A 48,817-nucleotide genomic window follows, 5' to 3' on the forward strand; every position below is an offset into this window, starting at 1 on the left:
TCCTTGGTCCGCCCGGGCACACCGGGGCGCACCGGGCCCGCGGTCGCGTCCTCCCGGTCCTACTCGGCCGCGGTGTGCTTGGCGCTCGCCGCGCTGAAGTGCCGGGTGTGGGGGCCGGTGAGGGGCGGGGGTCCCTCGCCGGCCCCCGCTCAACCCGTCCGACCTGGGGCGTGCGACCCCTGGCGCCCCAGGGATCTCTCCCGCGGGAAGTGCGAGGCGTCAGGTTTCACGGGAGACCGCGATGGAAGACATAGAGGCATGACCGACGACGTGCCATGGCTCGACGCCGAGGAGTTCGCCGCCTGGCACGCCATGGTGCGCGCGGTCAACGCGCTCCCAGAGGCCCTGGACCGGCAGCTCAAGCACGACTCGGGCCTGCCGCACACCGAGTACCTTCTGATGGCGGTGCTCTCCGAGGCCGAAGGGCGCACGCTGTCCATGACGCGGCTCGCCCAGCGGCTGCGGTTCTCCGCGAGCCGCCTCTCCCGCATCGTCAGCAAGCTGGAGGACCTCGGCCGGGTCGTGCGCCACCGCGACCCCGCCAACGGCCGGGTCACCCTCGCGACGCTCACGGACGAGGGCTACGCGCTGCTGAAGGACGCGGCGCCTGGCCATGTGCGCCAGGTGCGTGCGGTCGTCTTCGACCAGCTCGACCGCGAACAGGTCGGCCAGCTGCGGGCCATCTTCGAAGCGGTGCTCGCGGGCCCGCAGATGAGCCTCTGCTGCCCGGGCGCCGATCCCCGCCCCCGGGCGCTGACCCGGACCGGCGGGCACTGAGCCGGACCGGCGGGCGCTGGGCCGCGTCCCCGGGTGCTGACCCCCGCGGGCGGGCGCGGCGCCCGGTCCGTTCGGCGCATCGTTCGGCGAACGGTTCGGTCTGTTCGGCGGACCGCGCCCGCTTGGGCGGCTCCGCCCGTCAGTCCCACGGCAGCGTTCGCCAGGGGCTCTCCGGATCGTCCATCAGCAACCGGTGCGGCTCCAGCGCCTGTTCGTACCACTCCCCGAACTCCTCCGTGCCGAACCGCAGTACCCGCCCCAGCGCGTACCCGGCGGAGAAGTCCGCCCACGACGTGTGGCGCGCCCCGGCGAGCGCCCCCGCGCGCAGGATCGCGTCGCGCGCCTCCTGTCCGTCGCAGAGCCGGGCGCTCAGCCCCCAGCGGGCGAAGTTGACCGCCCGTCCGTAGTCGTACGCCGTCGCACTGCGCACATACCCCTCGGGCGGCAGCAGCCCGTCGGCGCGGAACCGGGCCTCGCACCGTACGATCCGGCCGATCAACTCCTGGATCGCCAGGCCGAGTCCGCCCGGCGCGCCGAGATCCGCCAGCGTGTCGGCGCAGGTCCCGCGCCATACGTCCAGCGGTACGCGCGCCCCGCACGCGCCGGCCAGCCGCCGCCGCACGTCCAGTACGAACTCCGGCTCGCCCGGACTGCTGCGCGCCGCCAGCAGCGTGTCCATCCGCGCCCGCCACTCCGCGTACGTCCCCGTGCCCCACGACTCGCGCAGCAGGTGCCCGTCCAGCGCGTAGTCGTCGTAGACGTCGCCGATCTCGTTCCACAGCACGCCGTTGCGGACGGCGAGCGGCGCACCGCAGGCCAGCGCCTGTGCGAGCAGGCCGGTCGTGGGGCCGTCGTACTTCGTCAGCAGCGCCGCGCGGCGGCCGCCGCCGGGGGCGGGGCCCGCGCTCGCGACCGCCCTCAGCCAGCGCCGCCGGTGCCGGAGCCTGGCCGGGAACGACATCTCCGTGGGCGTGCCGGGGTTCACGCAGAGCCCGAAGTGCGTGTCGGGCCACAGCTCCGCCATCGAGCGCAGCGACGTCCGCTGCACCACCGTCCCCTCGCGCCTCGGCAGCCGCTCACCCGCCGTGCGTACGGCCACGCACCAGGCGCCCGAGCGGTCCCGGCAGGTTCCCCAGCGCACCGACCCGCCGGCGTCCGCCTGCTCCCTCGGCACGTACAGGAACAGATCGCATCCCGCGAGCACCCGCAAAAAGGCGTCCTGGCCGCCCGCCACGGCCGCTGCCCTGAGGTCCCGCTCGATCCGGGTGGCCGGCTGCCAGGACCGCGCGAACGAACGGGCCCCGGCCCTCCGTGTACTGTCCACCGGCCGACCCTACCCAGCCCACGGCCGCCACCGTCGGCGCACCGGCCGGAACCGCGCGCGGCCCGCAGGCGTTTTCCCCGGTGTGCCGTACAGCGAGGGGCGGAAATGACGGAGTTGGTCCCCGGGGGAAACCAGGAACTGCCGGACGGCGCGCTGACCCTGCGCGTCCCCGGCCCCTTCGACCTGTCCGCCCTGATCACGGGCGACGACGGCACCGTGGGCGGCGACAGCGACTTCGTCTTCTTCAACCAGCCGTCCGCGCCCGGCGTCGAGGTGGGCTCCGGCGGCGGTACGAGCACGGTCCGCGTCGACCCCGGGCGGCTGCGGCCCGGCGCGACCCGCGTCACGCTCGTGCTCAGCGCCGCCGACCCCGGAGTGCCCCTCGGGGCCCTGCCCGCACCGGAGTTGAGTGTGCTGGAGGCCGGTGGCGCGGGCGTCGCCCTCGCGACCTTCAGGCCGCCGCCCGCCACTTCGGAGACCGTGCTGCTGCTCGCCGAGGTCTACCGGCGCGGCTCCGGGTGGCGGCTGCGCGCCCTGGGCCAGGGGTACGCCGACGGCCTCGCGGGCGTCGCTCGCGACTACGGCGTGGACGTCGTCGACGACGGCGTCCCGCCCGGGCCGCCGCCCATACCGGGGCGCCCGCCCGCGTACGTACCGACGCTGTTGGAGATCCCGGTTCCCACGTCCGTGCCGGCCTGGGCGGCGGGCCCCGAGGAGGACGCGGCGCTGGTCAACGCCGAGCGGATACGGGCGGGCGCGCCGCCCGTCGTCCTCGACGACCGCCTCACCGTCGCCGCGGCCCAGCACGCCGCGGCCATGGCCGCACACGGGTCGCTCGCCGTCGAGACACCCGACGGGGTCTCCCTCTACCAGCGCGTCGGCACGGCCGGATTCGCCTGCCTCGCCCTGACCGAATACCTCGTGTCAGGCCCGCGCGACACCGCCGGCTTCCTCGCGTACTGCCTCGGCGACCCGCACACCAGCGCGCCCTTCGGCGACGCCGCGTACACCCACATCGGCATCGGCCACGCCGAGGCCGGCGGGGGAGCGGGCGACATGTTCTGGGTGGCGGTGTGGGCGTCCCCGCTCACCCCGGAAGGCCTGGCCCGGCTCACCGCCGAGGTCGCCCGCCGCACCGACGCGGAGCGCGCCGCCGCGGGACTCGGGCCGCTCGCCCCGGACCCGCTGCTGGCCCGCGCCGCCCAGGACCACAGCGCGGACATGGCCGCCCGCGACTTCTACTCCCACACCGACCCGGACGGGCGCGAGCCCTGGGACCGGGCCCGCGCCGCCGGGGCCCGGCACCGGGGCGTCGGTGAGAACATCGCCTGCGGCCAGCGCTCGGCCGCCGAGGTGGTGGAGGGCTGGATGAACAGCCCCGGCCACCGCGCCAACATCCTGCGGCCGTCGTTCACCCACCTCGGCGTCGGCTACGCCACGGGCAGCCGGGCGGGCACGTACTGGACCCAGCTGTTCGGCACGGCGGACTGACCCCGGCGGGCGCCCGGCCCGCCCCTCAGGCGCGGGCGGACCGGACGGGCACGTACTTGTACCCCGCGCGCCGCACCGTGTGGATCGTCGTGCGGTGCGCGGGACCGAGCTTCCTGCGCAGCCGTGCGATATGGACGTCGACGGTGCGGCCGTCGCCCGCGTAGTGGTAGCCCCAGATGAGTTCGAGCAGGCGGGAACGCGAATGCACCAGATGGGGGTGGGCGACGAAGTGGGCGAGCACCTCGAACTCCAGATACGTGAGATCCAGCGGTTTCCCGTCGACCTGCGCCGTGCGCTCGTCGAGGTCGACCCGTATCCCGGGCGCCGGGCGGTCCGCCGGGAGCTCCACGGGACGGTCCGCGGGCCGGGGGGGGGGCCCGCGCCCCCCCCCCCCCCCCCCCCCCCCCGCCCCCGGGCGCGGGGGGGGGCCGCGGGGCCGCCCCCGGGGCGGGCGGGGGGGGGGGGGGGCCCGCGCACGCCCCGCCCCGGCCTCCGACACGCCTCCGACGGCCGACGGGTGGACGACGACCTGCGGCGAGAACAGGTCCTCGGGTGCGAGATGCGTCGGCGCGAGGACCACGTAGGTGACGAGGTGCTGGGCGGGTTCGCCCGTGGCCACGACCCGCAGGCGCCGCGGGGAGGTGGCCCCCGCGTCCGCGGTGTCCTCGGCGAGGATCTGGATGGGCTGCTGCACGGTGGGGCTCCTTCGTGAGGAGATGCGTGACAGGCGCGTGGAGAAACGGCTCGACGGTCACGGAAGGCGAGATCCGGGGAACGCGGCCGGTGGGCACGCCCACCGGGGGAACTCCGGCCGGGCAGCGCGCGCACGCGCGGACAGCGACGGACCGGGACACCAGGACGGGAACTTCAGCCGGCCTTCGGGGCGGTGGCGCGCGCGAGCCGTCGGCTCAACGGGCGGGGCACCCCACGGAAGGACTCAGCGGCCGACGGCACAGATCGCGCTGGCGTTACGTCGCAGATCGACGTCCAAACGCGATACGAGAAACTCAGCCTGGCTCACAGCAGCAGGCTCCCATTCCAGATACGAGAACGTCAACGCCGACCCCCCCGCCATCTCACCATGCGGCGCCCACGGGACGGCCGACGCCACTCGCCGGGCTGGAGCGTGTCCCGGTACGTGGGGCGCGCCGCACTCGGAGAAACAGAAAGACCCCAGATCGACTGGGGTCTTCGTTGGTGTCCGAGGGGGGACTTGAACCCCCACGCCCGATAAAGGGCACTAGCACCTCAAGCTAGCGCGTCTGCCATTCCGCCACCCGGACAAGGTGTCTGCCGGCGGCCCGCGGCCGTCCGACGTGGAAAACCATAGCAAACTTCGGGGGGCCTCCGATCACCCCGGTGGTCGGGGCACCATGGGGGGATCACCAGCAACGATCGTGGGAGTGAGCAGCGTGAGCGAGCCGAGCGCGGAGCGAGCCGTGGCGGGCGAGGGCGAGGTCGTGGACCTGTGCCGCGACCTGATCAGGATCGACACCAGCAACTACGGCGACCACTCGGGTCCCGGCGAGCGCGCGGCGGCCGAGTACGTCGCGGAGAAGCTCGCCGAGGTCGGCCTCGAACCGCAGATCTTCGAGTCCCACAAGGGCCGGGCCTCCACGGTGGCCAGGATCGAGGGTGAGGACCCGTCGCGGCCCGCTCTGCTGATCCACGGGCACACCGACGTCGTCCCGGCGAACGCCGACGACTGGACGCACGACCCGTTCGCCGGGGAGATCGCCGACGGCTGCCTGTGGGGCCGCGGGGCGATCGACATGAAGGACATGGACGCGATGACCCTGGCGGTCGTGCGCGACAGGATGCGCACCGGGCGCAAGCCCCCGCGCGACATCGTCCTGGCGTTCCTCGCCGACGAGGAGGCGGGCGGCACGTACGGCGCGCGCTACCTGGTGGACAACCACCCCGGCCTGTTCGAGGGCGTGACGGAGGCCATCAGCGAGGTCGGCGGCTTCTCCTTCACCGCGCGCGAGGACCTGCGCCTGTACCTCGTGCAGACCGCCGAGAAGGGCATGCACTGGATGAAGCTGACCGTGGACGGCACGGCCGGCCACGGCTCCATGACCAACACGGACAACGCGATCACCGAGCTGTGCGAGGCCGTCGCCCGCCTCGGCCGCCACACGTGGCCGGTGCGCGCCACGAAGACCGTACGGGCGTTCCTCGACGAGCTGTCCGACGCGCTCGGCACCCCGCTCGACCCGGAGAACATGGAGGCCACGCTCGCGAAGCTCGGCGGCATCGCCAAGATGATCGGGACGACGCTGAACAACTCGGCCGCCCCGACCATGCTCGGCGCGGGCTACAAGGTCAACGTGATCCCCGGGCAGGCCACCGCGCATGTGGACGGTCGCTTCCTGCCCGGCTACGAGGACGAGTTCCTGGCCGACCTCGACCGCATCCTCGGCCCGCGCGTGCGGCGCGAGGACGTGCACGCGGACAAGGCGGTGGAGACGACCTTCGACGGCAGGCTGGTCGAGGCCATGCAGACCGCGCTGAGCGCGGAGGACCCGATCGCGCGCGCCGTCCCGTACATGCTCTCCGGCGGTACGGACGCGAAGTCCTTCGACGACCTCGGCATCCGCGGCTTCGGCTTCGCGCCGCTCCAGCTGCCGCCGGAGCTGGACTTCGCCGGGATGTTCCACAGCGTCGACGAGCGGGTGCCGGTGGACGGCCTCAAGTTCGGCGCCCGCGTGCTGGACCGGTTCATCGACCACTCCTGAGCACTCCCGCCCCTTGCGTTCCGGGGGTCCTGCCCGACGGCCCGGTGTCCTCGCCCGTCGGTACGAGGGCCGGACGCGTGAATCGATCGCGCGTCCGGCCCCCTCACGGGGACGAGTGAATCCGACCATAAGCTCGTAGCCTCATTACTCCCTCCTCGTTACAGGTGTGCGGTCCGCAGCTGGGACCGCGGTTTGCCAACAAGGAGGAAGTAATGATCAAGAAGGTCGTCGCTGCTGCGGCTGTCACCGGTGGTCTGGTGCTCGCGGGCGCTGGTATGGCCTCCGCGGACGCGGGTGCCCAGGGCGCCGCGGTGCAGTCCCCCGGCGTTCTCTCCGGCAATGTCATCCAGGTGCCGGTGCACATCCCGGTGAACGCGTGTGGCAACACGGTCTCTGTGATCGGGCTGCTGAACCCCGCCTTCGGCAACACCTGCGTCAACGCGTGACGTTGTAGGTCGGCCCACACAGGGCTGTCGGCCCGGACAGGGCCTGATCCGGACGGGGCCGGAGTGCGCGCCATGCACTCCGGGGCCGCTGGGTATCCCGCTTCCGGCGTCGACCGGGGGTATCCCGTATGGCAGAAGGCAGGAACAAGAGATGAGACAGGGCACGCGCAAGGGCCTGATCACTTTCGCGGCGGCGGGCGGCGTCATCGCGCTCGGCGGCGGAGTGGCACACGCCGACGCGGGGGCCGGGGGCAGCGCCGTCGGTTCGCCGGGTGTGCTGTCCGGCAACAACGTGCAGGTGCCGGTGCATGTACCGGTCAACGTGTGCGGCAACACCGTCAACGTCGTCGGACTGCTCAACCCGGCGATGGGCAACCAGTGCGCCAACGCCTCCCACGGCGGCGGCGCGCACCAGGGCGGCGGCGCCCCGCACGGCGGAGGCTCTTCGCGCGAGGGCGGGAGCCACCACGGCTCCGGTACGCCCCCGCACACCGGCGGCGGTGGCGCGCACCAGGGCGGCGGCTCGCACGCGGGCGGCGGCGCCTCCCATTCGCCGGGCGTCGGCTCGGGGAACGACGTGAGCGTCCCGATCGACGTCCCGGTGAACATCTGCGGGCTCGGGGTCAACGTCCTCGGCATCGGAAACCCGGTGACCGGCGAGTCCTGCGAGAACGCGGACACGCCGCCCACCCCGCCCGCACCGCCTGCGCCGCACCACCCCGCGCCGCCGGTGACCCCGCCGGCCCACCGCGACGTGCCGCCCGCGCCGCAGACTCCGAAGCCCCAGACGGTCGCCGAGGTACCGGTCGCGGAGCACGCGCAGCTCGCGCACACGGGGGCCGACGGCCTCGGGATCGCGATTCCCGCGGCGGCGGGCATGGTCCTCGCGGGCACGATCCTCTACCGCCGCTCGCGCGCCGCCGCGTGACGACGGCCGCCGCGTGCGCGTACCCGGGCATCCGGTAACCCGGACGGGCCCCGCCTCTCACCCGGGCGGGGCCCGTTCCGCTGTCGCGGGCAGGGTGTCTCTCACCAGGTGGCGCGCACCTGTCTGATGATGCGCCTGCGCAGCCGCACCCTGCGGCTGCCGTCGCGGTGCAGACTCAGGCGGTCCAGTTCCCAGTGCCCGTACTCGGCATGGTCCGTCAGCAGACGGGCGGTGTCCTTGCGGGACACACCGCGGGGCACGTACACGTCGACAAATTCGTATTCCGGCATCGCATCTATTGTGCGACCAGACCCCGGATACGGATAGCGTCTGCTCTATGTCTGATGCTGCGCAGCCCACCGCTGCCGACGTACGCGCCGCCGCCGAGGCGGTCAAGGCCGCCCTCGACCGGCACTTGGCGGCAGTCGAGAACCGCACGGGTGAGGACGACCAGGCCGTTTCCGAGGCGTTCAACGCGCTGGCGGCGGCGGCCGAGGTCTACGACGAGCGGCTTTACCACCGGTACGACGAGGTGACCCCCTTCGAGATCCCGGAACCGGACGATTCCCTTCCGCCCTATGCGGGCCCGGAGGAACCCCACGCCCTCAGCGTGCTGATCCGCCGCGACTACGCGGTGGTCGAACCGGAGCGGCTCCTGGCACAGGCACAGCGCATCGCCGACGCGGACGACGACGTGGCCGCCGCGTCGGGCGTCGCGGCGGTCGTCGGCGGCAGCGTGCACGCGGCGCTCGGCGTGCTGTTCGGCGAGTACGAACCGGACGAGATCGCCTCGCGGCACAAGGAGTTCGGCCTGGAGGAGGGCGACTCCACCCTCTGGGTCTCCGCGGTCGACGACCTGCCGGAGCCCGGCGAATGGCTGGCGTCCCCCTTCGAGGCGGCGGACCCGCAGCAGGTCGTCTGCCGCTTCGACGTGAGCGCGGTCTTCGACGAGGACGATCTGGACGCCGACACGGACGACCTGGAGGAACAGGAGGCGTAGCCGCGGCGAGGAGCCGCCCACCACGCGATGGGCGGCTCCTCGCCGCGTCCGCGACGGCTCCTCGCCACGGAAGCCCTGGCCGCCGGCGGGCTGCGTCGGCCGTACCCCGGGCGCCGGCATTTCTGGGGCTACGGCGCCGGATTCCGCCCGTTGCCGGGGTGGCGCCGGGCCCAGCCTGCTCCGGGGTTGCGACGCGAACGGCGCTGGCCCGCGCTTGTTCGTGGGCTCAGCGGCGTACCGCAGCCGCGTCCCGAGCATTACGAGGGCTACGGCGCCGCGATTCCGGCCGCTGCCCGGCGTACCCCGGACCGAGCCCGTTCCGGAGTTACGACGCGAACGGCGCCAGCCCGCGGCCGGTCGTGGGCTCCAGCGCCGGGCCCCGGCGCTCCGCGCGGCTACGGCGCCGGTGCCGGGTCCGGAGCCAGCAGGCCTTCCACCAGGGGCCGCAGGCGGGTGTGGCGCGTGGCTGAGGGGCCCTCGCCCTCCGCGACCGCCCTCGGCAGCGCCTGGTCCACTCCGTGGACCACGGAAAGGTGCCGCTCGCCCCGTCCGAAGGCCGTGTACACCCACGCGCGGGTCAGGGCCTGAGCGGCGTCTCCCGGCAGCACCACCACCGCCGCGGGCCATCGCATCCCCGCGGCCTGGTGCGCCGTGAGCGCCCAGCCGTGCCGCAGCTGCGCCTCGACCCGCTCCCTCGCCACCGTCACGGTCCTGCCGGCGGCGCCGGCAGGACCGGCGGGCTCAGCGCCGCTGACGGCATCCGGGGTGTCCAGCTCCACGCGCAGGCCGTCCGCCTCCGCCGCCAGGACCACGCCCAGGACCGTGTGTCCCGGCGCGGGCACGTACGCGACCCGGTCGCCGGGGTCGAACCCGCCGAACCTGCCGGGCCCCGGCGCCAGCCGCTGCTTGAGCGCCGCGTTCAGCGCGCGCGTGCCCGCCGGGCCGCCGTGGCCGACCGTGACGACCTGGGTCTGCCCCGGCGCCAGCCCGAACGCCCGGGGTACGGACTCCGCGACCAGCTGCACCGTGCGGTGCACCGCCTCGCCCGCGTCCCGCACCGGGACGATCACGATCTCCTTGTCCGGCGCCGGCACCTGGTTCAGCTCGCCGATGCCGATCCCCGAGACGAGCTCGCCGATCGGCCCCGCGTCCGGCGTCCGGGACGCGATCTGAGGACAGACCCGCGCGGCGAGGAGGTCGTTGAAGACCCGGCCCGCGCCCGCGGAACCGAGCACACAGGGATCGCCGTCGAGCACCAGCCTGCTGCCGTCCGCCAGCGACTCGACCAGCACGGCCGCCGTCTCCACGTCCAGCTGCGGCGCGTCGAGCACCACGAGCAGGTCCAGGGCGAACACGCCGTCCGCTTCCCGCCCCGGGCCCTCGGAGCCCCCGAGCAGGCCCGCCACGGTGACCACGCCGGCGGCGCCGGAGGCCAGGAGCCGGTCCCGGCCGTTCTCGCTGTGCGTCGCGACGGCTGCACGCAGCCCGAGTGCCCGCGCCGCCGCCGCGACGGCGACCGGCTCGGCACGCGCGGCCTCGCCGCCGGTGTGCAGGACGAGACCGTGCCCCGCGACGGCTCGCAGCAGTTCGGCGGCGGACGGCGAGGGCGCCGCGCGCTCCGCCTCGGCCCAGGGCTCCCCGGGCAGCTCCCCTACGGTCTTCACCAGGCGTGCGAGGCCGTCCGCGAGGCTCTCCTCGGCGAGCGCGAAGCGGTCGAGCCCGAGCAGCACGGGGGTGGAGGGGGCGCCGTCCTGTCCGCCGGGCGCCGCCCCGCCGCCGTCCTCGGTGTCTCCCGCGCGCCCGGTCGCCTCTCCGGGCTCTGCGCCGTCGTCGTACGCGTCCTGGGCCCCGTCTCCGTGCCCGTCCTCGCCCTCGTCCTCTTCCTCGTCGCGGAAGACGAGCACCGCGCCCTCCGCCGCGGCGTGGCGCACCGCCTCGGCCGGGTCGGGCACGCCCTGCCTCGCCAGTCCGTCGCGGACCGCGGAGACTTCGAGCGCGGTGTGGCCCTGGACGGCGGCGCGCTCCAGCGACCAGACGACCAGGGCGACGGCCCGCCGCTCGTCCCCGGGTCCGCACTCCGCGCCGAGCAGCGCACGGGCGAACCCGTCCGCCTGCTCGGGCCGTACGCCCGGCACGGCAAGCAGCTGCCACGGGTCCTGGCGCAGCACCTCGCCCGCGGACTCCCCGAGCGCGGTGACCACCGGAGCCGCCAGCGCCTCCGGGGCGCCGCCCTCGCCGAGAACGGCGCGCACCGCGGCGAGCGCCCCCGCGTCCAGTGCGGCCGGGGCCGGTGCGTCCGGAGCGGAAAGCGGGGCGGGCACAGCGGGCGAGGGCACGGTCGCGGCAGGCGCGGGGGCGCCCGGAGCCGGGGCGGACCGCAGCACGGCAGGATCGGGCGTGCCGCCGCTCTCCACCGCGCGGACGGCGGCCAGGAGGTCGGCGGCCTGGCCGCTGAGCTTGGCGCCCGCGGCGACGGGTCCCGGCTTCCCGGCCTTGCGCTCCTCGATGCGCCGGCGCAGCTCGCGCTGGGCGGCGATTTCGGCCTGGGCCTCGCTCAGTTCCGGGGCCTCCGCACCGTCCGCGCCGCCCTCGCCGCCCGCGGCCTCCGCGCCGTCCGAGTCCTCCCCACCTCCAGTACCTCCCGTACCGCCCGAGCCGTCGTCGGTCCCGTCGGCCGCCTCCACGGGCTCCGCCGCCCCCACCTCCTCGGCGGAAGCCGCCTCCCCGGCGGAAGCCGCCTCCTCGGCCACGGCGGCCGGCTCGGCCGCGCTCTCGTGCGCCCCGCCAGGCGCCTCCGGCCCCTCCGCGCCCGCCTCCTCGACGGTCGCCTCGTCCGCGTCGCGGTCCGTCGTCACAGCGTGCTCCAGTCCTGGTCGGGATAGCGGTGCACCGGGGCCGACACGTCGTTCAGCGCCCGGCAGATCTCGTCAGGAAGACTAAGGCCCTCCACCGACAACGCCTCGGTGAGCTGCCGCGCGTTGCGCGCGCCCACGATCGGGGCCGCGACGCCCGGCCGGTCGCGTACCCAGGCGAGAGCGACCGCGAGCGGGCTCGTCGCCAGGCCGTCCGCGGCCGTCGCGACCGCGTCGACGATCCGGCCCGCCGCTCCGTCGAGGTACGGCTCCACGAACATCGCCATGTCCGTCGCGCCCCGCGAGTCCGGGGGTGTCGTGTGACGGTACTTGCCCGTCAGCACGCCCCGCCCGAGCGGCGACGACGGCAGCAGTCCGACGCCCAGGTCGAGCGCGGCGGGCAGCACCTCCCGCTCCACGCCCCGCTGGAGCAGCGAGTACTCCATCTGCGTGCTGGCCAGCCTGGTGCGTATCCCCGGCGACGCCAGCTGCCAGGTCGCGGCCTTCGCCAACTGCCAGCCGCAGAAGTTCGACACGCCCGCGTACCGCGCCCGCCCGCTGGTGACGGCGATGTCCAGCGCGTGCAGCGTCTCGTCCAGCGGGGTCTCCGGGTCGAAGGCGTGGATCTGCCAGAGGTCCACGTAGTCCGTGCCGAGCCGTTCCAGGGAGGCGTCGAGCGCTTGGAGCAGATGGCCCCGCGAGCCGTCGAAGCGCCGGTCGGGGTCCGGCACGCTGCCGGCCTTGGTGGCGATCACCAGGTCGTCGCGCGGCACCAGCCGCTCGACGAGCCGGCCGAGGAGGTACTCCGCTTCTCCGCCGCTGTACACGTCCGCCGTGTCGATCAGCGTGCCTCCCGCTTCCCAGAAGGCCTTCAACTGGTCGGCCGCGTCGTGCTCGCCGGTGTTCCTGCCCCACGTCAGGGTGCCGAGCCCGATGCGCGAGACGCGCAGTCCCGTACTGCCGAGATGCCTCTGCTCCATGGGGGCTGAGGTTACTGGGCAGAGCCCCACCCCGCGTGAGGGCTGTGGACAACGGACCCGTGACGTGATGGGTGCCGACGGGCGCTGACGGCCCCGCACGGCGCGCGCTACAGTCCCTGGGGCAGGACATTACCGGTGAGTAGGACGAGTAGGGAGCGGGTGCGGGAATGCGGCTCGGCATCAACCTCGGGTACTGGGGTGCGGGGATGGACGGCGACAATCTCGCCGTCGCACAGGAGGCGGACCGGCTCGGCTACGACGTGTGCTGGGCGGCCGAGGCGTACGGCTCCGACGCCCCGACCGTGCTGGCGTGGGTCGCGTCCCGCACGGAGAGCATCGACGTCGGCTCGGCGATCATGCAGATCCCGGCCCGCCAGCCCGCCATGACCGCCATGACGGCCGCGACGCTCGACTCGCTCTCCGGCGGCCGGTTCCGCCTCGGCCTCGGCGTCTCGGGGCCGCAGGTCTCCGAGGGCTGGTACGGCGTGAGGTTCGACAAGCCGCTCGCCAGGACGCGGGAGTACGTGGAGATCGTGCGCGCCGCGATGTCGCGCGAACGGCTGTCGTACGAGGGCGAGCACTGGACGCTGCCGCTGCCGGAAGGACCCGGCAAGCCGCTCAAGCTGACCGTGCACCCGCAGCGCGAGCACATCCCGCTGTACATCGCGGCGATCGGGCCGAAGAACCTGGAGCAGACGGGCGAGATCGCGGACGGTGCGCTGCTGATCTTCCCGGCGGCCGAGCACCTGGAGGAGACGGCGCTGACGCACCTGCGCGCGGGCCGGGAGAAGGCCGGGCTGACGATGGACGGCTTCGACGTCTGTCCGACGGTGCCGCTGGCGACCGGCGACGACGTGCCCGCGCTCGCCGACCAGTTCCGCCCCTACACGGCGCTGTACGTGGGCGGCATGGGCAGCAGGAAGCAGAACTTCTACAACCGCCTGGCCGGACGCATGGGGTACGAGAAGGAGGCGGCGGAGATCCAGGACAAGTACCTGTCGGGCGACAAGCCGGGCGCGGCGGCCGCCGTGCCGCACGACCTGATCGACTCGACCACGCTGCTCGGCTCGACGGCCCGTATCGCCGATCGCATGCAGGCGTACGCGGCGGTGGGTGTCACCACCCTGACGCTGGCTCCCGCGGGCCTCACGCTGGAGCAGCGGGTGGAGGCGCTGCGCGTCGGCGTGGACGCCCTGGAACGGGCCGGCCTCGCCGAGTAGCGGCCCGTAGCCCTCTTGCCGGAGGCGGGCCCGTGCCTGCCTTGGCGGGCCTCGCGAGGCGGACCCCGCGAGACGGGCCGCGCGAGGACGGATACGCGGCCGTGGTGGGGGCTCGGGGGTCTCCCCGCCACGCCCGCCTCACCCAGGACAACGTCCGGGGCCGCGTGCGGTTACGCGTGGGCGCCGTCCTTCTTTCGGCGCAGTCCCCGGCCCCACCTGTTGCCTCCGCGGCTCCATCCGCTTTGACTCGTTTTCTGCGGATGTCTGTTCAGATGGAGGTATCAGAGATGCTCTCGGCCCACAGTCTGTTCCAGGAAATGGTCGACGACGACCGGGCGTTCCAGCTGTTCTGCTCCATCGCCGCGTCGGGCGAGGCCCAGGGCGGCTGGGAGAACAGCAGGATCGCCGCGCTGGTGCCCGACAGCATGCGCGACCTCGCCCCCAAGATCACCCGGCACGGCGCCGACGAGGACAAGCACGGCCGGATCTTCAACGCCCTCCTCAAGAAGCGCGGGCTCGACCCGGTCGAGGTGCCGCTGGAGACCGACTACACCGTGCTGCTCGAACAGCGCGGCATCGGTCTCGCGCACGAGAAGCTCCGGCGCGACGAGCCCCTCACGGAGCGGGACATCATCGTGTACCTGGCCCACAGCAGGGTCACGGAGCAGCGCGCCAGCGACCAGATGGACATGCTGAAGACGCACTTCTCGGAGAACCCCGAGGTGGGCAAGGCCGTCAAGATGATCAGCAACGACGAGGACAACCACCTCGCCTACTGCCACGAGGAGCTGCTGCGGCTCGCCGCGCAGGGCCACGGCCGGTTCATCCTCGACTCGCTCGTCTCGTGCGCCCGGGTCGAGATGTCGATCTACCGACAGGTCAGCCTGGCCGTCATGGACCACATGGGCCGCATCCTCGGCTGGCCCGCGCCGAAGGCCGCCGCGCTCGCCGCGGGCATCAACGCGATGTACGCGTACGAGCGGCTCGGCGGATGGCGCCGGATGACCCGTCTCACCCAGCCCGAGCGCCGCGACGCGCTCGGCGGCCCGGTCGAGGCTCCGGCCCCCGCACCCGCCCCGGTGGTCTGACGTTCCACGCGGCGAAGCCGCCGTCCGCGCGCGTACTTCCGGCACCGGCGGGCGGCGGCCGGTGTCCGCCGGTGCCGGCCGCAGGGATGACGGCCGAAACGGGGAGGCGACGGCCGGAACGGCCGGGCGCCCGCGTCAGAGCCAGCCGCGCCGCTTGAACTGCCGGTGCAGCCCCGCCACGACCACCAGCATCAGCGCGATCACCGCCGGGTACGCCCAGATCCAGTGCAGCTCCGGCATGTGCTCGAAGTTCATGCCGTAGATGCCGGCCACCATCGTCGGCACCGCCGCCATGGCCGCCCACGCGGAGATCTTCCGCATGTCGTCGTTCTGGCGCACGCCCATCTGGGCCAGGTGGGCGGACAGGACGTCCGTCAGGAGCCGGTCGAGGCTCTCCACCATCTCGTTCGCGTGCGTCAGGTGGTCATTGACGTCCCGGAAGAACGGCCGGGCCTGCTCGTTCACGAACGGCACACCCGTCCCCGTCAGCTTCTGCATCGGGGCCACGAGCGGTCCTGTCGCGCGCCGGAACTCCAGTACCTGCCGCTTGAAGTTGTAGATGCGGGCCGCCGTGGTCTGCGCGTTCGCCGAGCGCTCCGCCGCTCGGCCGTCCGACGCCGGTGCGAAGACCTCCGCCTCCACCCCCTCCAGGTCGATCTGGAGCTCGGCCGCCACGTCGATGTAGTGGTCCACCACGGCGTCGCTGACCGCGTAGAGCACCGCCGTCGGCCCGTGCCGCATCACCTTGGGCTCGTTCTCCAGCCGGTGGCGCACGGCCGAGAGCGGGGCGCCCTCGCCGTGCCGCACGGTCACGACGAACGAGTCACCTATGAAGACCATCAGCTCACCGGTGGTCACGGTGTCGCTGTCCGCGTCGTACGTCGCGGGCTTGAGCACCACGAACAGCGAGTCGTCGTAGACCTCCAGCTTCGGCCGCTGGTGCGCGGTCAGCGCGTCCTCCACGGCCAGCGGGTGCAGCCCGAACTCGCTCGTGACGCGCGAGAACTCCTCCTCCGTCGGTTCGTGCAACCCGATCCACAAGAACGCGTCCCCGGAGGCGCGCGCCTGGTCCAGGGCGTCCGAGAAATCCTCGGGGCCCTCCGTACGGTCGCCGTTGCGGTAAATGGCACAGTCCACGATCACGCCGGGCATTCTCCCCGCTCGCGGACCGCGCACACCACAGCGGCGGCGGGCGGCCCGGCCGGCATGGTTACGCTAGCCGTCATGGCCACGCTGATCCTCGTACGTCATGGACGCTCCACCGCCAACACCTCGGGACTGCTGGCGGGCTGGACCCCCTCGGTGGCGCTCGACGAGCGGGGCGCCGCCCAGGCCGCGGCACTGCCCGCCCGCCTCGACGGCATCCCGTTCGCCGCCGTCGTCGCCAGCCCCCTCCAGCGCTGCCGCGAGACCCTCCAGCCGCTGCTCGACGCCCGTCCCGGCACCGAACTCATCACGGACGACCGGATCGGCGAGTGCGACTACGGGGAGTGGACGGGCCGCAAGCTGGCCGAGCTGAACGACGAACCCCTGATGCAGGTCGTGCAGCAGCACCCCGCCGCCGCCGCCTTCCCCGGCGGGGAGTCGATGGCCGCCATGCAGGCGCGCGCCGTCGCCTGCGTACGGGAGTGGAACGAGCGCGTCGAGAAGGAGCACGGCGAGAAGGCCGTCTTCCTGATGTGCTCGCACGGCGACATCATCAAGGCGATCGTCGCCGACGCGCTCGGCATGCACCTCGACCTCTTCCAGCGGCTGAACGTCGACCCCTGCTCGGTCACCGCCGTCGCGTACACCCGGCTGCGCCCCTACCTCCTGAAGCTCGGCGACACCGGGGATCTCGGTGCTCTCGTGCCCCGCGGGGCGGGGGGCGGGGGCCCCGGGGCGGGGGGGGGCGGCGCGGGCGCGCCGTGATCGCCGGGCGCAGTAGGGTGGACGCGCCGTGCACGCGTCACGGGTCGCCGACGGCGGCCTCCTGAGCGCCGCGCCGGTGCCGATTCCATCACTTCCCAAGGGAGACAGGGCGTGTCCCGTCAGGTGTTCCTCTACGATCCGCCGGACCGCTTCGTGGCCGGCACGGTCGGGCTGCCTGGACGTCGTACGTTCTTCCTCCAGGCGTCCGCCGCGGGGCGCGTGACCAGCGTTGCCCTGGAGAAGACCCAGGTCGCCGCGCTCGCCGAGCGGATCGACGAACTGCTCGACGAGGTCGTGCGGCGCAGCGGCGGAAACGCTCCCGTGCCCGCGGTGGCGCCCTCCGACGTCTCCGACTCCGCGCCGCTCGACGTGCCGATCGAGGAGGAGTTCCGGGTCGGCACCATGGCGCTGGCCTGGGACGGCGACGAGCAGCGCATGATCATCGAGGCGCAGGCGCTCGTGGAGCTTGACGCCGAGACCGACGAGGCCCTGGCCGAGGCCGAGGAGCGGCTGCTCCAGGACGAGGAGAACGGCCCGCCGATGCTCCGCGTCCGGCTGAGCGGATCGCAGGCCAGGGCGTTCGCCAAGCGTGCCCTGCACGTCGTGAACGCGGGCCGGCCGCCCTGCCCGCTGTGCAGCCTGCCGCTCGACCCCGAGGGGCATGTGTGCCCCCGCCAGAACGGATACCGGCGGGGCGCGTGAGCGGTGAGGGGGAGGGCGTGATGAGCGGTGCCGTCGGGGAGACCGAGGCTCAGGTGTCGGTCACGGATCTGCTCCGCGAGGGCGAGCTGACCGTACGCGGCCGGATACGTGAGGCGTCGAACGGGGTGCTGTACTGCACCATCGCCTTCCGGGGAGCCGAGGCGGCCTGCGTCTACAAGCCGGTCGCGGGGGAGCGCCCGCTCTGGGACTTCCCCGACGGCACGCTCGCACAGCGCGAGGTCGCGGCGTACGAGGTGTCCGAGGCGACCGGCTGGGGGCTGGTGCCGCCGACCGTCCTCCGTGAGGGCCCCTACGGGACGGGCATGATCCAGCTCTGGATCGACGCGGAACCGCTCGACGACGGTGGCGACGACCTCGACGACGGTGGCGACGACGATGCCGACGAGGGCAGTGGCGAAGACGCCGGTGGCGCAGACGCCCACGAAGGCGACGTGCCGGAAGGCGACGCGCAGGGACGTGACGCGCAGGAAAGCGACTCGCCGGAAGGCGACCCCGGCGCCGACGGCCTCGTCACCCGGCTCACCCCGCTGCTCGCGCTGGTGGCCGGCGAGGAGACCGTCGACGGCTGGAAGGCGATCGGCCTCGCGGAGGTCGGCGAGGGGGAGACGGCGCTGCTGGTGCACGCCGACGACGAGCGGCTGCGCCGGCTCGCCGTACTGGACGCGGTGATCAACAACGGTGACCGCAAGGGCGGCCATCTGCTGACCTCGCCGGAAGGCCGCCTCTACGCCATCGACCACGGCGTCACGTTCAACGCCGACGACAAGCTCCGCACCCTGCTGTGGGGATGGGCGGGGCAGCCGCTGCCCGAGGAGGCGCTCACCGTCCTCGCCCGGCTCGCGGAGGAACTCGCCGAGGGGGCGCCGCTCGCCACCCGGCTGGCGGAGCTGATCACGCCCGCGGAGACCGAGGCGCTGCGGGCGCGCGTACGTGAACTGCGCCACACCGGGCGCCATCCCGAGCCGTCCGGGCAGTGGCCCGCGATCCCCTGGCCACCGGTCTGACCGATCGGGCCCGCCCTCCGGGTCGTATCCGGATACCACGTCCGGTTACGCTCATGACATGCATGCCTGGCCAGCTTCCGATGTCCCCGCCCTGCCCGGCACGGGCCGCGACATCCGGATTCACGACACCTCGACGGACGACAGGGTCACCCTCACCCCGGGGCCCGTCGCCCGCATATATGTCTGCGGTATCACGCCGTACGACGCGACCCACATGGGGCACGCGGCGACGTACAACGCGTTCGACCTGGTGCAGCGGGTGTGGCTGGACACGGGTCGGCAGGTCCACTACGTGCAGAACGTGACGGACGTGGACGACCCGCTGCTGGAGCGCGCCGAGCGCGACGGCGAGGACTGGACGGCGCTCGCCGAACGTGAGACCACCCTGTTCCGCGAGGACATGACGGCGCTGCGGATGCTGCCGCCGAGGCACTACATCGGCGCGGTCGAGGCCATACCCGGCATCGTCCCGCTGGTGGAGCGGCTGCGGGAGACCGGAGCCGCCTACGAGCTGGAGGGCGACACCTACTTCTCCGTCGCCGCGGACCCGCACTTCGGCGAGGTGTCCCGCCTGGACGCGGCGGCGATGCGGCTGCTGTCCGCCGAGCGCGGCGGCGACCCGGAGCGGCCGGGCAAGAAGAACCCCCTCGACCCGATGCTGTGGATGGCGGCCCGCCCCGGCGAGCCGAGCTGGGACGGCGGCAGCCTCGGCGCCGGGCGGCCAGGCTGGCACATCGAGTGCGTCGCCATCGCGCTCGACCACCTCGGCATGGCCTTCGACGTGCAGGGCGGCGGCAGCGACCTGGCCTTCCCGCACCACGAGATGGGCGCCTCGCACGCGCAGGCCCTGACCGGGGAGTTCCCCTTCGCGAAGTCGTACGTGCACGCCGGCATGGTCGGCCTCGACGGCGAGAAGATGTCGAAGTCCAAGGGCAACCTCGTCTTCGTCTCCGCGCTGCGCGAGCGGGGCGTCGACCCGGCCGCGATCAGGCTGGCGCTGCACGCCCACCACTACCGCTCCGACTGGATGTGGACGGACCAGGTCCTGTCCGACGCGGAGGCACGGCTGGCGCGCTGGCGCGCCGCCGTCTCCCGGCCGGAGGGCGCTTCCGCGGACGCGCTGGTCGAGGAGGTCCGCGCGGCGCTCGCGGACGACCTGGACGCGCCGGCCGCGCTCGCGGCGGTGGACCGCTGGGCGGCGGTGCAGGAGAGCGAGGGCGGCTCGGACGAGGGCGCGCCCGGCCTGGTCACGCGCACCGTGGACGCGCTGCTCGGCGTGGCCCTCTAGGCCCCGTCGCCCGCCGCGGGACGGCACGCGGGCTTTCGGACATCGCGAAGGGGCCCCGGGGGGCCCCCCCCGGCGGCGGGGGGGGGGCCCCCCCCCACCCCCCCGGGGGCCGGGGGGGGGGCCCCCGGGGGGGGTAAACCCCCGCCCTTCTTCCATTCCGCGGTTCCCGGTGGGTCTCGGGGAGCCGACTCCGCCGTCGTCTCCGTCGCAATGCGATGCGATACCGCACGATACGGCGTGACGCCATGCGCTGCAGGTGTCAGTAGCCCACCGTGAATCGGGTGCCCGGGTGGCGTGGCTGCTCGATCTCGTCGACGGCCGCGACTGCGAAGTCCTCGGTGGAGATGCGGCTCTTGCCGTCCTCGCCCACGATGAGGTCGTCCAGGGCGCTGCGGTACGTGGCGGTCCGGGAACCGGGGCCGACGAGTGCGGAGGGGCTGATGACCGTCCAGCGGACATCGCTGACGGTTCGAAGGTAAGCGAGCGCGTCGCCGTGCGCGTGCATGATCTGCCGCAGGGTCTCCGGCAGCCCCTCGCTGTCCCACAGCGGCTTGCCGTCGGAGGTCCGCAGCGGGCCGGCCCCGCCGACAGAGAGCAGGCGCGGGGCGGCGGCGCCGGGTCCGAGTGCGCGCAGCCCCGCCACCAGTGCCCTCGTGGCGGGTTCGGCCGTCGCGAGGTGGCCCGCCGCGTCGCCGTGTCCACCGCCGACCGCACTGACCACGACGTCCCGGCCGTCCGCGGCGGCGAGGACCGACGAGGGTTCGAGGACGTCTCCTGCGACCACTCTCAGGGACGGGTGGGACGTGGTGAGGCGGGAGGGATCGCGGACCACGGCCAGGACATCATGGCCACGGTCGAGGGCCTCGCCGAGGATGCGGCTGCCGATCATCCCGGTGGCGCCGAAGAGAGCGATCCTTGCCATCTGTACCACTTTCTCCAAGGTGAACTCGTTGCCCGTGTCGGTCCCGTGCCGTCTGGGGAAAGGTCCCGTGCCCGTCGGGGCAAGGGGCAGTTTTTGGAAGTGAACACCCGCCCAACTGGCGGACACGGGACCGTCCATCCTTCCACGCGTGCTCAAGCTGCGATTCGCGGGGCCGACGCCTCAGGTCGGGGCGCGCGTCCGTCCGGCCCCTGTGCTCCACGCCGTGGGAGGAGAGGTCGGGGAGGCGGCGCGGGTGGAGCGGTCCCCGGTTGCCGGGGAGGCCGTGAGCGTGCCCGGGTTACACCGCCGCGTTCGCGGACAGCTCTCCGGGCCGCGAGGTCGCCAGCGCGGCGGCCAGTGCGTCGAGTCCCTCGGGCAGGTCGGTCCTGCCCAGGCCGATGCGGAGGTGTTCCCCGGTGCTCGGTATGACCGACGACGGGACGGTGAAGATGCCGTGGCGGGTGGCCAGGGCCTCGGCTGCCCGGTGGGCGTCGTCCCGCAGGAGCCGAGGGTAGGCGGTGGTGCCCGCCCGGGTGGGCACCCAGTCGAACCAGTCGGTGTGCTGCGTGAGGAAGTCCTCAAGCAGGGCGCGGTTGGCCGTGACGATGCTCCGCGCCCGGCCGAGGAGCGTGGCGCGGGCCCGCAGGGCGACGAGGGCCAGGATCTCGCTGGGCGCGCTGTTGTTCAGGGTGGTCCAGGAGCGGAACTCGCGCAGCCGCCGCCGGTATCCGGCATCGGTGCTGACGACCCAGCCGATCCGGAGCCCGGCGAGCCCGTACGCCTTCGAGAGTCCGCTGACCGTGACGGCGTGCGGACCGAGCTCGACTCCGGACGGCGGGGTGGTCCCGGGTTCTTCGAGCCCTCGGTAGACCTCGTCGACCAGCAGGCGCGCGCCCAGCGACTCGGCGAGGGCGGCGAGTGCGCGTACCTGCTCGGATGACGGCAGGGCGCCGGTCGGATTGTTGGGCGCGTTGAGGATGAGCAGCCGGGTGGTGGGGCGGCAGGCGGACCGCACCCGGTCCACGTCCAGCGCCCACCCGTCCTCGCTCCTGAGGTCGACCTGGTCCGCCTCGGCGCCCACTACCGCCGGAAGGCCGGTCAGGAGCTGGTAGGCCGGGCCGACGACCACGGCGTGGTCACCTGGGTCCAGTGCCGCGCCGACCGCGGCGAGCACCGCCTCGGTCGTCCCCGCGAAGACGTGGACGCTCTCCGCCCCGGCGCCGGGGTGGAGCCGGGCGACCTCGGCCCGCAGCAGCGGATGCCCGAGGGAGTGTGAGTAACCCAGTGTGAGCGAGTCCCACAGTGCCCGGGTCTCCTCGTCGCGCAGGGACAGGAGTTGGTCGAGAGCGAGTCCCTCGACGTCGGAGCTTGCGATGTTGTACCGGCAGTGCGACCGGTACCGGTCGATCCAGTCCTCCAGCATGAAGTCCGGCAGGCGCATCGGCGCGTCCCTCCTCGGGTCGGGGATCTCGTGCAGCCATGCTGGACGGAATGGCCTGTTGCTCGTCAGGCCATTCAAGGGAGAATGGTCTGATGGCACTGCCCGATCGACTCGTCGGCTGGCTCACCCCGTATCTGGCCGGAAGGCCGGTGACGCACGGTCTGGCCGAGGGTCTGCGCGCTCTCGTCCTGGACGGACGGCTCCTGCCGGAGGTCCGGCTGCCGTCCGAGCGTGCGCTGGCCGAGGCGCTGGGGCTGTCCCGGGCCACCGTGACCAGCGCGTTCGACGTGCTGCGCGGTGAGGGCCTGCTGCGCAGCAGGCCGGGCGACGGCACCCGGATCGTGCTGCCGTCCCACCGGCCGTCCGCGGACGAGGACGGCGCGGCGCGACAGGGGGACGCCATCGACCTGACCGCGGCCGTGCTGCCGGCCGGGGCCGCCGTGGACGAGGCCATGCGGCACGCCGCCGCCCGGCTGTCCCCCCATCTGACCGGCTCGGGGGTGCACCCCGCCGGGCTGGACGAGCTGCGCGCGGTGGTCGCCGACCGCTACACCCGGCGGGGCCTGCCCACCACGGGTGAGCAGGTGCTGATCACCTCGGGCGCGCTGCACGGCTGGAACCTGCTGCTGGGTGCCGTGGCGTCGCCCGGCGCGCACGTCCTCGTCGAGCAGCCGACGTACCCCTCGGTCATCGACGCGGTGCTCGCCCACCGGCTGCGTCCGCTGCCGCTGCCGGTCGACGAGGACGGCTGGGACGTCGCACAGCTCAGCGGCAACCGCGCCGCACTGGCGCACCTGACCTTCGACGGCCACAACCCCACCGGGCGGTGGGCGTCGGACGCCGAGCGCGGCGCGGTGCTCGCCGCACTCCCGCGCTCGGTGCTCGCGGTCTGCGACGAGACCCTGGTGGACTTCCCCCACGAGGCCGTCACCGGCACACCGACAGCGGCGCTGACCGACCGGACCGTGGTCACCCTGGGGTCGACGAGCAAGACCTTCTGGCCCGGCCTGCGGGTGGGCTGGCTCTGCGGGCCGGTCGGACTCATCAGCCGGATCTCGGCCGTCCGCACCGGCGTCGACCTCGGTCCCCCGGTGGTCGACCAGCTCGCCGCCCGGTACCTGCTCGACCGTGCCGACCGGCTCCTGCCCGCGCGCCGCAGGATGGTCGCCGCCCGCCGCAGCGCATTGCTCGAAGCGCTCGATGCGGCCGGCTGGCCCCACCAGCGACCACGGGGCGGCCTCTCGGTGTGGGTGGACCTCGGTGGGATCTCCAGCACCGACCTCGCCAGGCTTGCACCCCAGCACGGCGTACGCGTCACCCCGGGGCCCCGGTTCACCGTCACGGGAACCCACGACCGGTACCTCAGGCTGCCCTTCGTCCTCCCTCCCGCCACACTGGCCAACGCGGTCCGCCGGCTCTCCGAAGCGGCCACCAGGGCAGGACGCGCGAGGCGGCCCAACCGACAGGCGCCGTACAGCTCCTGGGTCGTGTGAGGACATCATCGTGGGTCGTGTGAGGAGGTCAGACCGTGCTGGGTCAGGCCGTGCTGGGGCAGACCGTACGAGGTCGGACCATACAAGTTCGGACCGTACGGAGTCGGACCGTACGGGGTCGGACCGTACGAGGAGGGGCCATACGGGGAGGGGCCGCCGCCCGTGGTGTCCTCCAGGCCCGACGCCGACGAGGCGGCGTCCTCCCGCGAGTTGGCACTTCTGCCTCTCGTGTGCAGGGTGGGACGGAGCGAGGCGCGGGCCGACCCCGTATGCGGAAAGGAAGCCAGTGGCAGAAGAGAGGGCGGGCCGGGGCAGCCTGGCGCAACGGGACGACGCGGCGTCGCGCCCCCTCTGTCCGAGGCCGACAGCACCCGCTCCGACACCTTCTGCGCCTCGATCAGCCGGACACCGGACACCGGACACCGGACAAGCGAGAGAAAGCGGCGCACGTGAGTACTCCAGCCCAACCCGAACTGCCCGACAACTGGGGCCGGTGGGGTCCCGACGACGAACTGGGCACGCTGAACCTGATCACCGAGGCGGTGCGGGCGCAGGCCGCGGCGGAGGTGCGGACCGGCCGGTGGGTCTCGCTGGCCCAGCCGGTCGTACCGACCCCGATCATCAGCGGCCCCCTCGCACCCGCGACGGTGGACGTGTCGCCCGTGCAGCAGATGATGTCGTACACCGGAGTCAGTACGGCCGCCGATCTGACGCTGATACAGAACCACCATGCGAAGTCGACCCACATCGACGCGCTGGCGCACTGGTCGACCGACGGCGAGGTCTACCCCGGCCGCCCCAGGGACCAGGTCATCACGCCCGGAGGCGTCACGTTCGCCTCGACAGCGGCCTTCGCCGCCGGAATCGTGACGCGCGGAGTCCTGCTCGACCTGGCCGCAGACGAGCCCGTACCGGCCGGGTACGCGGTGACATCGCGCGATCTGGAGCAGGCCGAGGAACGACAGGGGGTCCAGGTACGCTCGGGCGACGCCCTGGCGATCCGCTTCAGCTGGCACACGCTTCCGGCCGCCGGCACACCGACACCGGGCATCAGCCTCGACGCGGTGCGGTGGATGCACCACCGCGAGGTCTCCGTCTACACCGGCGACTGGGGCGACGCCTTCCCTCCGCTCGACCCGGCCGGTCCGTCCCCGCTGCACGGCGTCGCACTCGGGCGGATGGCGATGCCCCTGATCGACTGCTCACAGCTCGACGATCTCGCTTCCGTGTGCGCGGAGTTGGGGCGCTACAGCTTCCTGCTCGTCGTCGCCCCGCCCCGCGTGCACGGCCTGACCGGGAGCCCGGTCAACCCCATCGCCCTGTTCTGACGGCGCAGGGAGCCGCTACCGGGCCGCGTCCCGCGAAGCACCGTCGGACCGTCGGACGGACTCAAGGAGCAGTGGAGCGCCGACGGAGACGGCCCGGCCCGCCGCCCCGACGGAGACGGGCCACGCCACGTGCCCCGGCGGCCGGGGCGCGTGGCGGCCGTGTGCCACGCGCCCCGACCGTACGGTGCGTTCAGTCGAAGGACGGCGGGTGCTGTCCCGACCAGGGAGCGGCCTGTTCGAGTTGGGAGGCCAGCCGGATCAGTACGTCCTCCCGTCCGTAGGCGGCGACGAGCTGCACACCGATCGGCAGCCCGTCGTCGCTGCGGTACAGCGGGAGGGAGATGGCGGGCTGGCCGGTGACGTTGAACGGCACCGTGAAGGCGATGCCCCCGCTCACGGCGGCCACCAGTTCCTCGGGGCTCTGCGCCGTGGGCGCGAGTTCGCCCAGCGCCGCGGGCGGCGTGGGCAGTGTCGGCGTGAGCAGCACGTCGACCTCCTCGTCCCACAGTCCTGCCACGCCGCGCGCCCAGCGCTGCCACGCCTGGGTGGCGGAGAGCCACTGCGCGGCCGTGACCGAGCGGCCCATCTCGGCCAGCATCCCGTTCATCGGTTCGAGGTCCGCCGGTTCGAGGCGCTCGCCGACGCGCTTTGACCACTGGTCGAGTTCCCAGGCCAGGACCGCCGCGAACAGCGGTACCAGCGCCTCGAAGAGGGCCGGGTCGTCCAGGCAGGGGGCGCTCGTCGGCTCGACGCGGTGGCCGAGCGTTTCGAGCAGGCGGGCCGCGTGCTCGACCGCCGCCACGCAGTCCTTGTGGGCCGGTTCCGTCGCACCCGGCGGGGTCGTACGGAATCCGATCCGCAGGACGCCGGGATCGGCGCCGACCTCCTCGCGGTAGGGCCGCAGGGCGGGTGGCGCGGTGTACGGGTCGCCGGAGGCGGGCCCCGCCGTCGCGTCCAGCACGGCCGCGGTGTCGCGGACCGACCTGGTCAGCACGTGCTCGTGCGTCACAGGACCCCAGTACTCGCCGTACGCGGGGCCCAGGGTGGTACGCGCCCGAGAGGGCTTGAGGCCGACGATTCCGCAGGCGCTGGCGGGCATCCGGATCGAGCCCGCCATGTCGTTGCCGTGTGCCACCGCGACCATGCCCGCGGCCACCGCGGCCGCCGATCCACCGCTCGACCCACCGGGTGAGCGGGTGAGGTCCCAGGGGTTCCTGGTCGCCCCGTGCGCGAGCGGTTCCGTGGTGATGCTGGTGGCCAGTTCGGGAAGGTTCGTCTTTCCGCAGAACACGAATCCGGCCGAGCGGAACCGGGCCGCGAGGGCGGAGTCCTCGGGGGCGCGCCAGTCCCGGTCCCGCAGCGCGCGCATTCCGCCGTAGGCGGGATCGCCCGCGGTGAGGCAGAGGAAGTCCTTGAGCAGCATGGGCACTCCGCGGAAGGGGCCGTCCGGGAGTCCGGCCGATCCCGCCGCGGCGAGAGCCTTCTCGAACAGGGGCGTGACCACGGCGTTGAGTCTGCGGTCGAGCCGCTCGATGCGCCCGATCGCCGCCTCGACGAGTTCCGTCGGGGACAGCACCTTGCGGCGGATCAGGTCGGCCTGCGCCGTCGCGTCCAGCCATGCGAGTTCATCCCCGGGTATCGAACTTCCCGTCATTCCCGCCCCTTCAGAAGGTGGTTGCGCTGCCTGTGCCGGCGATGACGCCGGACATGTCGAGAGGTCCCGTCACGTCACGTCTCGTCATGTCTCGCTTCCCCTCGTTTCATCTCGTCATGTCCGGTCCGGCGCCCGCCCTCAAGCCTCGCGTCGCACCGTCATATCCGCGAGCGAGGAAAACGCCAACATGCGCAAGGATCATGCCGTGGCCGGCCGGACGAAGCACGCGGGCTCCGCCCGGCCCCGGCCCCTCAGCCCGGTGTGTCCCGGCAGCCGGCCGGCGCCGGTGCCTTCAGACGCAGCAGGGCGATCAGCGTCATGGCGGCGAGCGCCACCACGAACCACGCGTAGTCGCGTGTCGCGGCCGCGAGGCCGCCGCCGTGCACGACGAGGACTCCGGCGATGACGGCGGGCAGTCCCATGCCCAGGTAGCAGACCACATAGACCGCCGAGAGAACACCGGCGCGCTCGTGCTCCGCGACCAGGGGCACGACGGTACGCATCCCTCCCTGGAACCCGGCTCCGAAGCCGACCCCGGACACGAGCGTACCGGCGAAGAACCCGCCGAACGAGGAGAGTTGGACGGCCGTGAGGGTCCCGAGCGAGCCCAGCACGAGCAGGGTGATGCCGAGGAACATCAGGGTCCTGGGCGGCGTTCGCCCGAGCGAGACGACGGTGGCGGAGGAGACCACGGTCAGGACGAACAGGCCGAGGCCTCCGATCACGGCGGAGTCCGAGCCCGAGAGTTCGCGGGCCAGCGCCGGGGCGAGCGAGCCGTAGAAACCACCGAGCGACCACACCGCGAACAACACCGGGGCCACCGCGAGCAGCGGGCCGCGCAGGCGTCGCGGCACCGCGAGTTCGGGCACGAGGGAGAAGCGCAGCCCGGGCGCCCGGCCCCCGGTGTCGGGCAGTACGGCGACCCCGGCGGCCTGAAGGGCGAAGACACCGATGAACACGAGGTAGACGAGGTGGGTGGGGGCCGGCAGGTACTGGACGACCAGACCTGACAGCAGTGCGCCGACGCCGGACCCCAGCCCAGGGGCGACGGCGTTGGCACGGGTGCCGCGCTCGCGGTCGATGTCCAGCATCGCCGCGCCCAGCGCGCCCAGGGCGCCGCCGGTGGCGATGCCTTGCAGCACCCGCCCGGCGATCAGCGCCCCGACGCCGCCGGCCTCGCTGAACACCACCATGGCGATGGCCTGAAGGGCCAGCGCGGCCAGCAGCACGGGCCGGCGGCCGAGGTGGCCGGACGCACGGCCCAGCACGAGCAGGGCGGCCAGGACGACGACGGCGTACACACCGAAGACGACGGTGGTGGTGATCGGGGAGAAGTGCCACCGGGCCGCGTAGAGGGCGTAGACCGGCGTCGGCGCGCTCGACGCGGCGAGGAACGAGACGATGATCGAAGCGAACAGCGCCAGGCCGGCGGGGCCGCCCGCACGCCGGACGGTCGGGGGGACGTCACTCGGTGGCGTCGTGGTCTTCATGACACACCTCACGGCACTGCTCCGGGGCCCGGGGCCCCCCCGGGCCCCGGGGCGGCGCTCTATCGGGCCGCGCCGTCGGGGTAGGCGGCGGTGGCCTGGATCTCGACAAGCAGTTCAGGACTGGCGAGGCCGCTGACGCCGATGATCGTCCAGGCCGGGTAGGGGGCCTTGACGAGGCGCTGCTTGGCGGCGAGGAAGCCGTCCATGTTCTCGCGGATGTCGACGTGGTAGCTGGTCACGTCGACCAGGTCGCCGAGGCCGAGGTTCTCCAGCCGGAGGATCTCCTCAAGGCGCCGGATGGCGAGCTCGGTCTGCTCCTCGGCGCTCTGGCCGGGGACGCCGTCGGGGCGGCGGCCGATCTGGCCCGAGATGAACAGGTGCCCGTGCGAACGGATCGCGGGGGCGTGGCCGAAGCGCGCGAAGGCGCTGGTGGTGCCTCCGAAGACCGGCGAGTTGTCGGGGACTTCTACGGGGTGGATGGGCATGGCGGTGTGTCCTTGTCTCTGGTGTCTGTGTCTCTGGTGTCTGTGCCGGGTTCGAGCGCCGGCATGTGTGCGGACTTGCGAATGGGCGTCAGCGTCGGCTTGCGTGCCCGCTTGCGAATCGGCTTGTGCGCGAGTCGGCTTGTGCGCCGGCCTGCGAATGGACGTGCGTACCGGCATACGTGCCGACGTGCGTACCGGCGTACGTGCCGACTTGCTTGCCGGCTTCCGAATCGGCTTCGTCGGCCGGGTGAAGGACCGGGCGGGGCCGGTCAGTTGCCCCACCGGGAGGAGCTGCAAACGTGCTCCATCCGGGTCCGGCCGTAGGCCTCGCGTTCGCGCAGGAATTCACCGGGTAGCGCGTAACGCGGGCCGTTCTTGGGGTTCTTGGCGGCTTGCGCGACGATCGCGTCGGTGAGCGAGCGGATCATCTCCAGCCGCGGGTAGGCGGCGTGGACGACGTCGGCCTGCTCGTCGCTGAGGGCCTCGGCGTGGGTGTTGCCCATCGGGCCGCCGAAGTCCAGCGCGACGCCTTCGCGTACGAGCACGCACAGCGTCCCGCGGCGTTCCGCGATGCCCGAGGAGGTGTGCAGGGCGATGGCCTGCCAGACCTCGTCGGCGTCCGCCTCGGACCGTCCGTGTGCGACGAGGAACGCGGCGGCCCGGTCGGCGCCCTCGACCTCGAACCGCTGGGTGTGCGGGCCGTCCGGCGCCACGCCGAGGTCGTGCATCGTGCACGCCGCGAACAGCAGGTCGTCTTCGTAGTCCCGCCCCTCGGCCAGTTCGAGGCGCGCGGCCACGAGCCGGGCGAACAGGTAGGTGCGGATGCTGTGGTTGAACACCGAGGGCGATTCCACCGGCTTGATCAGTTGTACGACGGCACCGGTGAGCGGTGTGTCGGGCAGCGCGATCAGGTCGGCGGCCGCCCCGGGCGCCAGGCTGCGAGTCGGTCCTGTCATGCCCACCAGGCTGGCACGCACCGCCCTGACCAGGTGAGTGGCAACCTTGACAGTTATCGATAGGATATTGCCATGACGACACACCGAGTCGCGATCCTGGCGTTGGACGGTGTCACTCCGCTCGACCTGGCGATCCCGTCGCAGATCTTCAACACCCGCCCCGAAACCCCCTACGAGACGACCGTGTGCGGGCTCGGCTCCAAGGTGATGACCTCGACCGGCTTCTCCCTCGTGACGGAGGGTGGACTGGATCACCTACGCGCCGCCGACACCGTGATCGTGCCGGGGTACGAGCCGGGGAGCGAGCCGCTGCTGCGGCCGCCGCAGGAGGTGCTCGACGCGCTGGCCCAGGCGCGCGAGCGGGGCCGGCGCGTGGTGTCGATCTGCACGGGCGCCATCGCGCTGGCCGCGGCGGGCATCCTGGACGGACTGCACGCCACGACCCACTGGCTGCACATCGACGAGCTCGAACGGAGCTTCCCCTCCGTCACGGTCGACCGCGACGTGCTCTACGTGGACGAGGGGGACGTGCTCACATCGGCCGGTGTGTGCTGCGGCATCGATCTGTGCCTGCACCTCGTGCGCCGCGACCTGGGGGCGGACGTGGCCAACCGGATCGCCCGCAGCCTGGTGGCCGCGCCACACCGCGACGGCGGGCAGGCCCAGTACATCCCGGCTCCGGTCACCGAGGCCGGGGACACGTCCCTCTCCGGGACCCGGAGTTGGGCGCTGCGCCACCTGGACGAGCCGCTCACGCTCCAGGTGCTCGCCCGGCACAGTGGCGTCTCACCCCGTACCTTCATGCGCCGGTTCGCCACGGAGACGGGCACCACACCGCTCCAGTGGCTGCTGGGCGCCCGCCTCGGCAAGGCGCGCGAACTGCTGGAGACGACGGATCACTCGGTGGACCAGGTGGCCAGGGAATGCGGCCTCGGCACGGCGGCGAACCTGCGTCTGCACTTCCGGCGGGCCCTCGGCACGACCCCCACTGCCTACCGGCGCGCTTTCACCCGTTGACAGGGCTCGCGCGCCGGCGGCGTCGGATGTGGCCGGGCGCCGCGTCCGTCCCCACTCACGAGCGACCAGGCCATTCGGACGACGATGGCCTGATGCCGTCCGGCGGACGAACCCCGCGCAGCGCGTGCGTGGCCAGGAGGCCGGCGCTGAGCGCTGTCACGATGCCGCAGCCCAGATGGGTGCCGGTGTGCGAACCGCCGAAGGACGCCGCGAGGTTGATGGCCGTGCTGACGCCTACGATGATCCACAGAACGGACCGGTAGGCGCTGCGGCGGCTTGGCTGCGGCGACGACGGGGATACGTAGTCGGTCATGGTGTAGTCCTCTCGGATCGGGTGGTCGAAGACACACGTGACGCTATCGACCGGTCTTGGCACCGGACGATCCCGCGGACTGGCCAACCACAGGTACCGGGGACTGCCCGGCCGTTGGTACAGCAGGCTGTACCGTTTCGCGGACGTTCTCGTCGGGCCGCCCGGAACCCTTGCGGCACAGGAAGCGGAAGCGATCGCGGAAGGGCGGAAGGGCGGAAGGGCGGAGGGAGCGAAGAGGTGGAGGGAGCGGAGAGGTGGAGGGAACAGGGGGTGGAGGCCGGGGAGCGGTCGAGGGAAGGGAGGCAGGGATGACGACGGGGACGGTGCGCCGCACACCGCGCCTGCGCGGAGCGAAGGAGACCAGCACCGCGGTGCTCAGAGCCGCCGGGAGCTCGACCGGTGAGCTGGCGGGCGCCCTGAGCACCGCGCTTCCCGCGCTCGTGCTGCTCGTTCTGCTGCTGCTCACGGCTGTGTTGTCGCTCGTCGGCATCGGCCTGCCCGCGGTGCGCCCCGCGCTGGGCGTGCTGCACGCCCTGGCCCGGCGCGAACGCCGACGGCTGGCCCGCAGGGGCCACGACATCATCGCGCCGGACCCGCCGCCCAGGCACGCACGCGCCGGGCTCGTCCATCCCACCACCCGGCGCGAGATGCGCTGGCTGATCCAACACGCCTCCGCCGGGCTGCTGTTGGCGCTGACGGGCATCGCCCTTCCCATCCTCGCCGTACGCGACACGGCCTTTCCGCTGTACTGGCGGTTCGCCCCGAAGGACACCACCGCCGCCTCCATCGGCATCGGCACCGCGCACACCTGGCTGGACGCGATCGCCGTCTCCCTGCTCGGGATCGGCTGGATCGCCCTGATCCTGGGAGCCACCCCCGTGCTCGCCCGGCTCCAGGCGAAGCCCGCCCTGCGCCTCCTCGCCGCCGATCCCGACACCGACGACCTCTCCGCCAGAATCCTCGAACTGACCGCGTCCAGGGCCGCCGCCCTGGACGCGCACGCCGCCGAACTGCGCCGTATCGAGCGCGCACTTCACGACGGCAGCCAGAACCGGCTGATCTCCGTCACCGTCCTGCTCGGCGCGGCCCGCCGCCGGCTGGCCCGCGAGCCGGACCACGCGGCCGAGGTTGTCGACCTCCTGGAGCGCGCGCACTCCGCCGCCGAACAGGCCCTGGCCGAGCTGCGCGGCGTCTCCCGCAGCATTCTTCCCCCGGTACTCGAGGCCCAGGGCCTCGCCGGAGCCCTGACAGGGCTGGCCGCCGACTGCGCGGTGCCCTGCCGTACGGATGTCGATGTCCCCACCCGGTGCGCCGTCTCCGCGGAGGCGACCGCCTACTTCGTGGTGGCGGAGGCCCTGACGAACATCGCGAAGCACAGCGGTGCGCAGCGGGCCGCCGTGAGTGTACGGGGCGACGGCGCACACTTGCGCCTCACCATCACCGACGACGGCCGGGGCGGCGCCGACGAGGGCGGCGGCTCCGGCCTCACCGGCATCCGCCGCAGGGTGGAGGCACACGACGGAACACTCAGCCTGGCCAGCCCCGCCGGCGGCCCGACAACCCTTGAGGTGGTACTTCCCTGTGGCCAGTGAACCGCGGATCGTGATCGCCGAGGACGACCCGCTGCTGCGCGAAGGCCTGGCCCTGCTCCTGCGGGCCGAGTCGATCGAGGTGGTCGCCGCGGCCGGCACCCCCGAGGCGGCGCTCGCCGCCATCGACGAACACCGGCCGGACGTCGCCATCTTCGACGTACGGATGCCGCCCACGCACACCGACGAGGGCATCCGGGCGGCCGTCGAGGCGAGGCGCCGCCAGCCCGAACTGGCGATCCTGGTGCTGTCCGCCTACGTGGAGCAGAGCTTCGCCACCGAGCTGCTCGGCGACGGCGTGGGCCGGGTGGGCTATCTGCTCAAGGAACGGGTGGGCCGGGTCGAGGAGTTCCTCGACGCACTGCACCGGGTGGCCGCGGGCGGCACCGCGATCGATCCGGAGATCGTCGCGCAGCTCTTCACCAGGTCCCACCGCGACGCACGCCTGGAACGGCTCACCCCGCGAGAGCGGCACGTACTCGGCCTCATGGCGGAGGGGCTCGGAAACGGCGCGATCGCGAGACAACTCGTGGTCACGGAGGGCGCCGTCCACAAACACATCCGCAGCATCTTCGCCAAGCTGGACCTCTCCCCCACCGACCACGTGGACCGGAGGGTGACCGCCGTACTCAGGTATCTGGAGGGCGCCCGGCCGAGGGCGAGGTAGAGGCAGAGGCACGGGCGTAAGGCAGAGGCAGGGGTAGAGCCTGCTGTACCGTGCTTCGAGGCACGTACGGGAATGATCCGCCGGCGCGGCGGTGGTGTGCTGAACACACATCAACCGGCCCTCCCGAAGGAGCGATCCCGTGTCCCCCGACGAAGCCCACGCCTCCGCAGGCAGCCCAGCAGGCGGCCCCGCGGTCCGTACGCCCCAGCCGGCCGCGCCCCTCGGGGCCGGCCAGGACCAGTGGCCCGGCCGGCCTCCCACCGACCGGACCCGACCGGACCCGGTCCACACCGGCCGGCCCGGCTCGCCCTCCTCCGGGCGGGGAGCCTCCGGCTCCGGACTGCGCGGCAGCCTCCGGCGCCGCCCGCTGCTCTGGTTCTTCCTGCTCGCCTTCTCACTGAGCTGGGCGGCCTGGACCCCGTACGTGCTGTCGGAGAACGGCCTCGGCGTATGGCACTTCACGTTTCCCGGAGGCCGCGGCGGAAGCCAGCTGACCGGTGTGCTGCCCGGCGCCTATCTCGGCCCGATCGCCTCCGCGCTCCTGCTGACCTGGCTCACGGAGGGGCGCCGGGGACTTCGGGCCTGGGGCCGGCGCATGACCAGGTTCCGGCTCAGCCCGCTCTGGTACGTCGCCGTGCTCCTCGCCGTGCCAGCGGCGCTGACCATCGCGGGGACCGCCCTGGGCGACCGCGCACCCGCCCTGCCGACCCTCGCGGTCCTGACGGCCTATCTGCCGGGCCTGGTCCTTCAGTTGATCACCACAGGGCTCGCCGAGGAGCCCGGCTGGCGGGAGTTCGCCATGCCGCGCGCCCAGGAGCGGTACGGCCCGCTGCCCGCCACCCTCCTGGTCGGTGTGCTGTGGGGCGCCTGGCACCTGCCGCTGTTCCTCACCGAATGGGGCGGCGGCCCCCACGTACAGCCCGCCAAGGTGGGGGCGTTCCTCGCCACGACGCTCTGCTTCAGCTTCGCGATGACCTGGGTCTTCAACCGGTCCGGCGAGAGCATGCCGCTCGTGATGCTCATGCACACGAGTGTGAACAACTTCTTCTCCGTCGCCTGGACGGGCATGTTTCCCCGGCTCACCGATGACGACACCACCTACGCCTTCCTCCTGGCGTCGATGGCGGGGGCGCTCCTCGTCCTCGTCCTGACCCGGGGCCGGCTCGGATACCGCCCGGCCGACGCCGTCGACCCGCTCGACGCCGTCGACGCCCTCTCCGCCGTCGACGCGCCGACGGGCGGCAGCGCTAGCTCCCGGCGAGGACGGCGCCTCCATCGACGGTGAGCACCGTTCCGGTGACGAACGGGTTCTCCATCAGATACAGGTGCGCCGCGGCTATCTGGTCCGCTTCCCCGATCGACTTGGTGAGCGTCCTGCCGGCGAGGGCGGTGAACAGCGCCGCGCGCTGCGGCTCCGGAACCGGGTCCCACAGCGGCGTGCGGATCGCGCCCGGCCGGACCGCGTTGACCCGGATCGGGGCGAGCTCGGCGGCCAGCCCTCGCGTCAGGCCCTCAAGGGCGGCGGCGGCGCCCGCGGCGAGCGCCGTCCCGGCCGCAGGGCGAACCGCGACCGTCCCGGACGTCAGCACGATCGAGCCGCCCGGCCGCACCCGCCGTGCCGCGTGCTTGACCGCGGCGACCGCTCCCCAGAAGCGGACCTCGAACAGGTCACGGGCGCCGCCGAGCGGCAGGTCCGCCAGCGGCTGCGGGCGCACCGCGTCCCCGGCCGTGTACACCAGGTGATCGAGCTCGCCGACGCGGTCGAACAGGGCGGCGACCTCGGCCTCCTCGCGGGTGTTGACGACGACGCCGTCACACCTGTCGGGCAACTCCGCGAGGGCGGCCTTCAGCCGGCCCTCGTCGCTCGACGCGATCGTGACGGCCGCTCCGGCCGCCGCCGCGGCGCGGGCCGCGGCCAGGCCCATCCCCGAGCTGCCGCCGACGATGACGATGCGCTGGCCTGAAAGATCCATGGTGCCCACTCCTCTGCCTCGGACAGTGATGACTCACTGAGTCATCACCATAGCAGGGATGGCGACTCACTGAGTCATCACTGTTAGGATGGCGGGCATGCCACGATGGGACCCCCGCGCCGAAGACCGGCTCCGCGAGGCAGCGCTGGAGCTGTTCCTGGAGCGTGGGTACGAGAACGTCACCGTCGCGGAGATCACCGAGCGGGCCGGGCTGACCCGGCGCTCGTTCTCCCGTTACTTCGCGGACAAGCGGGACGTGCTGTTCGCCGAATCCGAGCAGCTTCCGCTCGCCCTCGCACACTCCGTCCGGCACGCCGACGAGTCCTGCTCGCCCTTCGAGGCGCTCCTGACCGCCCTCGGGGACGCCGCGGGCGCCCTGGCCGACCAGGCCCCGCTCGCCGCGCAGCGGCGCGCGATCGTCCAAGCCAGCCCGGAGCTGCAAGAAAGAGGGCGGACCAAGTTCGCCGCCGTGACCGACGCGGTGGCGGGCGCCCTGCGCGACAGAGGCGCCGCCGAGTCGGAGGCGGTGCTGCTCGCGGAGGTCGGCGCCGCCATCTTCCGCAGCGCGTTCCAGCGCTGGACCGATCGGCCGGACGACGCCGGCCTGCCGGCCCGCATCCGTGAGGCGACCGCCGAACTCGCCGCCGGTCTTGGCACGGTGGACTTCCCCGAGCCGCCCCGCACGTGACGCGATGACCGTGCGCGGATGAGTGCTACGCGATGACCGCGCATGGATGAGTGTTACGCGATGACCGCGCGCGGATGAGCGCTGCGTGCGGATCGCTTGGCCGGGCGCCGAGCGGGCCGCGCGGCCGGGCGCCAGTCCGCGGGCGGCGTCCGCGGCCTCCGCGTCTTCCGCGTCGGGGGGCAGGGGCGACCTCCGGGACCTCCGTACGGACGGGCCCCGCGACCTCCCTGCCCACGCGGCTGACGCGCCCCGGTCCGGCTCCGGAGCGTCCACGAGCGCCTGGCAGCCACCAGGGAGACCCGCTGGCCTTCGAGGACCAACGCCACCAGGGGAGCCACGAGCACGGCGCAGCCCACCGCGACTGCACCCGCTGTCCGCCCCAGCGCCCAGTAGGCCCCTGGCCAGGCCCCTGGCCGATGAACACCCCCGCGATGACGCCGAAGACGACCCGTACGGCATTCGTCCCGCGACCGTCCTGCTGGATGTTCAGCGCGACCACTGTGGCGATCGGGGCAAACACCGGCACGTAGTGGTCGAACAGGTTGCCGGCCACCCACCAGGACAGACCACCGCCACCGCCTGCTGCGCGACCGGCCAGAGCCGATCGCGGACCCGACGCCACGCCTCGTCGGCCCCCGCGCGTACCACTCCGGCCCGCCTCTGCCCATACCCCGCCGCTCTTGGCCGGATCACGTATCACAGAGGCGCGCGTCCCCGCAGGTCCGGCCTGCCGGAATGCGGCCGAAGAGCCCAGTGCCTTCCCTCGCTCCAGGGAAATACGCGACGTGTGTGTGGGGTCGGCCGGAGCCGAGGCTAGGGATCGCATCGTGCGCAATGTGAGCGGCGAGCAGTACCGCCTGACGGCGGACGACTGCCGGGCCGCGGTCACGGAGACGGTCGGCGGGCTGCGCGAACTCGCCCACCGAGGTGAGCCACTGATTTTGTCTTATGCCTCGGACGAGGTGGCTCCGGCCGCGTTCGGCCGGCCACTCATCCCCTGGCCACCGACATCCACCTGATCCTCCTGAAGCCCGGCGGGGCGTACTCCGGCTCCTGGGACTCCATGGCCGTTCCGACCATCTTCGCAGCTAAGGACACGACATGGTCCAGGGATTCTCGCGGGAGCCCGGCACACACGGACCGCTCACCGCGGCCACGCCGACCGGGCTCCGCAAGATCACATGGTGGGCGGCGGCCATCGCCATGGGCGGGTTCCTCTTCGGCTTCGACACCGGCGTGGTGTCGGGCGCCCTGCTCTACATCCGCAGGGACTTCGACCTCAATTCCTTCCAGCAGGGCAGCGTCGTCAGCGTGCTGCTGATCGGCGCAGTCATCGGCGCCATGGGCTCCGGGAGGCTTGCCGACCGCTGGGGCCGACGCCGGCTGCTCGGCGCCGCCGGAGCGGTGTTTCTGGCGGGCACGGCGGTCGCGGTGTTCGCCAACGGCTACGGGATGCTCCTGGCGGCGCGGATCGTGCTCGGCTTGGCGGTGGGCACGGTCTCCGCCCTCGTACCGGTGTACTTGTCGGAGATCTCGCCGACCGCCGTCCGCGGCCGCCTGCTGACCATGAACCAGCTGATGATCACGGTAGGCATCCTGGTGGCGTACCTGGTGAACATGGCGTTCACCGGCGGGGGCCACTGGCGTTCGATGTTCGCGTGCGGCGCCGTGCCGGCCGCGATTCTCGTCGCGGCCTCCCGATGGTTCCTGCCGGAGTCCCCGCAATGGCAGATCGCGAACGGCAGGGCCGACCTGGCCAGGCGGACGATCGCCTCCGTGGCTGACGAGGCCACCGCGGACCGGCTGGTGGCCCGCGCCCAGCAGCGCATCAAGAACGAGAGGCAGTCCCTGGAGGAGGGCGGCGGCCGACGGCTGTGGGCCCCGGACGTACGCCCGGCCCTGATCGTGGGCCTGACGCTGGCCGTCGTCCAGCAGTTCGGCGGCATTAACACGATCATCTACTATGCGCCGACGATCATCGAGAAATCCGGTCTCAGCGCGTCCAATTCCATCGTCTACTCAGTGGCCATCGGCGTGATCAATCTCGTCATGACACTAGTGGCCATCAAACTGGTCGACCGCCTCGGCCGACGCCCGATGGCCCTCATCTCGCTGGGCGTGATGGCCGCCTTTGTCTTCCTCCTCGGCCTGGCCTTCGTGGCCGGTCTGAGTTCGGGTCTGACGCTGCTCTTCATGGTCGTCTACATCGCCGCGTTCGCCGGTGGCCTCGGACCAGTGTTCTGGACACTGATCGGCGAGATTTTCCCACCAGCGGTGCGAGCTCAGGGTTCCAGCGCCTCCACCGGAGTCAACTGGGTGGCCAACTTCCTCGTCAGCCTCGGCTTCCTACCGCTGGCGGACGCCATCGGGCAGGGCGAAACGTTCTGGATCTTTGCCGGGATCTGCGTGCTGGCCTTCCTTTTCATCGGCCGTTTCGTGCCGGAGACCCGCAAGCGCGACCCGGAGCAGATCCAACGGGACCTGAACCACCGCTTCGGCCGTGCAGAGCCGGAGGCCCCGAGCGGCACGAGTACTCCCTGACCCGTCTCGGAGCGGACGACTGCAGTCGCCCTCGACCTGAGAACGAAGCCACCTCGTATTCCCGACTCCATGCTTCCCTCCGCCGCCCTCGAAGCCCAACCGCCCTGGTGTTGAACGGCTTCTCCGGCGCCCTCCTTCGCAAGATGCCGCTGCCCGCCTTCTGGGGGAGATCGGCCTCGTACTGGACGTACTTGGCCGACTCCGACAACGCAGCATGGGGGCGCCCCCGGCCGTAGGTTGGGCGAGTGTGTGCCGGGCCTCGCGAGCCGGGCGCGACTTTGCGGACACGACCTGGTCCCTGCGCCCTCGACCCGCCACCGCGACCCGCCACCGCGACCCGCTCGCGCAGGGCGGCGGCACCCGGCGTGGACATCAGGTGTCCCGCCTGCGCAGTCCCGCGAGTGCCGCGTCGAGCATCGGCTGGCGGTATTCCTGGCTACCGGCGATCTTCGCGATGGCCACCACGAGATCCAGGATCTGGTCGAGGTCCAGGTCGGCGACGATCTGCCCCGCGTCCTGGGCGGCGGAGAGCAGCGGGCGGCCGGCCGCGAGCATCCGGCCCCGGCTGTCGAAGACGGGATCGGTCGTGTCGGTGTGCTCAAGCAGCCCGAGGACGACCGGCCGTTTGGTGGTGACGTACTGGAAGAACCGGCGCAGCCAGGTCGTGAGCCGGTCCCCCGGGCTGTCGCCCTCGACCGTCGCGGCGGCGGCGCAGACCTCGTCGACCTCGTCGGCGAGCAGCGCCTCAAGGAGTGCGCGGCGCGTGGCGAAGTTGCGGTACAGGGTCGCCGAGCCGACCCCGGATCTCCGGGCGATCTCGGCCATCGACGTCTCGGCCCCGGTGGCGGCGAAGGCGGTGCGTGCCGCTTCGAGGATGCGCTGACGGTTGCGTGCGGCGTCGGCCCTTTTGGAGGGCGGTTGGTCAGTCATTCGAGCGTCCTTGCATAAGTGGGCAGGGTCCCCGTATCGTCATGTGGGCACCCTCTCCGTTTCTACCCGGAGACTCTATCCAATCTGTCCGAGGACCGATCCGCCATGAGCACAGCGAACCTTCCCGGGGCCACCGCGACGACCGGTGCGCCACGTCCCGTTCACCGCCGGCTGGTGCTGGCGATCTGCTGTCTCAGCGTGGGCGTGACCGGAATCGACCTCTCCATCGTCAATGTGGCGCTCCCGTCGATCAGCAAGGACCTGCACACCTCGGTCGGCGGCCTGCAGTGGACGGTCGACGCCTACTCCCTGGTCATGGCCTGTCTGCTCGTGCTGTCCGGCTCCATGGCCGACCGCTTCGGCCGCAAACGGGTCTTCCAGCTCGGGCTTTCGCTGTTCTCCCTCGGCTCCCTCCTCTGCGGCCTGGCGCCCTGCGTCGGGTGGCTGATCGCCTTCCGCGGCCTGCAAGCGGTGGGCGGTTCGATGCTCAACCCGGTCGCGATGTCGATCATCGTCAGCGTATTCACCGACCGGCGGGAGCGGGCACGGGCGATCGGCGTGTGGGGATCAGTGATCGGGACCACCGTCGCGGCCGGACCCGTGCTCGGCGGCCTGCTGGTCAGCGGTATCGACTGGCGATCGGTGTTCTGGGTCAATGTCCCGATCGGGATCGGCGCCATCCTGCTCACCCGGCGGTTCGTCCCGGAGTCCAGGGCCGCCCGGGGCCGCGCGTTCGATCCGCCCGGCCAGGCGCTGATCATCGTCCTGTTCGCGTCGGTCATCGCCGCGACGATCGAGGGCCCCCGCCAGGGATGGGCGAACCCCTGGATCGTCGGGTTGTTCGTACTCGCCGCCCTGGCCCTCACCGGCCTGCTCATCGTGGAGCCCCGGCGGTCCGAGCCCCTGATCGACCTGCGGTTCTTCCGCAGCCCTCCGTTCTCGGGCGCGAACACGATCTCCGTCGTGATGTCGGCCGGTCTCGGCGGGTTCCTGTTCCTGAGCACCCTCTACCTCCAGGACGTCCGCCACTTCAGCCCCCTGCACGCCGGACTGATGATCATCCCGGTGGCCGTGGGCCAAGCCGTCGCCTCCCAGCTTTCCGGACGGCTCCTCGCGTCCCGGGGCGACCGCCTCCCCCTCGTACTGGGCGGCGCATTCCTCACTCTCGGCGGCGTGCTCCTCGTCCCCCTGACCGCGCACACCGGGAGTGGCTACCTGCTGGCCGCCTACGCCGTCTTCGGCCTCGGCGCGGGCCTGACCGGCCCACCGGTCAACCACACCGCAGTCACCGGACTGCCGCCCGACCAGGTCGGTGTCGCCGGGGCTCTCGCCGCCAGCGCCCGCCAGTTCGGCATCTCCATCGGCGTCGCCGTCACCGGCTCGATCGTGGCCGGCACCGGCACCGGCTCACTCGACTCGGGTCACGCCGCCTGGGCCGTCCTCGCGGGCTGCGGACTCGTCGCGCTCGTGCTCGGCGCCGTCTCCACCAGCGGCTGGGCCAAGGCCGCCGCCGCCCGCAACGGCGAGCGCCTCGTCATCGCGCCGGCCCCCGAATCCCAGGACCACCTTCCGCCCAGCCCGTCCGCGGGCCCCATGGAAGCGAGGAAGGAGTAACGCGGCGCCGTCCACGGCCATCGGCCCCGTGCCCGCGGGGATGAGGAAGTCGCCATACAGATGGCCAGTCCTTCGATGCCCGGTCTCTCAATCCCCGGCTCTTCGATGCCCGGTCTCTCAATCCCCGGTCCCGCGATGCCCGGTCCCTCGGCGTCCGGTCCCTCGATGTCCGGCCGGCCACGCCCCATCAGGTGCCGACGGAATTCATCCAGTCGTACTGCGAGGTAATCCCATGACGGAAACGTTTTCCAGCGAACTCCCCGGCCGCGCATTCCCGGTCGCCCGCGGCTGCCCGTTCGCCGAGCCCGAGGAGTACGCGCGGTTGCGCGAGCGGGAACCGGTCAGCAAGGTCCGCCTGCACGGCGGCGAACAGGCCTGGTGGGTCTCCGGGTACGCCGAAGCCCGTGCCGTCCTCGCCGATCACCGGTTCTCCTCGGACCGCAGGAAGGACAACTACCCCAACCCCAGTGGCGACCCGAGGTTCCGGGAGCGGTTCCGCGACCAGCCGCCGCCCATGGTCAGCCTGGACGGTACGGAACACACCGCGGTCCGGCGGGCGGTGATCGGCGAGTTCACCGCGAAGCGCCTGGCGGCCCTCCGGCCCCGGCTCCAGCAGATCGTCGACGGGTTCGTCGGCGACATGCTGGCCTCCGGCTCCCGCCCCGTCGACCTGGTGCAGGCGCTGTCGCTGCCGGTGCCGTCGCTGGTGATCTGCGAACTGCTCGGCGTGCCCTACCGCGACCACGACTACTTCCAGAGCCGCACGGCCGCGCTGGTCCGCAGGACCGTACCCGCCAAGGAGCGGCTGCGGGCCTTCGACGAACTGCGGGAGTACCTCGCGGACCTGCTGGTCCGGAAGGAATCCGAGCCCGGCGACGACCTTTACAGCCGGCAGATCGCCCGGCAGCGCGAGGAGGGCGCGGTCGACCGCGAGAGGCTCGTGAGCACGGCCACCGGACTGCTGATCGCCGGCCACGAGACCACGGCGAACATGATCTCCCTCGGTGTGCTCGCGCTGCTGGAGCACCCTGAGCAACTGGCCCTGATCAAGGCCGACCCCGACAGGACGCCCCCGGCCGTCGAGGAACTGCTGCGGTACTTCACCATCGTGGAGACGGCCATCTCACGGGTCGCGACCGAGGATGTGGAGATAGGCGGGGTCACCATCAGGGCGGACGAGGGGGTCATCATCTCCGGGCTGTCCGCCAACCGGGACCCGGCGGTGTTCGAGAACCCCGGCGAACTGCGGCTTGAGCGGGGAACCCGCCACCACATCGCCTTCGGCTACGGCCCGCACCAATGCCTCGGCCAGAACCTGGCCCGCGTCGAGCTGCAGATCGTGTTCGACACGCTCTTCCGGCGCGTCCCCGGCCTGCGGCTCGCCGTGCCGGCCGACGAGATCCCCTTCAAGACCAACGCCTCCGTCTACGGCGCCTACGAGTTGCCGGTCACCTGGTGAAGGAGAACGTGATGCGGATCAACGCCGACACCGGGGTCTGTGTCGGGTCCGGGCAGTGTGTACTGGCCGAGCCGGCCGTGTTCGACCAGGACGACGACGGCATCGTGGACCTGCTGACCGACCGGCCCGAAGGCCGGGCCGCCGCCCGGGCACGAGAGGCGGTCAGCCTGTGCCCGTCGCGGGCCCTGTCGCTCGTGGAGGACGAGTAGTACGTCGCCGGACCGATCCGGTCGCGCGCGCCGGGGCGCGGGAGCCGTGTGCGCCGGGGCGCACGAGGCCGTGTGCGTCGGAACGGTTACGGCCCCGGTGCGGCCCGGTCGCGACCCCTGGGAGGAGACGCCTCGTCGACACGACGGCCCCCTCGGGAGGCCCGGGACCCGGGCGCCGGTCCCGGCCCGCACCCTCATCTCCGCCGCCGCGCACGCGCGTTCGCAGTGTCCGTCGTCCGTGTCCGAGGGCGCGGCGCAGCTCCCGGCGCACCGGTCGCCGGACGTCCCGTACCCGATCCGGGCCGGCCGGGGCCGGCGCGGTGACCGGCCTCTTCGAACGGCACCGCCGTCGCAGGTCTCCACCGGTGATCCGGCGCGCTCGTGGGCGCCAAGTCGGTTCCGCTCACCGATTTTTGCGAGAGCGCACCCGCCCGTACACGTCTCGGAGGACACTGATCCGGGTAATCGGTCCCCTGTCGCCTCCTGATCCCACAACGCCCCCGGAGAGCCGTTTCCGCAGAGCCGTTTCCGCAGAGCCTCGTAGAGCCGTTTTCGTAGAGCCGTTTTCGCAGATCCTCCGGCGACCTGCCGAAAGGCTCTCACCCGCCCGCAAGGAGCACTCATGACCATCAAGGGCATCGACGTCAGCAACTACCAGGCGGCCACGTGGTCGACCTCGGGTCTGTCCTTCGCGTTCGCCAAGGCCACCGAGGGTCACACCGTCATCGACTCGGCCCAGTCCGCACACGCCGCGCGGGCCAGAAACGCGGGTCTCGTCTTCGGCCAGTACCACTTCATGTGGCCCGGTGACGTCAAGGCCCAGGCCGAGTGGTTCGCCGAGAAGTCCGTGACCGTCGAGGGCGACCTCATGGCCGTCGACTGGGAGAAGACGGGCAGCGGCACGATGGCGAGCAACGCCGACAAGGACGCCCTGATCAAGGCCATCAAGGCACTGCGCCCCGGCCACAAGGTCGGCCTGTACACGAACACCAGCTCGTGGCTCCACATCGACAGGACCGGGTACTGCGGCGACTTCCTGTGGATCGCCGAGTACGGCGTGCCCGCGGGCAAGCCGAACATCAAGGCCGCGTGGAAGTTCCACCAGTACACGTCGTCGCCCATCGACACCTCGGTGGGCAACTTCGCCGACAAGGCGGCGCTCGCCTCGTGGGCCGGCGCCCGGACCTAGAAGGACCCGGCCGTCCCGGCCAAGCCGAAGGCGTCGCTCAAAAACGTCATCGCGGCGGCCAGGAACGACCTGGGGGCGGCCCAGGACCACACCGACGCACGCGGCCGGTCGCGGCCCGACGGCCGAACCCCTGGACAGTCCGTCGAGCACCGTGCTGCCCCGGCGGGGGCATGGCGGTGTCGCCGTACGGCCCGCCTCGGCGGGTGCGCGGCGGCGTCGCCGTATCCCCCGTCTCAGCGGCAGCGGGGGGCCTCCCGCGCGGTCAGGTCGTGGCGGTCGGCCCAACTCGCCCGGGTGACCGCGTGGATCACCTCGCGTGCGTCCGGTTCGTCCAGGCCGCTGGTGCACACCGCCAGGACGTACGCGGGGGCGTCCGCGGGCTCGATGAGGGCGGCGTCGTGCAGGACGCCGTCCACCCAGCCGTTCTTGTTGGCGACGCGGGTGCCGGGCGGCAGCGCCGCCGGGATGTCGTCGCGGTAGAGCTGGCGGCGCAGCGGATCGAGCAGCCGGCCGCTCGGTTCCGCCGCGATGACGCGGAGCAGATGGGCCGCCGCGGCGGCGGTGACCGTGTTGGTCAGTCCGGCACGGCGCGCGCGCTGGTCGCCGATCGGCCGGGTGAGGGTCATGCCCGGGGGCGCCTCGGCCGCGGCGCCCGAGACGCCGACCTGCTCCAGCACCAGGTCGGTGGCCAGGTTGCTGCTGGCGCACACCATCCGCTCGCACAGCCAGCCCAGTGGCGCGGTGGAGCCGAGCCGCAGCCAGGGCTCGTCGTCGTTGTCGTAGGCCCGCTCGGTGCGGTACGTGCCCGAGACCGCCGAGCGGAACTCGTCGTGCACCGCGACCTCCGCGTCCAGGTCGAGGCCCCGGTGGGCGGCCACCAGGGCGGGCAGCTTGATCAGGCTGGCCGCGTAGTGCGGCACGTCCGCGCGGAAGCGGAAGGCGGCGGGCCGCCCGGGCCGCCCGCACCACACGGACACGACGGCCGGTGCGCCGAACTCCAGGTCGAGAGAGGCCAGTTCGGCGCGCCGACCGGCCCAGGCGCTCACTCCGGCTGGGTCAGCGTGATCGCCCGCCCGGTCAGTTTGCGGACCGCGATCACCACCAACCCTATGACGATCCAACTGCCGCCCGCGATCTGCGCCTTGATGTCCGCGTTGTAGAGCACGTACGCGATGACGGCGAAGCCGATCAGCGGCACCACGAGATGCAGACCATACGTACGCTGCCGCTTCTTGATCAGGTAGTACGAGACCACCGAGACGTTCAGCAGCAGGAAGGAGAACAGCGCCCCGAAGTTGACCATGCTGGACAGCAGGCTGATCTGCCCGACGAAGAACACGCCCAGAACCAGGCTCAGCGCACCCACCAGGGTCACGGCGCGCTGCGGCACCTTGCGTACGGGGTGCACATGGGCGAGGAACCTGGGCAACTGCCCGTCGCGGGCCATGGAGTACAGCAGGCGCGAGGTGGCGCCCTGCGCGGCCAGGGAGTTGGCCAGGGCCGCGGACAGGGCGACGGTCAGCGCAGCGACCACCTTGAACCAGCCGCCGCCGACCAGTTCGGCCACCGTGTAGAAGGCGTCGTTGGTGGCGGTGTTCCCGGCGAAGTGCGTCCTGCCCGGGAGCAGCAGCCCGGCCAGGAAGGTCTGCACGACGAACAGCACACCGACCATCACCAGGCTGAGCACGGTGGCCCGGCCGACCAGCTTCGGGCCACCCTTGACCTCCTCGGACAGCGTCGAGATGGCGTCGAAGCCGAGGAAGGACAGCGCCGCCACCGACAACGCGCCGAAGACCATGCCGACATGGAAGAACTGCGGGTTGAACAGCGGGTCCCAGCTGAAATGGGCGCCGTTGACCCCGCGGGCCACCGCGATGGTGCCCAGCACCAGGAACAGCAGCAGCACCAGGGACTCGCCGATGAGGAACACCCGGGTCGCCCAAGCGAACAGCTCCACCCCGGCCAGGTTCACGACGGTGTTGACGACCACGAAGAGAACCACCCACGCCCACTGCGGCACGGCGGGCGCGATGGAGTGCAGCGCGGCGGCGCCTGTGACGTACAGCAGGGTGGGAATGAGCAGGTAGTCCAGCAGGATGCCCCAGCCCGCGAGGAACCCGACCGGGGCGCCGACCCCGCGTCCGGCGTACGAGTAGACCGATCCGGCCAGGGGGAACGCCCGGGACATCTCGCGGTAGCTGATCGCGGTGAAGATCATCGCGACGCAGCCGATGGCATAGGTCAGCGCGACCATGCCCTTGGAGAAGTTGAACACCGAACCGTAGATCGCGAACGGCGCGGTGGGGACCATGAAGACCAGCCCGTAGACGAGCAGGTCCTTCAGCCCGAGAGAACGTTTGAGCTCCTGCTGGTAGCCGAGGCGGCTCAGCTCCCGCTCGGACGACGACGACTGCGACGGCGATGACGACGGGGGCCGGGACGGCTGCCGCGACGGCGGCGGCTTCGGCTGCGGGCCGCCGCCGCCCGTGCTCTCATCGGTGGCCATGGGCCCTCGGCTCCCCCGACGACGGCCGCGCACCGGCCGTGGCTGCGGATGTCCAACCGGCCATGGAACGGCCTCCTCCTCGGTGGGTGTGACAGCGGCCATCGTGACGAAAAAAAGGTTTTAGAACAAGACCTTAACCTGTCGTTCATGGTCCGGCGTCGAACAGGGCTCGAACTTCTTCGGCGTTTTCCCAGTTCACCGGATGTGCGAGGAGCCGCAGGCCGACGCTGTACTGATCGGCAACGCAGCGCGGAGGTCGCGCTCGTGGGACTGGTCGAGCACGAGGTTCAACCGGACGCATTGACGGTGGTGGCGGACTTCCGGTCGGAGTTGTACGCGTGCCTGACGGCGCGGAGTGACGCTTTGCTCGAGCCGTCTGACACATTGCTGTGCACCGACGGTCCGGTCCGCATCCTCGTGGACCTGGCGCTCACTCTCGAGCATCGTCGCGGGCACGGGACGTTGTACTCCGGGAACAACCACGGTCGGATCCACGTCGCCCGGCTCGAAGAACCGACAACCCGCCACGCACTACGACGTCGGACGGGTACTCGCCGCTGGCGAGTCCTACACCCGATCCGCCCACTAGCAAGGAACCAAGCCCCGACGCACTGGCGAGACGACCCGTCCGATCCCAATCCGGGGCGCGAAGCTGTCCACGGGTCTGGCATCCTGACCCCGTGAACAACAAGCTCAGAAAGGGCGATGCCGCGTAATCGGCCGTCTCAAGTCCGCGCCTCCGGACGTCACCCGAAGCGGCAGCCGCACGGGACGCCCACGTCCGGCTTGCCACGTGGCTCCGGCAGGCTTGCCGGAGCGGTTTCCCGCCTCGAACACGATCGGCTCTGGCCTGGGGCGATAGCCCAAGCCCTGCGGCAGTGGTCGCGAACAGCCCACTCCCCCGGTCGTGCTCTCTCTGGCGGTTGCGGTTGCCCTTTGTGCAACCCTTTCTATTCAACCGCCGAGCGGGGAGTTCTGGAAGCGGCAATGCACGCTCTTCCACCACAGGCGGCGCGTGAGCTGCGGTGTCTGGTGAAACCGCTTGACGATCTCTACGTCGCCAGAACCTGGCCCGACCCTTTCGCCTCACCCGACGACGGATGGTGGGCAAGGCGCTGTTGGGGGTAGGCCTCCGTCGATCGCTGTCCCAGCGCTCTTGCCCTGCCCAGCAGAGTCGTTGAACGACGACCTTAACCTGTCACGGGTTCGGCATGATCTTTCGGGAGTGCCGATGGCCTCGCGGTCTCGGGTCGTTCGACGGTCCGGTCGGCGGCGGGCGCCGGGCGCTCGTTCCTGGCGGTGCGCCGGGCGCTGGCGGTGCGCCAGCCGCCGGGGCCGGGCGGATCGTCGCGTCCGGCCCCCTCCGGTTCATGGACGGCCGGACCGAAGCCACCGCATCCGCATACGCGTCCGCGTCCGCGTACCGCGAAAGATCAGCGGCCCTGGTCCGGTCGTCCCTTGCTCTAGTCGTCCATGAAGTCCTCGATGTCCATGTTGCCGATCGCCAGGTTGCCCACCATGCTCCCGACCTGCTGAGGGAGTATCCGGAAGGCGTGCCCGACGGGGCCCTCCAGGGGGACGGCCAGGACGTGGCGGTCGGGGTCGCGCATGGTGGTCCCGTCCGCGATCACCACCAGGTCCGCGGTCAGCTGCTCGGGGTCCTCGCTGTCGCGGACCAGCGCCATGAGCTGCTCCGGGCTTGAGCCCTCGAACGCCGGGTCGTCCACGGTGTCGATGTCGTCGGTGAAGTCGTCGACGGGGTCGTCGTAGCCCGGTCCGGGGCGGCGCACGGCGCCGAGGACCGACGACCAGGCGGCGTCGTCGGAGAAGTCGGTGCGCACGAGCAGACCGAAGTTGTCCTGGGTCAGCAGGGGCAGAGCCCGGGCCGGAGGCTCGTAGCGCGGTGGCGGGTTCAGCGATTCGAGGCGGGTGCCCACGGGGTCGGGGAGGTCGTCCTCCCAGTCCTGCGCGGTCTCGCCCTCCTCGGGCTCCCAGTCGGGTTCCGCGGGGGCCTCCTCCTCGAAGCGCTCCAGGGTCATGTCCTGGTACGGGCGGTGCAGAACCAGGTAGGTCAGGGCCGCCTGGCGGGGCGTGACGCGGAACATGTCCCCGCCGGTGCCGCGGAACGCCAGCAGCGGGCGCAGGCGGGGGTTGGCCGCGGTCCTGTCGTTCGCGAGCAGGACGAGGTCGGGAGTCCATGCCCCGGCCGCGTCCAGCGCCTCGCGCACCTCCTCGGGCCCGGCGTCCTGCCAGGCGCGGTCGTCCACGACGATCAGGCGCCGGGGGACGGGCTCCCGCGGTATCGCGCCGGCCTCGTGTCCCGGGCGCGGTGCGACCAGACCAGGCAGTTCGCCCATGCGGGAGAGCACGTCACGCCAGGCGTCGTCGTCGCCGTGGTCGGTGCGGATCAGCAGCATGCCGGACACCCGCGGACCGTCGTCGGCCGGGGGCAGGGGCAGGGCAGGGCGCATCTGGGTACCTCTCGGGTCTCGCCGTGGATTGCCGGTTGCTCGGTTCTATCGGTAGGCACTGACAAGGACCAGTCGACCAGTTCTCCTGTCCCGCCCCGCGCACCCCGGCACC

Annotated in this window: 43 protein-coding genes and 1 tRNA gene; 25 read left to right on the forward strand and 19 right to left on the reverse strand. The window is 72.5% G+C overall.

Annotated elements, in window-relative coordinates; genetic code table 11:
• The first annotated feature begins 258 nt into the window (after nt 1-258).
• Complete coding sequence (locus tag LCE31_RS03890) at nt 259-777, forward strand: MarR family winged helix-turn-helix transcriptional regulator (RefSeq protein WP_225012530.1); 519 nt, start codon at nt 259-261, stop codon at nt 775-777.
• Nucleotides 778-916: 139 nt separating this feature from the next.
• Here the strand turns inward: LCE31_RS03890 and LCE31_RS03895 are convergent, their stop codons facing one another.
• On the reverse strand, nt 917-2,101 hold the full coding sequence (locus tag LCE31_RS03895; RefSeq protein ID WP_225012531.1) for a DUF1266 domain-containing protein: 1,185 nt from the start codon (nt 2,099-2,101) through the stop codon (nt 917-919).
• 105 nt (nt 2,102-2,206) lie between these two features.
• Here LCE31_RS03895 and LCE31_RS03900 point away from each other — a divergent pair, with 105 nt between their 5' ends.
• Entirely contained in the window at nt 2,207-3,592 is a 1,386-nt protein-coding gene (locus tag LCE31_RS03900; RefSeq protein WP_225012532.1) for a CAP domain-containing protein, read from the forward strand.
• A 25-nt stretch (nt 3,593-3,617) separates the two neighbouring features.
• Here the strand turns inward: LCE31_RS03900 and LCE31_RS03905 are convergent, their stop codons facing one another.
• Together LCE31_RS03905 and LCE31_RS03910 are read right to left on the reverse strand one after the other, a co-directional pair.
• Nucleotides 3,618-4,286, reverse strand: coding sequence for a winged helix-turn-helix domain-containing protein (locus tag LCE31_RS03905; protein WP_225012533.1), 669 nt, complete (start codon nt 4,284-4,286; stop codon nt 3,618-3,620).
• A gap of 501 nt (nt 4,287-4,787) precedes the next feature.
• Nucleotides 4,788-4,875 (reverse strand) — tRNA-Leu (locus LCE31_RS03910).
• 129 nt (nt 4,876-5,004) lie between these two features.
• Here LCE31_RS03910 and LCE31_RS03915 point away from each other — a divergent pair.
• From LCE31_RS03915 to LCE31_RS03925, 3 genes are all read left to right on the forward strand, one after another.
• Nucleotides 5,005-6,330, forward strand: a complete 1,326-nt coding sequence (locus LCE31_RS03915) for a M20/M25/M40 family metallo-hydrolase (RefSeq protein ID WP_225012570.1) — start codon at nt 5,005-5,007, stop codon at nt 6,328-6,330.
• Nucleotides 6,331-6,542: 212 nt separating this feature from the next.
• Nucleotides 6,543-6,776, forward strand: a complete 234-nt coding sequence (chpH, locus tag LCE31_RS03920) for a chaplin ChpH (protein ID WP_225012534.1) — start codon at nt 6,543-6,545, stop codon at nt 6,774-6,776.
• A gap of 151 nt (nt 6,777-6,927) precedes the next feature.
• A complete protein-coding gene (locus LCE31_RS03925; protein WP_225012535.1) occupies nt 6,928-7,704 on the forward strand; it encodes a chaplin in 777 nt (258 codons plus the stop codon).
• Between the two features lie 101 nt (nt 7,705-7,805).
• On the opposite strand, the gene LCE31_RS03930 is transcribed toward LCE31_RS03925, so the two are convergent.
• The gene (locus tag LCE31_RS03930) at nt 7,806-7,994 is read right to left on the reverse strand and encodes a DUF5703 family protein (RefSeq protein WP_225012536.1); all 189 of its coding nucleotides are present in this window, start codon (nt 7,992-7,994) and stop codon (nt 7,806-7,808) included.
• Nucleotides 7,995-8,041: 47 nt separating this feature from the next.
• On the opposite strand from LCE31_RS03930, the gene LCE31_RS03935 reads away from it, so the two are divergent.
• A complete protein-coding gene (locus LCE31_RS03935) occupies nt 8,042-8,704 on the forward strand; it encodes a hypothetical protein (RefSeq protein ID WP_225012537.1) in 663 nt (220 codons plus the stop codon).
• A gap of 395 nt (nt 8,705-9,099) precedes the next feature.
• Here LCE31_RS03935 and LCE31_RS03940 read toward each other — a convergent pair whose 3' ends face one another.
• Both LCE31_RS03940 and LCE31_RS03945 read right to left on the reverse strand, forming a co-directional pair.
• On the reverse strand, nt 9,100-11,559 hold the full coding sequence (locus tag LCE31_RS03940; protein ID WP_374118396.1) for a helix-hairpin-helix domain-containing protein: 2,460 nt from the start codon (nt 11,557-11,559) through the stop codon (nt 9,100-9,102).
• Complete coding sequence (locus LCE31_RS03945; protein ID WP_225012538.1) at nt 11,556-12,536, reverse strand: aldo/keto reductase; 981 nt, start codon at nt 12,534-12,536, stop codon at nt 11,556-11,558. The genes LCE31_RS03940 and LCE31_RS03945 overlap by 4 nt, the downstream gene beginning before the upstream one ends.
• A 167-nt stretch (nt 12,537-12,703) precedes the next feature.
• On the opposite strand from LCE31_RS03945, the gene LCE31_RS03950 reads away from it, so the two are divergent.
• Nucleotides 12,704-13,756: an LLM class F420-dependent oxidoreductase gene (locus tag LCE31_RS03950; RefSeq protein ID WP_225012539.1), complete on the forward strand. Its 1,053-nt coding sequence runs from the start codon at nt 12,704-12,706 to the stop codon at nt 13,754-13,756.
• A 287-nt stretch (nt 13,757-14,043) separates the two neighbouring features.
• Nucleotides 14,044-14,844, forward strand: a complete 801-nt coding sequence (locus LCE31_RS03955; protein WP_225012572.1) for a ferritin-like domain-containing protein — start codon at nt 14,044-14,046, stop codon at nt 14,842-14,844.
• Between the two features lie 135 nt (nt 14,845-14,979).
• On the opposite strand, the gene corA is transcribed toward LCE31_RS03955, so the two are convergent.
• Complete coding sequence (corA, locus tag LCE31_RS03960; protein ID WP_225012540.1) at nt 14,980-15,996, reverse strand: magnesium/cobalt transporter CorA; 1,017 nt, start codon at nt 15,994-15,996, stop codon at nt 14,980-14,982.
• 72 nt (nt 15,997-16,068) lie between these two features.
• On the opposite strand from corA, the gene LCE31_RS03965 reads away from it, so the two are divergent.
• The 4 genes from LCE31_RS03965 (at nt 16,069) to mshC (ending at nt 19,770) form a co-directional block, all read left to right on the forward strand.
• The gene (locus tag LCE31_RS03965) at nt 16,069-16,755 is read left to right on the forward strand and encodes a histidine phosphatase family protein (protein ID WP_225012541.1); all 687 of its coding nucleotides are present in this window, start codon (nt 16,069-16,071) and stop codon (nt 16,753-16,755) included.
• Nucleotides 16,756-16,866: 111 nt separating this feature from the next.
• Nucleotides 16,867-17,457, forward strand: coding sequence for a DUF3090 domain-containing protein (locus LCE31_RS03970; RefSeq protein WP_225012542.1), 591 nt, complete (start codon nt 16,867-16,869; stop codon nt 17,455-17,457).
• Between the two features lie 20 nt (nt 17,458-17,477).
• Entirely contained in the window at nt 17,478-18,482 is a 1,005-nt protein-coding gene (locus LCE31_RS03975; protein WP_225012543.1) for an SCO1664 family protein, read from the forward strand.
• Nucleotides 18,483-18,540: 58 nt separating this feature from the next.
• Nucleotides 18,541-19,770 (forward strand): cysteine--1-D-myo-inosityl 2-amino-2-deoxy-alpha-D-glucopyranoside ligase, encoded by a 1,230-nt coding sequence (gene mshC / locus LCE31_RS03980; RefSeq protein WP_225012544.1) that lies wholly within the window; start codon nt 18,541-18,543, stop codon nt 19,768-19,770.
• A gap of 259 nt (nt 19,771-20,029) precedes the next feature.
• Here mshC and LCE31_RS03985 read toward each other — a convergent pair whose 3' ends face one another.
• Together LCE31_RS03985 and LCE31_RS03990 are read right to left on the reverse strand one after the other, a co-directional pair.
• Nucleotides 20,030-20,692, reverse strand: a complete 663-nt coding sequence (locus LCE31_RS03985) for an NAD(P)-dependent oxidoreductase (RefSeq protein WP_225012545.1) — start codon at nt 20,690-20,692, stop codon at nt 20,030-20,032.
• A gap of 298 nt (nt 20,693-20,990) precedes the next feature.
• A complete protein-coding gene (locus tag LCE31_RS03990) occupies nt 20,991-22,211 on the reverse strand; it encodes an aminotransferase class I/II-fold pyridoxal phosphate-dependent enzyme (protein ID WP_225012546.1) in 1,221 nt (406 codons plus the stop codon).
• 14 nt (nt 22,212-22,225) lie between these two features.
• Between LCE31_RS03990 and yczR the strand changes: the two genes are divergently transcribed.
• A complete protein-coding gene (gene yczR / locus LCE31_RS03995) occupies nt 22,226-23,626 on the forward strand; it encodes a MocR-like transcription factor YczR (RefSeq protein WP_225012547.1) in 1,401 nt (466 codons plus the stop codon).
• 449 nt (nt 23,627-24,075) lie between these two features.
• Entirely contained in the window at nt 24,076-24,954 is an 879-nt protein-coding gene (locus LCE31_RS04000; protein WP_225012548.1) for a cyclase family protein, read from the forward strand.
• Between the two features lie 190 nt (nt 24,955-25,144).
• Here LCE31_RS04000 and LCE31_RS04005 read toward each other — a convergent pair whose 3' ends face one another.
• The 4 genes from LCE31_RS04005 to LCE31_RS04020 form a co-directional block, all read right to left on the reverse strand.
• The gene (locus LCE31_RS04005; protein ID WP_225012549.1) at nt 25,145-26,608 is read right to left on the reverse strand and encodes an amidase; all 1,464 of its coding nucleotides are present in this window, start codon (nt 26,606-26,608) and stop codon (nt 25,145-25,147) included.
• A 251-nt stretch (nt 26,609-26,859) separates the two neighbouring features.
• On the reverse strand, nt 26,860-28,098 hold the full coding sequence (locus LCE31_RS04010; RefSeq protein ID WP_225012550.1) for an MFS transporter: 1,239 nt from the start codon (nt 28,096-28,098) through the stop codon (nt 26,860-26,862).
• A gap of 59 nt (nt 28,099-28,157) precedes the next feature.
• Nucleotides 28,158-28,583, reverse strand: coding sequence for a RidA family protein (locus LCE31_RS04015; RefSeq protein ID WP_225012551.1), 426 nt, complete (start codon nt 28,581-28,583; stop codon nt 28,158-28,160).
• Between the two features lie 269 nt (nt 28,584-28,852).
• Nucleotides 28,853-29,539 carry an HD domain-containing protein gene (locus LCE31_RS04020; RefSeq protein WP_225012552.1) on the reverse strand — a complete coding sequence of 229 codons (687 nt, stop codon included), beginning with the start codon at nt 29,537-29,539 and terminating at the stop codon, nt 28,853-28,855.
• Between the two features lie 72 nt (nt 29,540-29,611).
• On the opposite strand from LCE31_RS04020, the gene LCE31_RS04025 reads away from it, so the two are divergent.
• Nucleotides 29,612-30,556: a GlxA family transcriptional regulator gene (locus LCE31_RS04025; protein ID WP_225012553.1), complete on the forward strand. Its 945-nt coding sequence runs from the start codon at nt 29,612-29,614 to the stop codon at nt 30,554-30,556.
• A 55-nt stretch (nt 30,557-30,611) separates the two neighbouring features.
• Here LCE31_RS04025 and LCE31_RS04030 read toward each other — a convergent pair whose 3' ends face one another.
• Nucleotides 30,612-30,869, reverse strand: a complete 258-nt coding sequence (locus LCE31_RS04030; protein WP_225012554.1) for a hypothetical protein — start codon at nt 30,867-30,869, stop codon at nt 30,612-30,614.
• Between the two features lie 308 nt (nt 30,870-31,177).
• On the opposite strand from LCE31_RS04030, the gene LCE31_RS04035 reads away from it, so the two are divergent.
• The 3 genes from LCE31_RS04035 to LCE31_RS04045 all read left to right on the forward strand — a co-directional run bounded on the left by LCE31_RS04035 (nt 31,178) and on the right by LCE31_RS04045 (nt 34,410).
• On the forward strand, nt 31,178-32,461 hold the full coding sequence (locus LCE31_RS04035) for a sensor histidine kinase (RefSeq protein WP_225012555.1): 1,284 nt from the start codon (nt 31,178-31,180) through the stop codon (nt 32,459-32,461).
• Entirely contained in the window at nt 32,451-33,125 is a 675-nt protein-coding gene (locus LCE31_RS04040) for a response regulator (protein WP_225012556.1), read from the forward strand. The genes LCE31_RS04035 and LCE31_RS04040 overlap by 11 nt, the downstream gene beginning before the upstream one ends.
• 139 nt (nt 33,126-33,264) lie before the next feature.
• Nucleotides 33,265-34,410 carry a CPBP family intramembrane glutamic endopeptidase gene (locus tag LCE31_RS04045; protein WP_225012557.1) on the forward strand — a complete coding sequence of 382 codons (1,146 nt, stop codon included), beginning with the start codon at nt 33,265-33,267 and terminating at the stop codon, nt 34,408-34,410.
• On the opposite strand, the gene LCE31_RS04050 is transcribed toward LCE31_RS04045, so the two are convergent.
• Nucleotides 34,373-35,098 carry an SDR family oxidoreductase gene (locus LCE31_RS04050; RefSeq protein WP_225012558.1) on the reverse strand — a complete coding sequence of 242 codons (726 nt, stop codon included), beginning with the start codon at nt 35,096-35,098 and terminating at the stop codon, nt 34,373-34,375. The genes LCE31_RS04045 and LCE31_RS04050 overlap by 38 nt on opposite strands.
• Nucleotides 35,099-35,195: 97 nt before the next feature.
• On the opposite strand from LCE31_RS04050, the gene LCE31_RS04055 reads away from it, so the two are divergent.
• From LCE31_RS04055 to LCE31_RS04065, 3 genes are all read left to right on the forward strand, one after another.
• The gene (locus LCE31_RS04055; protein WP_225012559.1) at nt 35,196-35,786 is read left to right on the forward strand and encodes a TetR/AcrR family transcriptional regulator; all 591 of its coding nucleotides are present in this window, start codon (nt 35,196-35,198) and stop codon (nt 35,784-35,786) included.
• Nucleotides 35,787-36,613: 827 nt separating this feature from the next.
• Nucleotides 36,614-36,805 (forward strand): hypothetical protein, encoded by a 192-nt coding sequence (locus tag LCE31_RS04060; protein WP_225012560.1) that lies wholly within the window; start codon nt 36,614-36,616, stop codon nt 36,803-36,805.
• Between the two features lie 82 nt (nt 36,806-36,887).
• A complete protein-coding gene (locus LCE31_RS04065; RefSeq protein ID WP_225012561.1) occupies nt 36,888-38,327 on the forward strand; it encodes a sugar porter family MFS transporter in 1,440 nt (479 codons plus the stop codon).
• Nucleotides 38,328-38,699: 372 nt separating this feature from the next.
• On the opposite strand, the gene LCE31_RS04070 is transcribed toward LCE31_RS04065, so the two are convergent.
• The gene (locus LCE31_RS04070) at nt 38,700-39,257 is read right to left on the reverse strand and encodes a TetR/AcrR family transcriptional regulator (protein ID WP_225012562.1); all 558 of its coding nucleotides are present in this window, start codon (nt 39,255-39,257) and stop codon (nt 38,700-38,702) included.
• Between the two features lie 105 nt (nt 39,258-39,362).
• Here LCE31_RS04070 and LCE31_RS04075 point away from each other — a divergent pair, with 105 nt between their 5' ends.
• The 4 genes from LCE31_RS04075 (at nt 39,363) to LCE31_RS04090 (ending at nt 43,728) form a co-directional block, all read left to right on the forward strand.
• The gene (locus tag LCE31_RS04075; protein WP_225012563.1) at nt 39,363-40,871 is read left to right on the forward strand and encodes an MFS transporter; all 1,509 of its coding nucleotides are present in this window, start codon (nt 39,363-39,365) and stop codon (nt 40,869-40,871) included.
• Between the two features lie 232 nt (nt 40,872-41,103).
• Nucleotides 41,104-42,330 (forward strand): cytochrome P450, encoded by a 1,227-nt coding sequence (locus LCE31_RS04080; RefSeq protein ID WP_225012564.1) that lies wholly within the window; start codon nt 41,104-41,106, stop codon nt 42,328-42,330.
• An 11-nt stretch (nt 42,331-42,341) separates the two neighbouring features.
• Nucleotides 42,342-42,539 (forward strand): ferredoxin, encoded by a 198-nt coding sequence (locus LCE31_RS04085; protein WP_225012565.1) that lies wholly within the window; start codon nt 42,342-42,344, stop codon nt 42,537-42,539.
• 622 nt (nt 42,540-43,161) lie between these two features.
• Nucleotides 43,162-43,728 (forward strand): glycoside hydrolase family 25 protein, encoded by a 567-nt coding sequence (locus tag LCE31_RS04090; protein ID WP_225012566.1) that lies wholly within the window; start codon nt 43,162-43,164, stop codon nt 43,726-43,728.
• A 233-nt stretch (nt 43,729-43,961) separates the two neighbouring features.
• Here LCE31_RS04090 and LCE31_RS04095 read toward each other — a convergent pair whose 3' ends face one another.
• From LCE31_RS04095 to LCE31_RS04105, 3 genes are all read right to left on the reverse strand, one after another.
• A complete protein-coding gene (locus LCE31_RS04095) occupies nt 43,962-44,774 on the reverse strand; it encodes a serine hydrolase (RefSeq protein ID WP_225012567.1) in 813 nt (270 codons plus the stop codon).
• The gene (locus LCE31_RS04100) at nt 44,771-46,234 is read right to left on the reverse strand and encodes an APC family permease (RefSeq protein ID WP_225012568.1); all 1,464 of its coding nucleotides are present in this window, start codon (nt 46,232-46,234) and stop codon (nt 44,771-44,773) included. Before LCE31_RS04100 ends, LCE31_RS04095 begins: the two co-directional genes overlap by 4 nt.
• A 1,463-nt stretch (nt 46,235-47,697) precedes the next feature.
• A complete protein-coding gene (locus tag LCE31_RS04105; RefSeq protein WP_225012569.1) occupies nt 47,698-48,705 on the reverse strand; it encodes a DUF6924 domain-containing protein in 1,008 nt (335 codons plus the stop codon).
• Nucleotides 48,706-48,817 lie beyond the last annotated feature (112 nt).

It is taken from the genome of Streptomyces sp. 8L, assembly GCF_020176795.1.
In the GTDB taxonomy this organism is placed as follows: Bacteria; Actinomycetota; Actinomycetes; order Streptomycetales; family Streptomycetaceae; genus Streptomyces.

Excerpts from the sequence above, each read along its gene's own strand:
- LCE31_RS04015 (WP_225012551.1), bottom strand. The coding sequence starts at position 28,583 with ATGCCCATCCACCCCGTAGAAGTCCCCGACAACTCGCCGGTCTTCGGA.
- LCE31_RS04010 (WP_225012550.1), bottom strand. The coding sequence starts at position 28,098 with ATGAAGACCACGACGCCACCGAGTGACGTCCCCCCGACCGTCCGGCGT.
- LCE31_RS04065 (WP_225012561.1), top strand. The coding sequence starts at position 36,888 with ATGGTCCAGGGATTCTCGCGGGAGCCCGGCACACACGGACCGCTCACC.
- LCE31_RS04090 (WP_225012566.1), top strand. The coding sequence starts at position 43,162 with ATGACCATCAAGGGCATCGACGTCAGCAACTACCAGGCGGCCACGTGG.
- corA (WP_225012540.1), bottom strand. The coding sequence starts at position 15,996 with ATGCCCGGCGTGATCGTGGACTGTGCCATTTACCGCAACGGCGACCGT.
- LCE31_RS04025 (WP_225012553.1), top strand. The coding sequence starts at position 29,612 with ATGACGACACACCGAGTCGCGATCCTGGCGTTGGACGGTGTCACTCCG.
- LCE31_RS03935 (WP_225012537.1), top strand. The coding sequence starts at position 8,042 with ATGTCTGATGCTGCGCAGCCCACCGCTGCCGACGTACGCGCCGCCGCC.
- LCE31_RS04005 (WP_225012549.1), bottom strand. The coding sequence starts at position 26,608 with ATGACGGGAAGTTCGATACCCGGGGATGAACTCGCATGGCTGGACGCG.
- LCE31_RS04035 (WP_225012555.1), top strand. The coding sequence starts at position 31,178 with ATGACGACGGGGACGGTGCGCCGCACACCGCGCCTGCGCGGAGCGAAG.
- LCE31_RS04055 (WP_225012559.1), top strand. The coding sequence starts at position 35,196 with ATGCCACGATGGGACCCCCGCGCCGAAGACCGGCTCCGCGAGGCAGCG.
- LCE31_RS03930 (WP_225012536.1), bottom strand. The coding sequence starts at position 7,994 with ATGCCGGAATACGAATTTGTCGACGTGTACGTGCCCCGCGGTGTGTCC.
- LCE31_RS03950 (WP_225012539.1), top strand. The coding sequence starts at position 12,704 with ATGCGGCTCGGCATCAACCTCGGGTACTGGGGTGCGGGGATGGACGGC.
- LCE31_RS03925 (WP_225012535.1), top strand. The coding sequence starts at position 6,928 with ATGAGACAGGGCACGCGCAAGGGCCTGATCACTTTCGCGGCGGCGGGC.
- LCE31_RS04030 (WP_225012554.1), bottom strand. The coding sequence starts at position 30,869 with ATGACCGACTACGTATCCCCGTCGTCGCCGCAGCCAAGCCGCCGCAGC.
- LCE31_RS03890 (WP_225012530.1), top strand. The coding sequence starts at position 259 with ATGACCGACGACGTGCCATGGCTCGACGCCGAGGAGTTCGCCGCCTGG.
- mshC (WP_225012544.1), top strand. The coding sequence starts at position 18,541 with ATGCATGCCTGGCCAGCTTCCGATGTCCCCGCCCTGCCCGGCACGGGC.
- LCE31_RS04085 (WP_225012565.1), top strand. The coding sequence starts at position 42,342 with ATGCGGATCAACGCCGACACCGGGGTCTGTGTCGGGTCCGGGCAGTGT.
- chpH (WP_225012534.1), top strand. The coding sequence starts at position 6,543 with ATGATCAAGAAGGTCGTCGCTGCTGCGGCTGTCACCGGTGGTCTGGTG.
- LCE31_RS04020 (WP_225012552.1), bottom strand. The coding sequence starts at position 29,539 with ATGACAGGACCGACTCGCAGCCTGGCGCCCGGGGCGGCCGCCGACCTG.
- LCE31_RS03975 (WP_225012543.1), top strand. The coding sequence starts at position 17,478 with ATGAGCGGTGCCGTCGGGGAGACCGAGGCTCAGGTGTCGGTCACGGAT.
- LCE31_RS03900 (WP_225012532.1), top strand. The coding sequence starts at position 2,207 with ATGACGGAGTTGGTCCCCGGGGGAAACCAGGAACTGCCGGACGGCGCG.
- LCE31_RS04105 (WP_225012569.1), bottom strand. The coding sequence starts at position 48,705 with ATGCGCCCTGCCCTGCCCCTGCCCCCGGCCGACGACGGTCCGCGGGTG.
- LCE31_RS03945 (WP_225012538.1), bottom strand. The coding sequence starts at position 12,536 with ATGGAGCAGAGGCATCTCGGCAGTACGGGACTGCGCGTCTCGCGCATC.
- LCE31_RS03985 (WP_225012545.1), bottom strand. The coding sequence starts at position 20,692 with ATGGCAAGGATCGCTCTCTTCGGCGCCACCGGGATGATCGGCAGCCGC.
- LCE31_RS04075 (WP_225012563.1), top strand. The coding sequence starts at position 39,363 with ATGAGCACAGCGAACCTTCCCGGGGCCACCGCGACGACCGGTGCGCCA.
- LCE31_RS03955 (WP_225012572.1), top strand. The coding sequence starts at position 14,044 with ATGCTCTCGGCCCACAGTCTGTTCCAGGAAATGGTCGACGACGACCGG.
- yczR (WP_225012547.1), top strand. The coding sequence starts at position 22,226 with ATGGCACTGCCCGATCGACTCGTCGGCTGGCTCACCCCGTATCTGGCC.
- LCE31_RS03965 (WP_225012541.1), top strand. The coding sequence starts at position 16,069 with ATGGCCACGCTGATCCTCGTACGTCATGGACGCTCCACCGCCAACACC.
- LCE31_RS04070 (WP_225012562.1), bottom strand. The coding sequence starts at position 39,257 with ATGACTGACCAACCGCCCTCCAAAAGGGCCGACGCCGCACGCAACCGT.
- LCE31_RS04080 (WP_225012564.1), top strand. The coding sequence starts at position 41,104 with ATGACGGAAACGTTTTCCAGCGAACTCCCCGGCCGCGCATTCCCGGTC.
- LCE31_RS04050 (WP_225012558.1), bottom strand. The coding sequence starts at position 35,098 with ATGGATCTTTCAGGCCAGCGCATCGTCATCGTCGGCGGCAGCTCGGGG.
- LCE31_RS04100 (WP_225012568.1), bottom strand. The coding sequence starts at position 46,234 with ATGGCCACCGATGAGAGCACGGGCGGCGGCGGCCCGCAGCCGAAGCCG.